The organism is Bradyrhizobium sp., assembly GCF_035935975.1.
GTDB lineage: Bacteria > Pseudomonadota > Alphaproteobacteria > Rhizobiales > Xanthobacteraceae > Bradyrhizobium.
In genome coordinates, this window is record NZ_DASYWN010000006.1 from 57,672 (window position 1) to 114,429 (window position 56,758).

General features: G+C 63.5%; 54 protein-coding genes (2 of these 54 only partly in view). 32 read left to right on the forward strand and 22 right to left on the reverse strand.

The features are described from left to right. The 4 genes in view from VGR99_RS01175 to VGR99_RS01190 are tightly spaced (at most 47 nt apart) and all read left to right on the forward strand, a layout consistent with a single transcriptional unit that may run on beyond the window. Positions 1–332 carry the final stretch of a ComF family protein gene (locus VGR99_RS01175; protein ID WP_326896464.1) on the forward strand. 466 nt of this gene lie to the left of the window's left edge, so the window shows 332 of its 798 coding nt (coding positions 467–798); its start codon lies beyond the left edge, outside the window; its stop codon occupies positions 330–332. Positions 333–379: 47 nt separating this feature from the next. Next, positions 380–655, forward strand: a complete 276-nt coding sequence (grxC, locus tag VGR99_RS01180; RefSeq protein WP_326896597.1) for a glutaredoxin 3 — start codon at positions 380–382, stop codon at positions 653–655. After that, entirely contained in the window at positions 652–1,530 is an 879-nt protein-coding gene (locus VGR99_RS01185) for a carbon-nitrogen hydrolase family protein (RefSeq protein WP_326896465.1), read from the forward strand. The genes grxC and VGR99_RS01185 overlap by 4 nt, the downstream gene beginning before the upstream one ends. Then, on the forward strand, positions 1,527–2,015 hold the full coding sequence (locus VGR99_RS01190; RefSeq protein ID WP_326896466.1) for a DUF1178 family protein: 489 nt from the start codon (positions 1,527–1,529) through the stop codon (positions 2,013–2,015). Before VGR99_RS01185 ends, VGR99_RS01190 begins: the two co-directional genes overlap by 4 nt. A 91-nt stretch (positions 2,016–2,106) precedes the next feature. On the opposite strand, the gene VGR99_RS01195 is transcribed toward VGR99_RS01190, so the two are convergent. The 3 genes from VGR99_RS01195 to VGR99_RS01205 all read right to left on the reverse strand — a co-directional run bounded on the left by VGR99_RS01195 (position 2,107) and on the right by VGR99_RS01205 (position 4,374). Then, a complete protein-coding gene (locus tag VGR99_RS01195; protein WP_326896467.1) occupies positions 2,107–3,006 on the reverse strand; it encodes an EamA family transporter in 900 nt (299 codons plus the stop codon). Positions 3,007–3,118: 112 nt separating this feature from the next. Then, the gene (gene ubiG, locus VGR99_RS01200) at positions 3,119–3,892 is read right to left on the reverse strand and encodes a bifunctional 2-polyprenyl-6-hydroxyphenol methylase/3-demethylubiquinol 3-O-methyltransferase UbiG (RefSeq protein WP_326896468.1); all 774 of its coding nucleotides are present in this window, start codon (positions 3,890–3,892) and stop codon (positions 3,119–3,121) included. Positions 3,893–3,906: 14 nt separating this feature from the next. Then, on the reverse strand, positions 3,907–4,374 hold the full coding sequence (locus VGR99_RS01205; RefSeq protein WP_326896469.1) for a PH domain-containing protein: 468 nt from the start codon (positions 4,372–4,374) through the stop codon (positions 3,907–3,909). Between the two features lie 150 nt (positions 4,375–4,524). On the opposite strand from VGR99_RS01205, the gene VGR99_RS01210 reads away from it, so the two are divergent. The 5 genes from VGR99_RS01210 to VGR99_RS01230 all read left to right on the forward strand — a co-directional run bounded on the left by VGR99_RS01210 (position 4,525) and on the right by VGR99_RS01230 (position 11,681). After that, positions 4,525–5,781 carry an aspartate kinase gene (locus VGR99_RS01210; protein WP_326896470.1) on the forward strand — a complete coding sequence of 419 codons (1,257 nt, stop codon included), beginning with the start codon at positions 4,525–4,527 and terminating at the stop codon, positions 5,779–5,781. Between the two features lie 356 nt (positions 5,782–6,137). After that, the gene (gene ptsP / locus VGR99_RS01215) at positions 6,138–8,405 is read left to right on the forward strand and encodes a phosphoenolpyruvate--protein phosphotransferase (RefSeq protein ID WP_326896471.1); all 2,268 of its coding nucleotides are present in this window, start codon (positions 6,138–6,140) and stop codon (positions 8,403–8,405) included. A 58-nt stretch (positions 8,406–8,463) separates the two neighbouring features. Continuing rightward, on the forward strand, positions 8,464–9,549 hold the full coding sequence (gene prfA / locus VGR99_RS01220) for a peptide chain release factor 1 (RefSeq protein ID WP_326896472.1): 1,086 nt from the start codon (positions 8,464–8,466) through the stop codon (positions 9,547–9,549). Then, the gene (gene prmC / locus VGR99_RS01225) at positions 9,539–10,438 is read left to right on the forward strand and encodes a peptide chain release factor N(5)-glutamine methyltransferase (protein WP_414645081.1); all 900 of its coding nucleotides are present in this window, start codon (positions 9,539–9,541) and stop codon (positions 10,436–10,438) included. Before prfA ends, prmC begins: the two co-directional genes overlap by 11 nt. Before the next feature lie 460 nt (positions 10,439–10,898). After that, positions 10,899–11,681 carry a DUF4167 domain-containing protein gene (locus VGR99_RS01230; RefSeq protein ID WP_326896474.1) on the forward strand — a complete coding sequence of 261 codons (783 nt, stop codon included), beginning with the start codon at positions 10,899–10,901 and terminating at the stop codon, positions 11,679–11,681. A 71-nt stretch (positions 11,682–11,752) separates the two neighbouring features. Here the strand turns inward: VGR99_RS01230 and VGR99_RS01235 are convergent, their stop codons facing one another. Continuing rightward, positions 11,753–12,499, reverse strand: a complete 747-nt coding sequence (locus VGR99_RS01235) for a methyltransferase domain-containing protein (RefSeq protein ID WP_326896475.1) — start codon at positions 12,497–12,499, stop codon at positions 11,753–11,755. Positions 12,500–12,607: 108 nt separating this feature from the next. On the opposite strand from VGR99_RS01235, the gene gloB reads away from it, so the two are divergent. Further along, positions 12,608–13,375, forward strand: a complete 768-nt coding sequence (gene gloB, locus VGR99_RS01240) for a hydroxyacylglutathione hydrolase (RefSeq protein ID WP_326896476.1) — start codon at positions 12,608–12,610, stop codon at positions 13,373–13,375. A 23-nt stretch (positions 13,376–13,398) separates the two neighbouring features. Then, a complete protein-coding gene (locus VGR99_RS01245) occupies positions 13,399–13,821 on the forward strand; it encodes a cupin domain-containing protein (RefSeq protein WP_326896477.1) in 423 nt (140 codons plus the stop codon). A gap of 9 nt (positions 13,822–13,830) precedes the next feature. On the opposite strand, the gene VGR99_RS01250 is transcribed toward VGR99_RS01245, so the two are convergent. The 3 genes from VGR99_RS01250 to VGR99_RS01260 form a co-directional block, all read right to left on the reverse strand. Then, a complete protein-coding gene (locus VGR99_RS01250; RefSeq protein WP_326896478.1) occupies positions 13,831–14,700 on the reverse strand; it encodes a DMT family transporter in 870 nt (289 codons plus the stop codon). A 115-nt stretch (positions 14,701–14,815) separates the two neighbouring features. Continuing rightward, complete coding sequence (gene phbB / locus VGR99_RS01255; protein WP_326896479.1) at positions 14,816–15,541, reverse strand: acetoacetyl-CoA reductase; 726 nt, start codon at positions 15,539–15,541, stop codon at positions 14,816–14,818. Positions 15,542–15,781: 240 nt separating this feature from the next. Continuing rightward, complete coding sequence (locus tag VGR99_RS01260) at positions 15,782–16,960, reverse strand: acetyl-CoA C-acetyltransferase (protein WP_326896480.1); 1,179 nt, start codon at positions 16,958–16,960, stop codon at positions 15,782–15,784. Positions 16,961–17,273: 313 nt separating this feature from the next. On the opposite strand from VGR99_RS01260, the gene phaR reads away from it, so the two are divergent. Both phaR and VGR99_RS01270 read left to right on the forward strand, forming a co-directional pair. Beyond that, positions 17,274–17,864 (forward strand): polyhydroxyalkanoate synthesis repressor PhaR, encoded by a 591-nt coding sequence (gene phaR, locus VGR99_RS01265; protein ID WP_326896481.1) that lies wholly within the window; start codon positions 17,274–17,276, stop codon positions 17,862–17,864. A 159-nt stretch (positions 17,865–18,023) separates the two neighbouring features. Beyond that, on the forward strand, positions 18,024–18,641 hold the full coding sequence (locus tag VGR99_RS01270) for a class I SAM-dependent methyltransferase (RefSeq protein WP_326896482.1): 618 nt from the start codon (positions 18,024–18,026) through the stop codon (positions 18,639–18,641). A gap of 170 nt (positions 18,642–18,811) precedes the next feature. On the opposite strand, the gene VGR99_RS01275 is transcribed toward VGR99_RS01270, so the two are convergent. Further along, positions 18,812–19,699, reverse strand: a complete 888-nt coding sequence (locus tag VGR99_RS01275; protein ID WP_326896483.1) for a branched-chain amino acid aminotransferase — start codon at positions 19,697–19,699, stop codon at positions 18,812–18,814. Between the two features lie 142 nt (positions 19,700–19,841). Here VGR99_RS01275 and VGR99_RS01280 point away from each other — a divergent pair, with 142 nt between their 5' ends. Continuing rightward, positions 19,842–20,777, forward strand: coding sequence for an alpha/beta hydrolase (locus tag VGR99_RS01280; protein WP_326896484.1), 936 nt, complete (start codon positions 19,842–19,844; stop codon positions 20,775–20,777). A 9-nt stretch (positions 20,778–20,786) separates the two neighbouring features. Here the strand turns inward: VGR99_RS01280 and VGR99_RS01285 are convergent, their stop codons facing one another. Then, positions 20,787–21,035: a hypothetical protein gene (locus tag VGR99_RS01285; protein WP_326896485.1), complete on the reverse strand. Its 249-nt coding sequence runs from the start codon at positions 21,033–21,035 to the stop codon at positions 20,787–20,789. 215 nt (positions 21,036–21,250) lie between these two features. Between VGR99_RS01285 and VGR99_RS01290 the strand changes: the two genes are divergently transcribed. After that, entirely contained in the window at positions 21,251–22,123 is an 873-nt protein-coding gene (locus VGR99_RS01290) for a hypothetical protein (protein ID WP_326896598.1), read from the forward strand. Here VGR99_RS01290 and VGR99_RS01295 read toward each other — a convergent pair. The 3 genes from VGR99_RS01295 to VGR99_RS01305 all read right to left on the reverse strand — a co-directional run bounded on the left by VGR99_RS01295 (position 22,120) and on the right by VGR99_RS01305 (position 24,514). Continuing rightward, positions 22,120–22,680 carry a carboxymuconolactone decarboxylase family protein gene (locus tag VGR99_RS01295; protein ID WP_326896486.1) on the reverse strand — a complete coding sequence of 187 codons (561 nt, stop codon included), beginning with the start codon at positions 22,678–22,680 and terminating at the stop codon, positions 22,120–22,122. The two genes, VGR99_RS01290 and VGR99_RS01295, sit on opposite strands and share 4 nt — an antisense overlap. Positions 22,681–22,789: 109 nt before the next feature. Beyond that, the gene (locus tag VGR99_RS01300; RefSeq protein ID WP_326896487.1) at positions 22,790–23,953 is read right to left on the reverse strand and encodes a PLP-dependent cysteine synthase family protein; all 1,164 of its coding nucleotides are present in this window, start codon (positions 23,951–23,953) and stop codon (positions 22,790–22,792) included. A 96-nt stretch (positions 23,954–24,049) separates the two neighbouring features. Next, positions 24,050–24,514, reverse strand: coding sequence for an Lrp/AsnC family transcriptional regulator (locus VGR99_RS01305; RefSeq protein WP_326896488.1), 465 nt, complete (start codon positions 24,512–24,514; stop codon positions 24,050–24,052). A 162-nt stretch (positions 24,515–24,676) separates the two neighbouring features. Here VGR99_RS01305 and VGR99_RS01310 point away from each other — a divergent pair, with 162 nt between their 5' ends. After that, positions 24,677–25,690, forward strand: coding sequence for a 1-aminocyclopropane-1-carboxylate deaminase (locus tag VGR99_RS01310; protein ID WP_326896489.1), 1,014 nt, complete (start codon positions 24,677–24,679; stop codon positions 25,688–25,690). A gap of 147 nt (positions 25,691–25,837) precedes the next feature. Here the strand turns inward: VGR99_RS01310 and recQ are convergent, their stop codons facing one another. The 5 genes from recQ to VGR99_RS01335 form a co-directional block, all read right to left on the reverse strand. Beyond that, entirely contained in the window at positions 25,838–27,703 is a 1,866-nt protein-coding gene (gene recQ / locus VGR99_RS01315) for a DNA helicase RecQ (protein ID WP_326896490.1), read from the reverse strand. A 117-nt stretch (positions 27,704–27,820) separates the two neighbouring features. Next, positions 27,821–28,564 carry a polysaccharide deacetylase family protein gene (locus tag VGR99_RS01320; RefSeq protein WP_326896491.1) on the reverse strand — a complete coding sequence of 248 codons (744 nt, stop codon included), beginning with the start codon at positions 28,562–28,564 and terminating at the stop codon, positions 27,821–27,823. A 91-nt stretch (positions 28,565–28,655) separates the two neighbouring features. Then, a complete protein-coding gene (metA, locus tag VGR99_RS01325; protein ID WP_326896492.1) occupies positions 28,656–29,651 on the reverse strand; it encodes a homoserine O-succinyltransferase MetA in 996 nt (331 codons plus the stop codon). A gap of 12 nt (positions 29,652–29,663) precedes the next feature. Beyond that, positions 29,664–30,965, reverse strand: a complete 1,302-nt coding sequence (locus tag VGR99_RS01330; RefSeq protein WP_326896493.1) for an O-acetylhomoserine aminocarboxypropyltransferase/cysteine synthase family protein — start codon at positions 30,963–30,965, stop codon at positions 29,664–29,666. A gap of 233 nt (positions 30,966–31,198) precedes the next feature. Further along, the gene (locus tag VGR99_RS01335; RefSeq protein ID WP_326896494.1) at positions 31,199–31,453 is read right to left on the reverse strand and encodes a hypothetical protein; all 255 of its coding nucleotides are present in this window, start codon (positions 31,451–31,453) and stop codon (positions 31,199–31,201) included. A 277-nt stretch (positions 31,454–31,730) separates the two neighbouring features. Here VGR99_RS01335 and VGR99_RS01340 point away from each other — a divergent pair, with 277 nt between their 5' ends. Then, positions 31,731–33,035: a TadE/TadG family type IV pilus assembly protein gene (locus VGR99_RS01340; RefSeq protein ID WP_326896495.1), complete on the forward strand. Its 1,305-nt coding sequence runs from the start codon at positions 31,731–31,733 to the stop codon at positions 33,033–33,035. A 55-nt stretch (positions 33,036–33,090) separates the two neighbouring features. Here VGR99_RS01340 and VGR99_RS01345 read toward each other — a convergent pair whose 3' ends face one another. Next, complete coding sequence (locus tag VGR99_RS01345) at positions 33,091–34,653, reverse strand: amidase family protein (protein ID WP_326896496.1); 1,563 nt, start codon at positions 34,651–34,653, stop codon at positions 33,091–33,093. 250 nt (positions 34,654–34,903) lie between these two features. On the opposite strand from VGR99_RS01345, the gene VGR99_RS01350 reads away from it, so the two are divergent. Together VGR99_RS01350 and VGR99_RS01355 are read left to right on the forward strand one after the other, a co-directional pair. After that, complete coding sequence (locus VGR99_RS01350; protein WP_326896497.1) at positions 34,904–35,722, forward strand: uracil-DNA glycosylase family protein; 819 nt, start codon at positions 34,904–34,906, stop codon at positions 35,720–35,722. Beyond that, positions 35,719–37,332: an amidohydrolase family protein gene (locus VGR99_RS01355; RefSeq protein ID WP_326896498.1), complete on the forward strand. Its 1,614-nt coding sequence runs from the start codon at positions 35,719–35,721 to the stop codon at positions 37,330–37,332. Before VGR99_RS01350 ends, VGR99_RS01355 begins: the two co-directional genes overlap by 4 nt. Before the next feature lie 6 nt (positions 37,333–37,338). Here VGR99_RS01355 and VGR99_RS01360 read toward each other — a convergent pair whose 3' ends face one another. Both VGR99_RS01360 and VGR99_RS01365 read right to left on the reverse strand, forming a co-directional pair. Further along, positions 37,339–38,373 (reverse strand): aldo/keto reductase, encoded by a 1,035-nt coding sequence (locus tag VGR99_RS01360; protein ID WP_326896499.1) that lies wholly within the window; start codon positions 38,371–38,373, stop codon positions 37,339–37,341. A 12-nt stretch (positions 38,374–38,385) separates the two neighbouring features. Continuing rightward, positions 38,386–39,567 carry an MFS transporter gene (locus VGR99_RS01365; RefSeq protein ID WP_326896500.1) on the reverse strand — a complete coding sequence of 394 codons (1,182 nt, stop codon included), beginning with the start codon at positions 39,565–39,567 and terminating at the stop codon, positions 38,386–38,388. A gap of 98 nt (positions 39,568–39,665) precedes the next feature. Here VGR99_RS01365 and VGR99_RS01370 point away from each other — a divergent pair, with 98 nt between their 5' ends. The 6 genes from VGR99_RS01370 to VGR99_RS01395 all read left to right on the forward strand — a co-directional run bounded on the left by VGR99_RS01370 (position 39,666) and on the right by VGR99_RS01395 (position 45,443). Further along, positions 39,666–40,616 carry a LysR family transcriptional regulator gene (locus tag VGR99_RS01370; protein ID WP_326896501.1) on the forward strand — a complete coding sequence of 317 codons (951 nt, stop codon included), beginning with the start codon at positions 39,666–39,668 and terminating at the stop codon, positions 40,614–40,616. 202 nt (positions 40,617–40,818) lie between these two features. Beyond that, positions 40,819–41,778 (forward strand): fatty acid desaturase, encoded by a 960-nt coding sequence (locus VGR99_RS01375; protein WP_326896502.1) that lies wholly within the window; start codon positions 40,819–40,821, stop codon positions 41,776–41,778. Between the two features lie 324 nt (positions 41,779–42,102). After that, positions 42,103–43,011: an NrtA/SsuA/CpmA family ABC transporter substrate-binding protein gene (locus VGR99_RS01380; protein WP_326896503.1), complete on the forward strand. Its 909-nt coding sequence runs from the start codon at positions 42,103–42,105 to the stop codon at positions 43,009–43,011. Beyond that, positions 43,008–43,787, forward strand: a complete 780-nt coding sequence (locus VGR99_RS01385; RefSeq protein ID WP_326896504.1) for an ABC transporter permease — start codon at positions 43,008–43,010, stop codon at positions 43,785–43,787. Before VGR99_RS01380 ends, VGR99_RS01385 begins: the two co-directional genes overlap by 4 nt. Next, a complete protein-coding gene (locus tag VGR99_RS01390; RefSeq protein WP_326896505.1) occupies positions 43,775–44,650 on the forward strand; it encodes an ABC transporter ATP-binding protein in 876 nt (291 codons plus the stop codon). The genes VGR99_RS01385 and VGR99_RS01390 overlap by 13 nt, the downstream gene beginning before the upstream one ends. A 67-nt stretch (positions 44,651–44,717) precedes the next feature. Further along, positions 44,718–45,443: a Crp/Fnr family transcriptional regulator gene (locus VGR99_RS01395; RefSeq protein WP_326896506.1), complete on the forward strand. Its 726-nt coding sequence runs from the start codon at positions 44,718–44,720 to the stop codon at positions 45,441–45,443. A 35-nt stretch (positions 45,444–45,478) separates the two neighbouring features. Here VGR99_RS01395 and atzF read toward each other — a convergent pair whose 3' ends face one another. Together atzF and VGR99_RS01405 are read right to left on the reverse strand one after the other, a co-directional pair. Continuing rightward, positions 45,479–47,017: an allophanate hydrolase gene (gene atzF, locus VGR99_RS01400; RefSeq protein WP_326896507.1), complete on the reverse strand. Its 1,539-nt coding sequence runs from the start codon at positions 47,015–47,017 to the stop codon at positions 45,479–45,481. A gap of 575 nt (positions 47,018–47,592) precedes the next feature. Further along, positions 47,593–48,447, reverse strand: a complete 855-nt coding sequence (locus VGR99_RS01405) for a LysR family transcriptional regulator (RefSeq protein WP_326896508.1) — start codon at positions 48,445–48,447, stop codon at positions 47,593–47,595. A gap of 137 nt (positions 48,448–48,584) precedes the next feature. Here VGR99_RS01405 and VGR99_RS01410 point away from each other — a divergent pair, with 137 nt between their 5' ends. The 7 genes from VGR99_RS01410 to VGR99_RS01440 all read left to right on the forward strand — a co-directional run. Beyond that, the gene (locus VGR99_RS01410) at positions 48,585–49,460 is read left to right on the forward strand and encodes an NAD(P)-dependent oxidoreductase (RefSeq protein WP_326896509.1); all 876 of its coding nucleotides are present in this window, start codon (positions 48,585–48,587) and stop codon (positions 49,458–49,460) included. A 21-nt stretch (positions 49,461–49,481) separates the two neighbouring features. Beyond that, the gene (locus tag VGR99_RS01415) at positions 49,482–50,339 is read left to right on the forward strand and encodes an oxidoreductase (RefSeq protein WP_326896510.1); all 858 of its coding nucleotides are present in this window, start codon (positions 49,482–49,484) and stop codon (positions 50,337–50,339) included. A gap of 13 nt (positions 50,340–50,352) precedes the next feature. Beyond that, positions 50,353–51,201 carry an alpha/beta hydrolase gene (locus tag VGR99_RS01420; RefSeq protein ID WP_326896511.1) on the forward strand — a complete coding sequence of 283 codons (849 nt, stop codon included), beginning with the start codon at positions 50,353–50,355 and terminating at the stop codon, positions 51,199–51,201. Between the two features lie 103 nt (positions 51,202–51,304). Next, complete coding sequence (locus VGR99_RS01425; RefSeq protein WP_326896512.1) at positions 51,305–51,835, forward strand: VOC family protein; 531 nt, start codon at positions 51,305–51,307, stop codon at positions 51,833–51,835. 1,613 nt (positions 51,836–53,448) lie between these two features. Next, the gene (locus VGR99_RS01430) at positions 53,449–55,038 is read left to right on the forward strand and encodes a recombinase family protein (RefSeq protein ID WP_326896513.1); all 1,590 of its coding nucleotides are present in this window, start codon (positions 53,449–53,451) and stop codon (positions 55,036–55,038) included. Then, a complete protein-coding gene (locus VGR99_RS01435; protein WP_326896514.1) occupies positions 55,016–55,894 on the forward strand; it encodes a ParB/RepB/Spo0J family partition protein in 879 nt (292 codons plus the stop codon). Before VGR99_RS01430 ends, VGR99_RS01435 begins: the two co-directional genes overlap by 23 nt. Positions 55,895–55,897: 3 nt before the next feature. Further along, a protein-coding gene (locus VGR99_RS01440; RefSeq protein WP_326896515.1) for a plasmid partitioning protein RepB C-terminal domain-containing protein crosses the window boundary here: on the forward strand, positions 55,898–56,758 show its 5' portion. Its footprint extends 36 nt past the window's final position; the window shows 861 of its 897 coding nt (coding positions 1–861); its start codon is at positions 55,898–55,900; its stop codon lies beyond the right edge, outside the window.

Sequence of the window (56,758 nt, forward strand, 5' to 3'; positions counted from 1 at the left end):
GGGCCTGGCGCCGCCGCTACAACCAATCAGGGGCGCTGGCGCGCATCATCGAACGGCACAGCGGGGTGAAGGTCCGCGGCGAGGTGCTGCGCCGGGTCCGCGCCACCGAGCAGCAGATCGGCCTGTCGCGGGCGCAGCGCGCCACCAATGTGCAGGGCGCATTCCAGGTATCCCCCGACCGTGAGCCGGAGGTCCAGGGCCGACATATCGTTCTGATCGACGACGTCCTGACCTCGGGTGCGACGCTGGATGCCTGTGCGCGAGCCCTGCTACGCGCCAAGGCGGCCCAAGTGGACGTGCTGGTCTTCGCCCGGGTTGTCGAAAGCCGGTGATCTCCCATATAATTCAATGAATTCATGACATGAGAGCGCTGGACGACATGACTTCTGCTGTCGAGATCTACACGAGGCCGGGCTGCGGCTGTTGTTCCGCGGCCAAATCGCTGCTGACCCGCAAGAAGGCAACCTTCACGGAGTTCGACGTCGCCAAGGACTCGTCCTGGCGCCAGGAGATGTACGACCGCGCCGGAGAGGGCTCGACCTTCCCGCAGATCTGGATCGGCGGAACCCATATCGGCGGCTGCGACGACCTCTACGCGCTCGACCGCGAAGGCAGGCTCGACGGCATGCTGGACAGCGTGAAGGCGGTATCATGAGCGACAACAGGACCTTCACCGCCGCCATGGTGCAGATGCGCACCGGCCTGATGCCCGAGCCGAGCCTCGAGCAGGCCACCAGGCTGATCCGCCAGGCGGCAGCCAACGGCGCCAATTACGTGCAGACGCCCGAAGTCAGCAACATGATGCAGCTGAACCGCAAGGCGCTGTTCGAGCATCTGCAGAGCGAAGAGGACGACAAGTCGCTGAAGGCCTACCGGGCGCTGGCCGCCGAGCTTGGGATCCACATCCATGTCGGCTCGCTGGCGCTGCGTTTTTCGCCGGAGAAGGCGGTCAACCGCTCTTTCCTGATCGGGCCCGAGGGCAATGTGCTCGCGAGCTACGACAAGATCCACATGTTCGACATCGAGCTGCCGGACGGCGAGAGCTATCGCGAATCCGCCAATTACCAGCCGGGCGAGACCGCCGTGATCTCCGACCTGCCCTGGGGCCGCGTCGGGCTGACCATCTGCTACGACGTTCGCTTCCCGGCGCTGTACCGCGCGCTGGCCGAGAGCGGCGCGTCCTTCCTCACGGTGCCCTCGGCCTTCACCCGCAAGACCGGTGAGGCCCACTGGCATATCCTGCTCCGGGCGCGCGCGATCGAGACCGGCTGTTTCGTGTTCGCGGCGGCGCAGGCCGGCCTGCATGAAAACAAGCGCGAGACCTATGGCCACTCGCTGATCATCGATCCCTGGGGCGAGATCCTCGCCGAGGGCGATGTCGAGCCCGGCATCATCATGGCCGAGATCGACCCGGCCAAGGTCGAGACCGCCCGCCGCGCGATCCCCTCGCTCCAGCACGGCCGCCGCTTCGGCGTCGCCGATCCCAAGGCCGGGCCGGACCATCTGCACCTCGTGCGAGGATCGGCATGATCCGCTACGCGCTCCACTGCGACCAGAACCACGAGTTCGAAAGCTGGTTCCAGAGCTCTTCGGCCTACGATTCGCAGGTGAAGCGCAAGCTGGTGACCTGCCCGGTCTGCGGCTCCGCCAAGGTCGACAAGGCGATCATGGCGCCGCGCGTCATCGGCAAGAAGGGCCGCGGCCGCGCGACGCCGCCGCCTGAGCCGGCGACAACCACGACTGCCGCAGCCGAAGCTGCTGCCTCCGGATCGACCTCGCTGATGATGGCGCAGGAGCGTGAACTGCGCGCCAAGCTCAAAGAGCTGCGCGACCACATCGTCAAGAACGCCGACAATGTTGGCGAGCGCTTCGCCAACGAAGCCCGCGCGATGCATTACGGCGACAAGGAGCATCGGCCGATCTATGGCGAGGCCTCGCCTGAAGAGGCCAAGTCGCTGATCGACGAAGGCATCGAGGTGTCGCCGCTGCCGACGCTGCCGGAAGACCGGAATTGAGGCTTTCCCGTCGTTCCGGGGCGCGCAAGGCGCGAACCCGGAACCTCGAGATTCCGGGGTCGCCCTTCGGGCGCCCCGGAATGACAGTAAACTACACGCCCACCAGCACCGCTACGCCGATCACGATCAGCGCGATGCCAAGAATCTCGCGCGGCGCGATCGGCTGCTTGAACGAGTAGTAGGCGACGGCCTGTGCGAACAGCACCTCGATCAGCGCGAGGGTGCGGACATTCGCGGCGGCCGTCAGCGCGAAGGCCAGGAACCAGAACTGCGAGGCGAAGGCTCCCATGAAGCCGGCGAGCAGCGACGGCCTCCATAATCCCAGGATCGACTGCAGCACCTTCGGCGCGCGCCAGAGCAGATAGATCGTCAGGATCAGCGTCTGCACGAACAGGCCGAGCACCAGCGTGAACGATGACGCCGTCACGAACGATACGTTCGGCACGGTGATGATGGCGCCGCGGAAGCCGACCGCAGAGAGCGCGAACGCTGCGGCGGCGACGAGACCGGTGATGGTCGGCTTCAGCTCGGCAAAACTCTTCTCGCCGCCGGGCCGGAGCGCGGTGATGACGACGCCGACGGTCGCGATCAGGATCGCGAGAACCTTCAGCCAGGTCAGGTGATCGCCGAGAAAGACGAAGCCGAAGATCGCGGTCTGGATCGCCTCGGTCTTGAGATACGCCGTCGTCACCACGAAGGAGCGGTCGTTCATCGCAAGCAGCATCAAGCCGGTCGCGACGATCTGGCTGAGTGCCCCGAGCAGCAGCCACGGCCAGAACACGGTCGGCGGCATGCCGATATGATCGCCAGTCGCGACCAGCACGACGCCCAGAAACAGCAGCGAGAATGGGAAGCCGAACAGGAAGCGGATGTTGGTCGCGCCCCAGGTCCCCAGCGGCTTCGTCAACGACCGCTGCATCGCATTGCGCGCGACCTGGCCGAGCGCAGCAATGACAGTGAAGGGAATCCAGAGGCTGGTGACGGTGAACATGGGGTGAAATGGGCGGGAGGGCTTAAGACTTCGGCCAACCTGCCGCTAGCTGCGGAGCAGGTCAATCACGCCCACGTCATAGGAGCGATGCTCTCGCCTCGCTCACATCCCCTCACACCATGCCTTCCGCCACGACCATGTAGTTCACGTCCATGTCGGACGAGAGCGTCCATTTGTCCGCGAAGGGGCTATAGACGACGCCGGTCTGCTCGGTGATGACGAGGCGGTTGTCGAGGAGATACTTGGTCAGTTCGTCGGGGGTAACGAACTTGTTCCATTCGTGGGTGCCGCGCGGCAGCCAGCGCAGAACATATTCGGCGCCGACGATGGCGAGCGCAAAGCTCTTCCAATTGCGGTTCAGCGTGGAGACTACCATCAGCCCGTTCGGCTTCAGCATCGAGGCGCAGCGTTTCAGGAAGACGCCGACATCGACGACGTGTTCGACCACCTCCATCGCCAGCACGATGTCGAAGCGTTCGCGCGGGTCGATCTCTTCCACCGTGGTGCAGCGATAGTCGATCGCGAGGTGGCTCTTGTCGGCATGCAGCTTCGCCGCGGCGATGTTGCTGACGGACGGATCCACGCCGATGACCTGTGCACCCAGCCGCGACAGCGGCTCGCACAGCAGGCCGGCGCCGCAGCCGATGTCGAGCACGCGCAGGCCGCCGAGGCAGTTGAGGCTGCGCACGTTGCGCTCGAACTTGCGGCAGGCGGCGTCGCGGATATAGCCGAGCCGCAGCGGGTTGATCCGGTGCAGCGGTGCCATCTTGCCCTTGGGGTCCCACCACTCGGCCGAAAGCTTCGAGAATTTCGCGATCTCGGCGGCGTCGACGGTCGAGCCCGGCTGGACGGTGGCGGTTGCGGAAGTATTTTGCTGCATGCTCATGGTTACGCGCGGTCCTACCGCGTGGTGATCGAACTACGGAAGGCCAGCGGCGAGGCGATGGTGCTGATGGTTTCGCGACCCTCGCCGACGCCGTTGATGGTCACGTCGCCGTAGTTGAGAATACGTCCAAGAATCGTCTGGTTGACGTCGACACTCTCGACCTTGTCGAGCGCCATTTCAAAGGTGCGGCGCTTGATGAACCCGGTCTTGTGCACAACCCTGAGGTTGGTGACGTCGGTTTCGGTGGTGAAGCGGTGGAACCAGCCCTTTACGGTCCAGTACAGGGCGGCAAGGGCCACCAGACCGGAGCCGAACAAGCAGACGATCATCACGCCGTAGATATCGCTCTGGCGGGAGACCACGAACAGCGCCAAGGCCACGATCCAAGCCAGAATTGCCGGCAAATGGAAGATCCAGTGCGCATTGGTCGAATACAGCACCCGCTCGCCGGGCTGCAGGATTTCGTCAATATAGCGCGCCATAACCCCGTTTAACCCATTGCCCGGATTGGCCCCCGCAGGAACCCGCTTGCCCCCGGCGCCGCCCCTCTGTATACGCGCGGTCGGTATCCCCTGGCACCCGTCCAGCGCGGGTCACCATACTGATCCTTATGAAGGAATGCACGCGTCGTCATGAGCCGCCTCGTGATGAAATTCGGCGGCACGTCCGTCGCCAACATCGAACGTATCCGCAACGTCGCGCGCCATGTGAAGCGTGAGGTCGATGCCGGCCATGAGGTGGCCGTGGTCGTCTCGGCGATGTCCGGTAAAACCAACGAGCTGGTGGCCTGGTGCACCGAGGCCTCGCCGATGCACGACGCGCGCGAATACGACGCCGTCGTCGCCTCCGGCGAGCAGGTGACGTCGGGCCTGCTGGCGATCGTGCTGCAGAGCATGGGTATCCAGGCCCGCTCCTGGCAGGGCTGGCAAATCCCGATCAAGACCAGCGACGCCCATGCCTCGGCCCGGATCGAGGACATCGACGGCAGCGAGATCATCGCCCGTTTCAAGGATCGCAAGGAGGTGGCGGTCATCGCCGGCTTCCAGGGCATCGATCCCAAGACCAATCGCATCACCACGCTCGGCCGCGGCGGCTCGGACACCTCCGCCGTGGCGGTCGCCGCCGCCGTCAAGGCAGACCGCTGCGACATCTACACCGACGTCGACGGCGTCTACACCACCGATCCGCGAATCGTGCCGAAGGCCAAAAGGCTCGACAAGATCGCGTTCGAGGACATGCTGGAACTGGCTTCCCAGGGCGCCAAAGTGCTCCAGGTCCGCTCGGTGGAACTCGGCATGGTCCACAACATGCCGATCTTCGTCCGCTCGAGCTTCGACAAGCCCGAGGATATCGACCCGCATGCCAACCAACCGCCCGGCACCCTGATCTGCGGCGAGGAGGAGATCATGGAAAACCACGTCGTCACCGGCATCGCCTTTTCGAAGGACGAGGCCCAGATCTCGGTGCGCCAGATCGAGGACAAGCCCGGCGTTGCGGCATCGATCTTCGGCCCGCTGGCCGATGCCAACATCAACGTCGACATGATCGTTCAGAACGTTTCTGAAGACGGCAAGACCACCGACCTCACCTTCACGGTGCCGGCCGCCGACTACACCCGCGCCAAGGACACGATCACCGCCGCCAAGGCCAAGATCGGTTATGCACGGCTGGATACAGCCACCGACGTCGCCAAGATCTCGGTGATCGGCAGCGGCATGCGCAGCCATGCCGGCGTCGCCGCCCAGGCCTTCTCGGCCCTCGCCGGACGGAATATCAACATCCGGGCCATTACAACCTCCGAGATCAAGTTCTCGGTTTTGATCGACACGGCCTATACCGAACTTGCGGTGCGTACCCTGCACACGCTCTACGGTCTCGATCAGGCCTGAAGCGCGACGACCCGTCGTCGCGCTTCAGATTGTCGTTTGAGCATGTCTTTCCGGAAAACCGCTTCGCACTTTTCTGGACCAAGCCTGGACTAATTTTCTCTTAGCGGTCGCAGCAAACGCGAAGGTGTACACACCTTCGCGTTTGGCAGGCGTTTTGCTTGGCAAAACAAGCCTCAATTCGCTATACGGCGAACAGGGTGGGCTGCCGCAGACTGTGTCCCAGTTCAGGCCGCTGATTCGGTGCAAGCGAAGGTTTGCGCCTGCGCCGGACAAACAATTTGGTTGTTTTTCTGGAATTTTAGGCCAGCCGCCGGCCGATACCGCCGGGCCCGGCAGACGGAGGAGATTGACGGTTCATGCGGAGCGCGTCGGGAGGTCCCCGCGTCTTGTTGAGACGGCTCCGCGAAACCATGGCGGAGCAGGTCTCGGCCCAGGAGCGGCTGGACAAGATCGTGGTGCTGATCGCCGCCAACATGGTGGCCGAGGTGTGCTCGGTCTATGTGCTGCGCATCGACAACACGCTCGAGCTCTACGCCACCGAAGGTCTGAACCGCGAGGCAGTGCACCATACCGTGCTCAGCGCCCATGAGGGCCTGGTCGGCCTCGTCGCCAGCGAGGCGACCCCGCTCAATCTGAGCGACGCGCAGAGCCACCCGGCCTTCTCGTTCCGTCCCGAGACCGGCGAAGAAATTTACCACTCCTTCCTCGGTGTGCCGATTCTGCGCGCCGGCAACACGCTCGGCGTGCTGGTGGTGCAGAACCGCGCCAAGCGCAACTATGTCGAGGAAGAGCTCGAGGCGCTGCAGACCACCGCGATGGTGCTGGCCGAGCTGATCGCCTCGGGCGAGCTGTCCGCGCTGGCCCAGCCCGGCCTGGAGCCGGCCGCGCGCCATTCCGCGCAGAAGGTGGGCGCCATCCTGTCGGAAGGCATCGCGCTCGGCCATGTCGTGCTGCATGAGCCGCGCGTCGTCATCAAGGACTACATCGCCGAGGACCTGCCGAAGGAAATCAAGCGGCTCGACACCGCGCTCGCCAAGCTGCGCGCCGATCTCGACCGCATGCTGGAGCGCGGCGACGTCGCCGAGGGCGGCGAGCACCGCGAGGTGCTGGAAGCCTACCGCATGTTCGCCAACGACCAGGGCTGGTCGCACAAGCTGCACGAGGCGGTTGCCACCGGCCTCACCGCGGAAGCCGCCGTCGAACGCGTGCAGTCCGACACCCGCGCGCGCATGCTGCGCTCGACCGACCCCTATTTGCGCGACCGGCTGCACGACCTCGAAGATCTCGGCTACCGCCTGATGCGGCAGCTGGTCGGCCAGGACCACGCACCGTCGCGCGAGCAACTGCCTGACAACGCCATCGTCATCGCCCGCGCGATGGGCCCCGCGGCGCTGCTCGACTACGACCGCAAGCGCCTGCGCGGCATCGTGCTGGAGGAAGGCACGGCTAATTCCCACGTCTCGATCGTGGCGCGGGCGCTCGGCATTCCCGCGGTCGGCGAGGTGCCGAATGCGCCTGGCATCGCCGATCCCGGCGACGCCATCATCGTCGACGGCACGTCGGGCTCGATCTATGTCCGCCCGTCGCAGGAGATCGAGGCGGCCTTCGCCGAGCGCGTGCGCTTCCGCGCCCGGCGCCAGGCGCAATATCTGGCGCTGCGCGATCGCCCCTGCGTCACCAAGGACGGCCAGAAGGTCGAGCTGATGATCAATGCGGGTCTCGCGATCGACCTGCCGCATATCGAGGACACCGGCAGCGCCGGCATCGGCCTGTTCCGCACCGAGCTGCAATTCATGGTCGGCCAGAGCCTGCCGCGCACCAGCGACCAGCTCGCGCTGTATCGCACCGTGCTCGATGCCGCCGGCACCAAGCCGGTCACCTTCCGCACGCTCGACATCGGCGGCGACAAGGCGCTGCCCTATATGGAAGCGGTGATCGAGGAGAACCCCGCGCTCGGCTGGCGCGCGATCCGGCTCGGGCTCGATCGTCCCGGACTGCTGCGCGGCCAGATCCGCGCGCTGCTGCGCGCCGGCGGCGGCCGTGCGCTGCGCATCATGTTCCCGATGATCTCGGAGGTCGCCGAGTTCGATTCGGCGAAGGCGCTGGTCGAGCGCGAGCTGACTTATCTGCGCCAGCACGGCCACACCCTGCCGGAGCGGATCGACATCGGCACCATGGTCGAGGTGCCCGCGCTGCTCTACCAGCTCGACGAGCTCTTGAAGAAGGTCGACTTCATCTCGGTCGGCTCCAACGATCTGTTCCAGTTCCTGTTCGCGGTCGACCGCGGCAACGCCAAGGTGTCCGAGCGCTTCGACACGATGTCGGCGCCGATCCTGCGCGTCCTGCGCGAGATCGCGCGGAAATCGAACGCGGCGAAGAAATCGCTGTCGCTCTGCGGTGAGATGGCTTCCAAGCCGATCGGCGCGCTGGCGCTGATCGCGATGGGCTATCGCTCGCTGTCGCTCTCGGCGACCGCGCTCGGCCCGGTCAAGGCGATGGTGATCGACCTTGACGCGAAGAAGGCCGAAGCGATGCTCGGCCCACTGCTTGACGCGCCCTCCGGCACCGTCTCGATCCGGCAGAAGCTGACGGAATTTGCCGAGGCCGAAGGCCTGGCGTTGTAGCGGGCCTGCCGCCCGTCTTCGCCGCCTCGCCTCCCTCCGCCCTTTTGAGACCAAACCGATGTCGTCACTCCCCGAAGCCAAACTGGACGTCCTGCTCGCGCATCACGCCTCGCTCGAGGCCGAATCGCTGGGGCAGCTCGCCTCGGAGCGCTATGTGCAGATCACGCGCGAGCTCGCCGAGATCACTCCCCTGATCGAGGCGGTCAAGACCTATCGCGCCGCCGTCAAGGAGCTCGCCGACACCGAAGCTCTGATCGCCGATCCTGCGACGGATGCAGAGATGCGCAGCATGGCGGAGGCCGAGCGCGACGAGCTGACGCCCGGGATCGAGGAGCTGGTCCAGAAAATCCGCGTCGCGCTGCTGCCCAAGGACGCCATGGACGACCGCAACGTCGTGCTGGAAATCCGCGCCGGCACCGGCGGCGACGAGGCTTCGCTGTTCGCGGGCGACCTGTTCCGGATGTACGAGCGCTTCGCCGCCTTGCAGGGCTGGAAGGTCGAGGTGATCTCGGCCAGCGAAGGCACGGTCGGCGGCTACAAGGAAATCATCGCGGAAGTGCAGGGCCGCGGCGCGTTCTCGAAACTGAAATTCGAATCCGGCGTGCACCGCGTGCAGCGCGTGCCCGACACCGAGACGCAAGGGCGCATTCACACCTCGGCCGCGACGGTCGCGGTGCTGCCCGAGGTCGAGGATGTCGACGTCGAGATCAAGAATGACGATCTGCGCATCGAGACCATGCGCGCGCAGGGCGCCGGCGGCCAGCACGTCAACAAGACGGAATCGGCGATCCGCATCACCCACATCCCGACCGGCATCGTCGTGATGATGCAGGACAGCCGCTCCCAGCACAAGAACCGCGCCTCCGCCATGAACATCCTGCGCTCGCGCATCTACGACGCCGAGCGGCAGCGCGTCGACGCCGCGCGCTCGGCCGAGCGCAAGGAGAAGGTCGGCTCCGGCGACCGCTCTGAGCGCATCCGCACCTATAATTTCCCGCAAGGCCGCGTCACCGATCACCGCATCAACCTGACGCTCTACAAGCTGCCGCAGGTGATCGCGGGAGAAGCGCTCGGCGAATTGACCGACGCATTGACCACCGAGCACCAGGCCGCGCAGCTCGCGGCCCAGGGCGCTGCGGCGTGACGGGCGCGTGAAGACTTCCTTCACCGGGCAATCGATCGAGAGCGCGCGGCGCGCACTGGTCGCGCAATTGAAGGCCGCGCAGTTCGACGAAGCCGAGCTCGACGCCCGCATCCTGATCGGGGCAGCGCTCGGCCTCGATCTCACCGGCCTGATCACACAAGCAGCCCGCCCCCTCACCGAAGCCGAGGCGTCGCGCCTGGCGCAGCACGCCCAGCGCCGCATGGCCGGCGAACCGGTGGCGCGCATTCTCGGCACGCGCGAATTCTGGGGCCTGCCGTTCCGTCTGTCGGACGCGACGCTGGTCCCGCGTCCGGACACCGAGACCGTGGTCGAACGCGCGCTCGAAATGTTGCGCGAACGAGAGCTGTCTCATCCGCCGCGCATCGCCGACATCGGCACCGGATCCGGCGCGATCCTGCTCGCGCTGCTACACGAGATTCCGGATGCATTCGGCGTCGGCACCGATCTCAGCCTCACGGCACTCAATACCGCAAAGGCCAATGCAACCGCCCTCGGCCTCGCCGAACGCGCCGGCTTCGTCGCCTGCTCTTATGCTGCGGCCCTTCGCGGCCCGTTCGACCTCATCGTCTCGAATCCGCCCTACATTCCCTCAGGGGAGATTCCGAAATTGAGCATCGAGGTGCGCGAGCATGATCCGCATCTGGCGCTCGACGGCGGCAATGACGGCTACGACGCCTACCGCGCCTTGATCCCGCAGGCGGCCGAACGGCTGACACCCGGCGGGGCCCTGATCGTCGAGGCCGGGCAGGGGCAGGCCAGAGATATTGAAACCTTGATGACGGCTGCGGCGTTGACTGTGGACAGACCACCCCGGGCCGATCTGGCGGGCATCCCAAGGGCGGTTTCGGCCAGAAAAATGCCCCCATAAAAGCCGGATTGGCCCGTAAAAACCTCTTGGAATATCCCTTGGGAACGACTACGTTCCGGTCAACACATCGGTGCCGGCCCCGTAGACCTACGGGTGAAAGCCGGGCTCTCGGGCGAGAGCTTTACTGATTAAGGTTCCAAGCCGCAGGTCCTGTTGAGCGCGATGGCCAGTGAAGCTGCGCTGCTCTCGACCGCAAAGTGAACGAAAGCCTGATATTGCGCTTGAACACTTACGCAAGAAAGCTGGGCTTGTTTCGGCAAGCGAAATGAATGGGTTCGCTGGCAAATGAATGCTGGCGTGGGGAACGCGTCTTTGTTGAACGCGACGGTCGACGAACATTGGCAGGGTTCAATCCGCTCTCGCGCGCGGTGCGTGCGAGCACTGCGAACCGCTGTCATCAGGTCACTCTCTTGCAATCAGTGATGCGTGCAACCTTTAGGGCTGGAATTAAAGGCAGGACATGAGAAACGGTCAGAACAAGCAGCGGATGCGCAACCGCAACAACAACAATAACAACAACAATAACCGGCGCGGCCAGAACCCGATGACCCGGGTCTACGAATCGAACGGCCCCGACATCAAGATCCGTGGCACCGCCTCGCACATCGCCGAAAAATATCTTCAGCTGGCGCGCGACGCGCGCTCCTCCGGCGACCCGGTCGCCGCCGAGAACTACTACCAGCACGCCGAGCATTATTTCCGCCTGATCGCAGCGGCCCAGGAACAGTTCCGCCAGAACCAGCAGCCGCGCGGCGACGAGCCGATCAGCACCAGCACCGACGACAGCGAGGACGACGGCGAGAATTTCTCGAATTTCGGCCAGGAGCCGGGCTTCGTTCCGCAACCGCAGCAGCAGAATTTTGGGCGCGACGGCAATCGCGATCACCAGCAACGAGACTATCAGCAGCGCGACAACCAACAACCCTATCAGCGCGACAACCAGCAGCCGCGTGAGCATCGCGAACGCGACCATCGTCCGCAGCCGCAATATCAGCCGCAGCCGCAACCGCCGAACCAGCCGCAGCCCGTCATCGCCGATACCGGCAGCGTCGATCGCTTGCCCTCCTTCATCACCGGCGCGCAGCCGCAGGTGAATAGCGGTGCGAATGGCGCCCCGGGTGGCTTCGAGGCCGGTGGTGGCGGTGAGCGCTTCCCGCGGCGGCGCCGCCGGCCGCACGGCCCGCGCCCCGAGCGCGAGGCAGCTCCGGCCGGCTCCAGCGACGAAGTCGCACCGGGCGAGTAAGCTTCTTCTGATTTTCCGATCTGCAATCGTGATCTGCAATCGTCCTGGCCTTGCGCCGGGACGATTTGTTTTCAGGTCCGCGTCACCGTCGTCGAGGACGGCACCAGCACCGGCTTCGCCAGCGAGGGAATCAGCCGCGCCCGTTCGCGCTTGGCCGGGATCGCGCGATAGACCTGCTTGGTGGCTTCGACGATGTGCACGCCGGCAAAGGGCAGTGACAGCGCCGCCCCGGCACGCTCCCACATCTGCGCCGATTTCAGCACCCAGCCGCCGGCATAGGGCGGCATGAACAGCGCCTCGCCCCAGGCGGTGGGCGTGAACCAGGTCTGGCGCAACAGATCGGTGATCTGCGAGCGCGAATAGGGCCGGCCGTGGCCGAACGGCGTGCTGTCGGTGCGGGTCCACACGCCGCGGCGATTCGGGATCACCGCCATGACGCGGCCCGACGGCGACAGCACCCGCCACACCTCGCGCAGCAGCGCGGCCGGATCGTCCGACATCTCCAGCGCATGGACCAGCAGGATGCGGTCGACCGCGGCATCGGGAAGCGGCAGCGAGAATTCATCCACCAGCGAGGCCAGCGCGGGCCTCCCCGTCGGCCATTTCAGGACGCCCTGGGCCGCCGGCATGAAGGCGATGCAGCGCTCGGCGTCCTCGCGGAACAATCCGAGATAGGGCGTGGGATAGCCGATGCCGAGCACCCGCTGGCCCTCGGCGGTCGGCCAGCGCTCCCGGATGCCGCGATTGATCATCTGCCGCGCCACAATCCCGAGGCGGCGGGAATAGAATTCGCGAAGGTCGACGACGTCGATGCTCATGACGGCAATGTAACATGCACAAGGCGGCGGCCGCGCGCTGAATATTGCATTGCCTGCGCAACGTTAACGCCATATTTGTCTGGCGGGGCTGAGCGCGATGGAGATGTCATGGCCGCCGAAATTCGTACTTTCAGCTGTTTAAACGACAATTTCGGTTACCTGATCCACGATGTGGAAACCAAGGCGACGGCGTCGATCGACGCGCCGGAAGCCGGCCCGATCCTGAAGGCGCTGGAGCGCGAGGGCTGGCAGCTCACCGACATCCTGATCACCCATCATCACGGCGATCATGTCGGCGGGGTCGCCGAACTCAAGCAGAAATACAATTGCCGCGTCGTCGCGCCGCATGACAAGACCACGAAGATCGCCGACGTCGACCTGCGCGTCGCCAATGCCGACGTGGTCAAGATCGGCAATTTGCTGGCCCGCGTCGTGGAGACGCCCGGCCACACGCTCGACCACATCTCCTACGTGTTCGACACCGAGAAGACCGTGTTCGCCGCCGACACGCTGTTCTCGATCGGCTGCGGCCGTGTCTTCGAGGGCACCTACCCAATGATGTGGGATTCGCTTCTGAAGCTGCGTGCCTTGCCCGACGACTTCAAGCTCTATTGCGGCCACGAATACACCGCCTCCAACGTCAAGTTCGCGCTCACGGTCGATCCGGACAATGCGGCGCTGCAGGCGCGCGCGGCCGAGGTGACGAAGCTGCGGGCCGAGAACAAGCCCACGATTCCCTCACTGCTTGGTGACGAGAAGCGAGCAAACGTGTTCCTGCGGGCTGATGCGCCCGAGGTCGCAGCCAGGCTACACATGAAGGGCGCGGATGCCGCAGCCGTGTTCGGCGAGCTGCGCGAGCGCAAGAACAAGTCCTGAAGAACAAGTCCTGGCGGGGACCGATGCCGACCGCAGCCGAGATCATCGCGCGCCTGGAGCTCAGGCCGCATCCCGAAGGCGGTCACTACCGCGAGACGTTTCGCGACCAGACCACAGACGCCAACGGGCGCTCGCGCTCGACCCTGATCTATTTCCTGCTCGCGCGCGGCGAACGCTCGCACTGGCATCGCATCGATGCGGTGGAGATCTGGCACTACTATGCTGGTGGCCCGCTGACACTGCGCATCGCGCATGACGGCTGCTCGCAGCACGAGGTGCGGCTCGGCACCGATTTGCTGAACGGGGAGCGTCCGCAGGCGATCGTGCCGGCGCAGGCCTGGCAGATGGCGGAGCCCACCGGCGAGTGGACACTGGTCGGATGCACGGTGGCGCCCGCATTCGAATTCGCCAAGTTCGAGCTCGCGCCCAAGGGCTGGGAGCCCTAAGGCACACGATCAGCGCTTGCGCAGCACCATGTCTTTCGCCGCGATCAGGCCGCCGCCGGCGATCAGAATCGCGGCGATGGCGATGTTGGCGCTGGCTTTGGCAAAGCCGGCAGCGATGAGGAAGCCGGTCGAAAGCAGCGGCGTCGCGTAGGAGGCCGCGCCGAGCACGCGGATGTCGCCGCGCTTCATGCCGATGTCCCAGGCGTAGAAGGCGGCGCCGACGGGGCCGATGCCGAGCGCGGCCACGGCGAGCCATTGCAGGGTGGTTTCCGGCCACACAGTGGTTTCAAGCAGGCCATGCATGAGCGCGGCCAGCACTGCCGTTGCAAGGCAGAAGCCCGCGACCGCATCGGTTGGTACGGCTTTCAACCGGCGCGACAGCACCGAATAGGCCGCCCAGACAAACGCCGCGATGAAGGCCGCGATCAATCCCGGCACCTGACCCGGCGCGAAGCCGGACGTGCTGCCGGCAAACAGCAGCACGGTGCCGATGAGGCCGAGCACGGCGCCGATGATGTGATGTACGGCAAGCCGCTCGCCCGGCAGGAAGGACGAGAACAACACGATCAACAGCGGCCACATGTAATTCAGAAGCCCGGCTTCGGCCGGCGGAGCAAAGCGCAGCGCCAGAAAATACAGCGCGTGATAGCCGAACAGGCCGCCGACGCCGACGATCCACACCACCAGCGGCTGGCGCAGGCTTTTTGCTGCGCCACCGCGTCCGATCCAGGTCAGAAGTCCAACGACACCGCCGATCGCGAAGGTCATCGCGGCGAGCTGGAACGCCGGAATCTTTCCGGTCGCCACCGTCATCACGGAGAGCAGCGACCACATCAGGATCGCGGTCAATCCGATCAGGGTGGCTGTGCGCGGGGTCATCGATCAAGGGCTCTGAGGACGTTTATGCCCGGCACGAGGCCGGGCATTTGCGTCTTCACTATCGCCTTGTCGGGCCTGAAGCTACTGGCTTTTGGCCGAGAGGCCTGCAGCCGTGTCAGGCCTGATATTGGCCGCCATTGATGGTCATGGTCGAACCGGTGATGAAGCCGGCCTCGTCGGCTGCGAGGAACACGACCGCGCGCGCAATTTCTTCCGGCTCACCGAGCCGGCTAACCGGGATCTGCGGGATCACGTTCTTTTCCAGAACATCCTTCGGTACCGCCTGCACCATCTCGGTGTTGATGTAGCCGGGACAGATCGCGTTGACGGTGATGCCGCCCTTGGCGTTCTCGAGCGCGAGCGCCTTGGTGAAGCCGATATCGCCGGCCTTCGCCGCAGAATAATTGACCTGACCGAACTGCCCCTTCTGGCCGTTGATCGACGAGATCGAGATGATGCGGCCGAACTTGCGCGCACGCATGCCTTCGATCACCGGGCGCGTCATGTTGAACAGCGAGCCGAGATTGGTGTTGATGACGGCGTTCCACTGTTCGAGCGTCATCTTGTGGAAGGCGGTGTCGCGGGTGATGCCGGCATTGTTGACCAGCACTTCGATCGGCCCGAGCTCGGCCTCGACCTTCTTCACGCCTTCGGCGCAGGCGTCGAAATTGCTGACGTCCCATTTGTAGACGGCGATGCCGGTCTCGGCCTTGAACTTCTCCGCCGCCGCATCGTTGCCGGCATAGCTCGCCGCGACCTTGTAGCCCGCCGCCTTCAGCGCCTTGCTGATCGCAGCACCAATGCCCCGCGTGCCACCCGTGACCAGTGCAACTCGTGCCATATCAAGCTTCCTTCCCTTGGACTCTTCGGACGTTCCCGGTGATCTTTTTTTAACGGGGGATTATGCGGTTGGTTTGACGGACATCAAGAACAAAACGCCCGGCGTTGAGCCGGGCGTTTGTATTTAGTCGAGGCTTGTGTGGTTGCGAAGAATATTTGATTTGCAACCGCCGCCTTTTTAGTCGCGTGCAACGCACTCACTGATGTGTGCAGCGCACCCGTCAGCCGCGCGTCAGCAATTTCAGTCGCGCGCCAGACACATCGCGATGCCCATGCCGCCGCCGATGCACAGCGTGGCAAGGCCCTTCTTCGCGTCGCGCTTCTGCATCTCGTGCAGCAAGGTCACCAGCACGCGTGCGCCGGAAGCACCGACCGGATGGCCGATCGCGATCGCGCCACCGTTGACGTTGACCTTCGAAGTATCCCAGCCGAGGTCCTTGTTGACGGCGCAAGCCTGCGCCGCAAAAGCCTCGTTGGCCTCGACCAGGTCGAGATCACCGACATTCCAGCCGGCCTTCTTCAGCGCGGCGCGCGAGGCCGGGATCGGGCCCGAGCCCATGATCTTCGGATCGACGCCGGCCTGCGCCCAGGACACGATGCGCGCGAGCGGCTTCTTGCCTTCCTTGGCGGCCTGCTTGGCCGTCATCAGCACCACGGCGGCAGCGCCGTCATTGATGCCCGAGGCCGAGCCCGCGGTGACCGTGCCGTCCTTCTCGAAGGCGGGCTTGAGCTTGGCCATCGCATCGAGCGTGGCGCCATGACGCGGATATTCGTCGGCGCTGACGACGATGTCGCCCTTGCGGGTCTTGATGGTGACCGGGACGATCTCGTCGTTGAACTTGCCGGCCTTCTGAGCCGCTTCGGCCTTCTGCTGCGACGCGACCGCGAACTCGTCCTGCTGGGCGCGGGTGATCTGCCACTGCCGCGCGACGTTCTCGGCGGTGTTGCCCATGTGGTAGCCGTTGAAGGCATCCCACAGGCCGTCCTTGATCATGGTGTCGACCAGTTCGAGGCCGCCCATCTTGACGCCGCCGCGCAGGTGCTGGGCGTGCGGAGCCATGCTCATGGACTCCTGGCCGCCGGCGACCACGATCTCGGAATCGCCGTTGAGCAGGGCCTGGTAGCCGAGCGCGACCGTGCGCAGGCCCGAGCCGCAAAGCTGGTTGACGCCCCAGGCCGGGCTCTCCACCGGGATGCCGGCCAGGATCGAGGCCTGGCGGGCCGGGTTCTGGCCCTGGGCCGCGGTCAGGATCTGACCCATGATGACTTCCGAGACCCGGCCGGGCTCGATGCCACCGCGCTCCAGCGCCGCCTTGATGGCGATGGCGCCGAGGTCGTGGGCGGGAAGGGTCGCGAAGGCTCCGTTGAAGCTTCCGACCGGGGTGCGGGCGGCGCTGACGATGACGACATCGTCTGACATGGGCATCTCCTGGGGCTTGAGGTTCTGAAAAGGGGCAGGCGGGCGTTGGGAAATGGCCCGTCAGTCTCGTCAGGCATCCTGTTAACGTCATTGCGGCATGTCAATCGGCCGGTGACCGAATCCATGCCGCAGCGCATTCAAAATAGCGTTCTTGGCGCTTTCGCAAGCAAGATTTTGCTCTGCGATTAACCGTGCCGCACAAAACGGTAGCGTGAGCCCTTTGAAAATGCTTATTTTGTTGCGTTGCGTACTCTTCCCGCCCTGCGGCATAGCCCGGCAGGTTCCCGTTCTCAGCGTTTGCAAGTGAGAGCCCATGGCGAAATCAGACCAACCCACCACGATCAAGAAATACGCGAACCGCCGGCTCTATAACACCGGAACGAGCACCTACGTGACGCTGGAAGACCTCGCCGCCATGGTCAAGGACGGCGAAGATTTCCTGGTCTATGACGCCAAGACCGGCGACGACATCACCCGCTCCGTGCTCGCCCAGATCATCTTCGAGCAGGAGAACAAGGCGGGCCAGAATCTCCTGCCGACCACCTTCCTGCGCCAGCTGATCCGCTTCTACGGCGACAGCATGCAGATGGTGGTGCCGAAATATCTGGAGCAGTCGATCGCGACGCTGACGCAGGAGCAGGAGAAGTTCCGCAAGCAGATCGCCAACACGCTCTCCGGCACGCCCTTCGCGCCGCTGGAAGAACAGGTCCGCCGCAACATGGAGCTGTTCCAGCAGACCTTCTCGATGTTCAAGCCGTTTGCGCCGCAGGCACGCTCGACCAATTCGGAGCCGGAGCCCGACGCAAGCACCGAGGCGCCGAAGGACAGCAACATCGACGATCTGCGCCAGCAGATGAAGGAAATGCAGGAACGCCTCGAGCGGATGTCGAAAAAGGACGAGTAGGTCTTTGGCGCAGACCGGCGCGTCCGCATGCGGCGGACGCGCGAATGGCAATTGCGCGCACCGCTGCCATTTCTTCCTGAGCAGCATTAGCCCCGTTGATCCTTCGAGGCCTCCGCCTCGGCACTTCAGGATGACGGTTCGACACGCAGGACGTGCGTGATGTCCGACCGCACCACCCATTGGGACCACGTCTACGCCACCAAGGGCGAGGCCGAGGTCAGCTGGTTTCAGGACAGCCCGGCGATCTCGCTCGACATGATTCGCGCGGCCAATCCGGATCATCGCGCGGCCATCATCGATATCGGCGGCGGCGCGTCGCGGCTGGTCGATGCGCTGCTCCAGGACGGATATCGCGATATCGCGGTGCTGGATCTCTCCGCCAACGCGCTCGACGCTGCGAAGAAGCGACTAGGCCGGGCCGCATCAACGATCGACTGGATCGTGGCCGATGCCACGGCATGGCAGCCGGCCAAGACCTACGATGTCTGGCACGATCGCGCGGCGTTTCACTTCCTGACCGATCCGGGAGACAGAGCCGCTTACGTCGACCGCCTGCGGTCGGCGGTCGCGCCCGGCGGCCACATCATCATCGCGACGTTTGCGCCCGACGGTCCGGAGAAATGCAGCGGCCTGCCGGTGCAGCGGCATGACAGCGCGAGCCTTGCGGCGGAGCTTGGGCCGGAGTTCGAGCTGGTCGAGACGCGGAGCGAGACGCACCACACGCCGTGGCATTCGACGCAGGCGTTTCAGTTCAGCCGGTTTAGACGAAGCCGCTAGGAAGAAGCCGCCAGAACAGGTGTCATGCCCCGGCTTGACCGGGGCACCCAGTACGCCGCGGCCTATCGAGGAATCACAACGGCCTCTGGAATACTGGATCGCCCGATCAAGTCGGGCGATGACAGTGGAGTACTTGGCGCGAAGGTGCTCGCTATGAGAGTGATCGGCCCCTACGCCGCCAGCTTCACCGCATGCGCAAAGTCCCAATAGAGCTTTCGCGCTTTGGTGTAGAGCGGTCCCGGCTTCAGCTCACGGGTATCAATGCGAATCACCGGCGCGACTTTCGCAAAATTACCCGTTGAGAAAATCTCGTCGGCGGCGAGGAAGTCGGCATAGCGCAGCGTCTTCTCGACCACGGTGACGCCGTCGCCGCGAAGCAGGCTGATGACGCGCTGGCGCGTGATGCCGTTGAGGAAGGTGCCGTTCGGCACCGGCGTGAACACCACGCCGTCCTTGGCCATGAACACGTTGGAATTGCCGAACTCCGCGACATTGCCGAGCATGTCGAGCATCAGCGCGTTCTGGAAGCCGCGGGAGGCGGCTTCCGCCAGCGCGCGCGAATTGTTCGGATAGAGGCAGGCGGCCTTGGCCTCGACTGGCGCGCATTCGGCAGTGGGCCTGCGGAAGGGCGACAGCGTGATCGCGTTACCGACGGGTTTCGGCATCGGCGCCTCGTAGATGCACAGGCACCAATTGGTGGTCTCAGGGTCGAACAGCACGCCGCCGCCCGAACCGTTCTGCGCCCAGTACATCGGACGAATATAGAGTTCGGCATTGGCTCCAAAGCGCGCGATGCCTTCGGTTGCGAGCGTCAGCCAGGTGCCGGCATCCACCACCGGCTTCAGGCCAAAATTGATCGCGGATTGATTGGCACGGGCGACGTGACGATCGAGATCGGGCGCGACGCCTTCGAACGCCCGCGCGCCGTCGAACACGACCGAACCGAGCCAGGCCGCATGCGTGCGCGGCCCCATGATCGGTACATTGCCGTCGTGCCATTTGCCCTCGAAGAAGGTCCAGCTCGGCGAATACTCGATGGGCTTCTTGATCTCGGCCATATCAGGCCTCCCCTGTAAATATATCCGGGCACTATTGTCCCAATTTCTAAACGATTTGCTGCGGCAGCTCGACACCCTCCAAAGAGAGGCAGGACCATATTGCGTCCAAACCAGTTATACTGGGGACGTCACGGAGTTTCCCATGCCGCTCGATCCGCTCGCAAAGCGTTTGTTGACCATGATGGCTGCGGCGGCGCCGCAGGGACGGGGCCGGCCGAGCGTGGAGGCACGGCGACAATCGCTGGCCAAGCTGATGCAGTTCGCGCGCGCAGAGGCGCCCGACGTGACCGCGTCCGACGGCACCCTTCCCGGCCCTGGCGGCGAACTTCCCTATCGCCTCTACTCGCCCTCGAGTGCGGGCGAGCGCGCGCCGGGCTTCGTGTTCTTTCATGGCGGCGGGCTGGTCGCCGGCAGCATTGCGACGCACGACCGCATCGCAGCCGCTCTGGCGCATGTGACGGGATGCCGCCTCGTCTCGGTCGATTACCGCCTCGCGCCCGAGCATAAATATCCCGCCGCCGTCGAGGACGCGATCGCCGCCACTGAATGGGTGGCACGACAAGCTCTCGCCCTCGGCATCGACGCCGAACGTCTCGTGGTCGGCGGCGATTCCGCCGGCGCCACGCTGGCTGCGATCGTATGCCAGGAGGCCACGCGGAGCGCCGGCCTTTCGATCGTCGCGCAATGCCTGATCTGCCCGGTGCTGGACTTCGAGGAGACCTCGCCTTCGCGCCAGGAATTCGCCGAAGGCCACCTGATCGACCGCGTCACGATCGAGGCGGATCTCGCCGACTATCTGCCCGAAGGCCTGGACGCCGCCGATCCACGCATCTCGCCCTTGCGCGCGACCCGGCTTGGCGGCCTGCCGACCGCGATCATCCACACCGCCGAATACGATCCGATGCGCGACGAAGGCAATGCCTATGCGCGCAAGCTGCTCGCCGCGGGCGTCGCGGTCGAGCATGTCTGCCACGACGGCATGGTCCACAATTTCCACGCCATGGGCGCGATCCTGCCGCAGGCGCAGCTCGTGCTGTCGCAGATCGGCGAGCAGGTGCGGCGGGCGGTGGAGAAATAAAGCGGCGAATCAGACCCGCGCGTCGAGCACGGCCCTCGCTGCCACGACGTATTCAGGCCAATGCGCATCCGCGTAGCGCTCGGCCTGTCGCGCGCAGGTGACATCAGGCGCATGCGCCGCTGCAATCGTACGCGCAAAGCGTTCTTCCGCGACGGTCACGTCGCCGGGCTCGGCCGAAGGCACGGCGGCAGACACGCCAGTCGGAGCAACAGCGAGCCCAGCCAGACCCGTGAGCAGGACGCGGCGTGAGGTGTTCATGGCTGTTGTCCTTCCAATGTCCGGCCTGCACTCTCGCCGGCGAATGTGTCAGTGCAATCACGGCAGGGTAACCGTACCCCCCCGTACAGTCCATCGTTTACGGATCGCGCTTGACCCCACAGGCGATCACGTTCCATCTAGCCGCGGTTTCGTCACCCAATCGCCCCGCGTCGGATTGTCACGTGTCTCATCACAGCCCATCGCATCGCCAGGTTTTGCGCACTGCCGCGATGGGACTGCTGTGCCTGGCGATGTCGGCAGGGACCGCCTTCGCTGCTGACGCGGAAGAGGACGAACCGGCAAAGCCTGATGTGCCGAACATCTATCTCGATCTTCGCACGATCTATGCGGCGATTCCCGCCGGCACGCTCGGGCTCGGCTTCGGCAACACATCTTTGTCGGCCGCGTACGAAGCACTGGCGGCGCAACGGGGCGCAACGCTGCCGAATGGCTTGCCGGCGGCAAAATCCATCGTCGTCGACCTGCCGCTGACCGTCGACGTCAGCGATCGCGTCTCGCTCTATGGCGGCGTGTCGGGCTCGACCACGGATATCGGCGGCGGCTGGTCGTCCTTCGACATCACCAGCTGGAACATCGGCGTTCAGGCCGACCTCTATCAGCAGAACGGCGGAAAAATCCCGACCATCACGCTGCAATCGACCCTGACGCAGTCGGTGCCGAATGAGCCGGGCATGACGAACTCGTTCAACAATATCCTGGAATTCGACTACGCGCTCGACGAGGACGAGACGCGCGGCTGGCTGGCCGGCATGCAATATACCTACACCACAATCGCCAACCCGTTCGCCACCATCCGGCCGAACACGATCCTCTATGCCGGCGGCTATTACCAATGGCCGAGCAACTGGAAATTCACCGGACGCCTCGGCATGCAGTCCTTCGGCGGTGCCCGGCTCGCCGGCCGGACGCTGGCGGAGTCCTTCACCCAGCCGACCCTGCGGCTCGACCTCGACCGCATGGATGACAACGACAACCGCCTGTTCGGCATCACCGCGCAGATCGCATGGATGCCGAAGCCGTCCTACCAGGTGACGTTGCGCACGCCGCTCTACGCCGTGCGCAATTAATCCGGCACCGGTACGTCGAACGTGTTCAGCGTGACCGAGACCATGCAATAGACGCCGACGAGATAGGACAGCTCGGCCGCGCCGTGCTCGCCGAACTCCTTCACTGCGGCCCGATATGTCAACTCCGGCAGCACGCCGCCACTCACCAGCGCCGAGGCCATGTCGTAGGCGACCGCCTCCTGCTTGGTGAGGTCCACCGGCCGCTGGCCGGCGACGATGGTCGCGAGCTTCTCGTCGGAGAGGCCCCGTTGCTCGGCCACCAGCACATGGGCATAGAGCTCGTAGCCCGAGCGGAAATGCGAGCCTGTGACGAGGATCGCGACCTCGCGCACCGGCGCGGGCAGCAACGGGTTCGACGCGACCGCCTTGACCAGCTCCCACACCGGCCCGCCGAAGCGCGGCTCGCGGATCCATGGATTCCACGGCCCGAGCAGCGCGCCGTCCTCGCGCATGTTCACAAAGCCCTTGAAGTGGTCCTTGATGCCAGCCTGCATGTCGTCATAGAGCGGCTTCTGCTCAGCACTCAGGTCTTTCGGATCGAGAATGGGAAGGCGCACGGCAGGATCTCCTCGTTGAGAAGACGCAACCGTCACCTGCATGCGTTTGCAAGGCAAGTGAAGTTGCCGTGACGACCGTGCCATTTGGCAAATGCCGGGCAGACGTTGTCTATGACGCCTCGGCGTTTCGTGCGCCCTGCGGATTGACGACGTCGTCGAGCGCGAACGCCAATGGCTGTCCGGTCTCGATGAATGAGGACAACGCCGCCTCGACGGGCGCGGGATCGAGACCGCGCGCTGCGAGCCAAGCGGGCTCGTAATAAGTCTGCCGGTAACGCTCGCCGGAATCGCAGATCAGAGTCACCAGCGATCCCGCTGCGTTCGCCTGTCGCATCTCCGATGCGAGGCGGCACAGCGCCAGGAAGTTGGCGCCGGTGGAGCCGCCGACCGGGCGGCGCAGCCGACGCGACAGCACGTTCATCGCCGCAATCGTTGCCGCATCCGGAATCTTCATCATGCGATCGACCACGCCGGGCACGAAGGACGGCTCGCAGCGCGGCCGGCCGACGCCCTCGATCAGCGAAGGACGATCGCAAACATGGGAGCGATCCTGCGCGCGGAAGCAATCGAAGAAAGCGGAATGCTCGACATCGGCGACACACAGCCGTGTCGGATACTGGCGATAGCGCAAATAGCGTCCGATGGTGGCCGAGGTGCCGCCGGTGCCCGCGCCCATCACGATCCAGTCCGGGATCGGCCGCGGCTCGCCCGCCAATTGCGTGAAGATCGACTCGGCGATGTTGTTGTTGCCGCGCCAGTCGGTGGCGCGCTCGGCGAAGGTGAACTGGTCCATGTAGTGGCCGTTCAGCCGGGCGGCGAGCGCGGCGGCTTCCGCATAGAGCGCGCGGCCGTCGTCGATCAGATGGCAGTTGCCGCCGTAATGCTCGATCGCGGCGATCTTCTCGGCCGAGGTCGTGCGCGGCATCACGGCGTAGAAGGGCACGCCGATCATCTGCGCGAAATAGGCCTCCGACACCGCCGTCGATCCCGACGACGCCTCGACCACGGGCGTGCCTTCACTGATGTGCCCGTTGCAGAGCGCGTAGAGGAACAGCGAGCGCGCCAGCCGATGCTTCAGGCTGCCGGTCGGATGCGTGGACTCGTCCTTCAGATAGATGTCGATGCCTGACAGCGCGGGCACGATCAGCCGGATCAGATGCGTGTCGGCCGTGCGGCACTGGTCGGCCTCGATCGCGGCCACGGCCTCGTCCACCCAGCCGCGCCGATAGGCCGGCCCGGCCGGATTGGGGTGGCGGAAGGGGAATGTCTGCATCGGACGAATCTCTCATGATGCGGATCGCGCATCAAGTGTGCTGGACGCGTTTCCATGACGCGAATCGGATTCCACTTCGTTGGAAAACGCTGTGGCTCAGAACTCCAGCGGCGCGTTGTCGACGACCTCCTTCATCACGAAGAAGGTGCGGGTCTGGCGCACACCGGGCAGCGCGATGAGCTGTTCGCCATGGATGCGGTTGAAATCCTCCATGTCGCCGACGCGGATTTTCAGGAAATAGTCGAAGTCCCCGGCGACGAGGTGGCAGTCGAGCACGAATTTCAGCTTGGCGATCGCCTGCTCGAAGATGGCAAAGCTCTCTGGCGTCGAGCGGTCGAGCACCACGCCGACCATGACCAGCGTGCCCTTCGCCACCTTTTTGGGGGCGACCATGGCGCGGACGGCGGCGATAAAGCCGTCCTCGAACAGGCGCTGGGTGCGGCGGTGGCAGGTGGCGGGGCTGATGGCGACGGTTTCGGCCAGTTCGGCATTGCTGAGCCGACCGTTATTTTGCAGCAGTCTCAATATCTTAAGGTCGGTGCGGTCGAGCCGGGAGGCCATGGAAGAAACTTCCGCCAGATTGGATATATCTGGAAGAAATATTAGCTGATGGCGCTATTCACGCAATATCTCGCGCAATATGGGCGCAATATTCGAGAGCACATTTTCCTGGGGCGATGCTAGGCAGACGCCAGCACCAACGCCAATCGGGATGACCTGACCATGCTGGAAAAATTCGCGCGCTATCCGCTGACCTTCGGGCCGACGCCCATCGAGAAGCTGGATCGGCTGTCAAAGCACCTCGGCGGCAATGTCGAGATCTATGCCAAGCGCGAGGACTGCAATTCCGGCCTCGCCTATGGCGGCAACAAGCTGCGCAAGCTCGAATACATCATTCCCGATGCGATCGCCTCCAACGCCGACACCCTGGTCTCGATCGGCGGCGTGCAATCCAACCACACCCGCATGATCGCCGCGGTGGCGGCCAAGATCGGCATGAAGTGCCGCCTGGTGCAGGAAGCCTGGGTGCCGCACGAGGACGCCGTCTATGACCGCGTCGGCAACATCATGCTGTCGCGCATCATGGGCGCGGACGTGCGTCTCGTCGACGACGGTTTCGATATCGGCATCCGCAAGAGTTGGGAGCAGGCGATCGAGGAAGTGAAGGCGGCGGGCGGCAAGCCCTACGCGATCCCCGCCGGCGCGTCCGTGCACAAATATGGCGGGCTCGGCTATGTCGGCTTCGCCGAGGAAGTGCGCAAGCAGGAGAAGGAACTCGGCTTCAAGTTCGACTACATCATCGTCTGCACCGTCACCGGCTCGACCCATGCCGGCATGCTGGTCGGCTTCGCCGCCGACGGCCGCGCCCGCAAGGTGATCGGCATCGACGCCTCCTTCACGCCAGCGCAGACCAAGGCGCAGGTGCTCTCGATCGCGCAGAACACCGCAAAACTCGTCGAGCTCGGCAAGGACATCGTTGCAGACGACGTCGTGCTGATCGAGGACTACGCCTACCCCGCCTATGGCGTGCCGTCGGAAGAGACCAAGGAAGCGATCCGCCTCACCGCGCGGCTCGAAGCGATGATCACTGACCCTGTCTATGAAGGCAAATCGATGCAGGGCCTGATCGACCTGACCCAGAAGGGCCATTTCGAGAAGGGCGCAAAGATTCTCTACGCTCATCTCGGCGGCGCGCCGGCTCTCAACGGCTACGGTTACGCATTTCGGAACGGCTGAGGCATCAGGATAAGGGAGGCGGGACGGCTCTCGCCTCTCTTCGTAGCCCGGATGGAGCGCAGCGTAATCCGGGACTCACACACGATATGGAAAGACTGCCCCGGATTTCGCTGCGCTCCATCCGGGCTACGGCACCTGCGATCGCGCCTACCGCGTCCTGACGATCTGCAACAGCTCCTCGCCGTAATGCTCGAGCTTCTTGTCGCCGATACCAGGCACATTGCGCAGCTCGTCGAGCGTCGTCGGCCAGGCGCGGACGATGCCGTCGATGGTGGCATCGTGCAGCACGACATAGGCCGGCACGCCGCGTTCGCGCGCGACATCCGAGCGCCAGGAGCGCAGCCGCGCGCGCAATTCCGGATCGACGTCGCCTTGCGGCGCGCTCTCGGCCGGCGCGAGATCGCCGCGGCGGGATTTGGCGCGACTGGTGCGGACGCGCGTGCCGGGCACCTCCTCGCGCAGCCACACCTCGGTCTCCCCGCGCAACACGCCGCGCGCGGTCTCCGTCAGCTTCAGCGCGCCATAGGCTTCACTGTCGCTCTGCAGATGGCCCATCGCCACCAGCTGCCGCAGCACGGTGCGCCATTGCTTCTCGTTCAATTCGCGCCCGATACCGAACACCGAGAGCTTGTCATGGCCGAACTGCGTGACCTTCTCGGTCAGACGCCCGATCAGCACGTCGATCAGGTGCATCGCGCCAAAGCGCTGCCCGGTGCGATAGGCGCAGGACAGCAGCTTCTGCGCCAGCACCTTGCCGTCGCGCATCTTCGGCGGCGTCAGGCAATTGTCGCAATTGCCGCAATTCTCCGCCTCCACCGTCTCACCGAAATAGCCGAGCAGCCGCTTGCGGCGGCACTGCGCGGTCTCGGCAAGCCCGACCAGCGCGTCGAGCTTGCCGATCGACACGCGCTTGAAGTCATCGGAGCCGCTGGATTCGTCGATCATGCGGCGCTGCTGCACGATGTCGGACAGGCCGTAGGCCATCCAGGCCGCAGACGGCTTGCCGTCGCGGCCGGCGCGCCCGGTCTCCTGGTAATAGGCCTCGATGCTCTTGGGCAGATCGAGATGAGCAACGAAACGCACGTCGGGCTTGTCGATGCCCATGCCGAAGGCGATGGTCGCGACGATGACGATGCCATCCTCGTTGAGGAAGCGGTCCTGGTTGCGTGAGCGCACGCTGCCGTCGAGACCGGCATGATAGGGCAGCGCCGCGATACCGGCCTCGTCGAGCGCGGCGGCGACCTCCTCGACCCGGTTGCGCGACAGGCAATAGACCACGCCGGCATCGCCCGCATGGCGTTCCCGGATGAACTCCTTGAGCTGCGAGACAGCGTTGCGCTTGTCGACGATCTCGTAGCGGATGTTGGGGCGATCGAAGCTGGAGACGAATTGCGGGGAATCGGCCAGCTGCAGGCGCTCGACGATCTCCTTGCGCGTCAGCTCGTCGGCGGTCGCGGTGAGCGCGATGCGCGGCACGTCGGGAAAGCGTTCGGCGATGATGGAGAGGCCGACATATTCCGGGCGGAAGTCATGGCCCCATTGCGAGACGCAATGCGCCTCGTCGATCGCAAACAGCGCCACCTTGGCCTGCGCCAGCAGCGACAGGCAGCGCGGCGTAACCAGCCGTTCCGGCGCGACATAGAGCAGGTCGAGATCGCCCGCGATCAGGCGCCGCTCGATGTCGGAGGCTTCCTGGAACGACAGCGATGAGTTCAGCGCGGCGGCGTTGACGCCGGCTTCGATCAGGCCCGCAACCTGGTCACGCATCAACGCGATCAGCGGCGAGACCACGATACCGCAGCCTTCGCGCAGCAGCGACGGCAACTGGTAGCACAGCGATTTGCCGCCGCCGGTCGGCATCAGCACCAGGCAATTGCCGCCGCCGGTGACGTGCCGGATGATCTCGCCCTGTGCCCCACGGAAACCCGGCAGGCCGAACACCGAATGCAGCACCGACAGCGCGTCGCGGCCATCGGCCGGCGCGGGCAGCGGAGCTGTGGAAGGGGCGTTCATGGGCGAGTCGGGAGGCCGTGGGATTCGTCACAACGCCAGTCGCACGCTGGCGCTGGCGTGGCAAGACTGTTCGCGCGGCAAGCCACCGCCTTCCGCTCCAGGGAGAAGGAAGAGGGATTACGCCCCGATTCGCCGCAGCGCCTCGGCAACGGTCACAATCGGCATGTTGCGCTTGCCGGCGGCTACCAGTGCGTGGCGCATCAGGTTTGGCGTGCAGCCATAGGGGCTTGGCACATTAACGACGTCATGGCCGTAGAAGATGAGCCACCCGCCGCTCTCGACCGCCTCGTCGAAATAGCGGTCGACGCCGGCAGCGTCGATCTCGCAATCCACGAGCGGCGAGGCGCGCAGGAACTGGAGGTCGATGACGTCTCGATTGACGCCGGGCAGGATGCCACGCGCCGAACGGAACGCCTTGGTGAGCTGCGGCTTGCGCCAGAACGAAGCGATCCCATAGGGATAGGCGAAGTTCTCGAGCCTGATCGAGGAATCGATGCCGCGGAAATGGCTGCGGTTCCGCTCGATCTCGCGGGCCATGGCGGCCTCGTCGAGATTGACCGCGCTCTGGTGCGAAAAAGTGTGGCAGGCGATCTCGTGCCCGGCACGGTGAAGCCGCACGATCGCGTCGCTCGACAGGCCATGCCAGTGATCCGACGGCCGGCCGATCAGGCTGCCGGCGATGTAGTAGGTGCCGCGGCCGCCATGGGTTTCGAGCAGCGAAGCGCCCTCGCCGGCGGCGCTGTCGGGGGCGTCGTCGAAGGTGAAGCTCACCATCGGCGCATGCGCAGGCAAGCGATGCGGAGCGGCACGAAAGTGCCGGGCCAGCCGATTGCTCACGCGTCCCTGAAGTGCCGACAACACGACCACGCTTCCTGTTTGCCCCGATTCGCCCAATCAAGCATTCGTGCGCTGCTTGAGGCAAGCTTCACACTTCGTTAGTCCTAATTGGAGCCTATCGCGCCAGGACCGACGCATCGGCATCCGCGCCGAGAAACTGCAGCCAATTCCGGAATAACGCCGCTGCGGCCGTGCCGGCGGCGATATCGGAGCGCAAATTCAGCGCGGGGAGGTCGTTGCTGAGCGCCGGATGGCGCTCGTGCCGCACCCGCTTCTCGAAGCGAGCCAGCTTCTCCTCCGTCGCTGCGTCAAAATAGCTCACGGGCAGCAGCGGATAATTCTCGCGCTCGCGCGCGAGATAGCGGCCGACGTCGCGCAGATATTCGCGCTGAAGCGACAGCGCGTCATATTCCGGATGGCCCTGGAAGAACACGAAGCGGCTGGCATATTGCCGGGTGAAAACGTCGACGCCGGCCTGGGCCGAACGGGTCAGGACCTCGTAGCCGGCCGGGACGAGGTCGCTCTCGACAATCTCGTTCAGGCGTGAATGCGAGACCTTGAGCGGCGCCGGCGTGGCGTGCGTCAGCGGATCGCTCGTCACGGCTTCGCAGTCGAAGATGCCGTGACATTTGGCCGGCAGGCGCCGCCGCTCGATGCCGTCGAGATGCAGCACCGCGGCATGCGCGGCGAGGCATGACCAGATCGTCGAGCGCGTGTTGGCCTTCGCCCAGTCGATCAGGTCGGTCAGGTCGCGCCAGTACGGTTCCTGATTGAGCTCGGGCGCGACCGGCTCGGCGCCGGTCACGATCAGCCCATCGAATCGCTGACGCTTGAGATCTGCAAGATCGGAATATTCGCTCTCGACATGCCATTTCGCTTCCGGCGAGCGCTTCACCGACGGAAGTGAGAAGCAGTGGAAGCGGATGCGGCGCGGGCCCGCGGCAGCCTGGAGCAGCTTCATGAACTGCCGTTCGGTCGCCTTCAGCGCCGTATCAGGCATGTTGTTGATGAGCCCGATGGTCAACTCACCGCGGTCGCGCGCGAGGTCCCCCTCGGCCGGCACCAGTGCCGGGCTCGATATGCCTTGATCCCTGTCGACCAGGATCGTCATCGGGGACGTCGCCTACTCCGCCGCCTGGAGGCGCGACGACGGACAGGCCTTTTCCAAGGCCTGGTCGATGTCCTCGATGATGTCGGCGGAATGCTCGATCCCGATCGAGAGCCGGATCGTCTCCGGCAGCACGCCGGCGGCACGCTGCTGCTCCGCCGACATCTGGCGGTGCGTGGTCGAAGCGGGATGGCAGGCCAGCGACTTGGCATCGCCGATATTGACGAGGCGCGTGATCAGTTTCAGCGCATCGTAGAAGGTCTTGCCGGCTTCCATGCCGCCCTTGATGCCGAAGGTGAACAGCGAGGAGGCGTTGCCGTCGAGATATTTCTGGACGAGCGGATAGTAGGGGCTATCGGGGAAGCCGGTGTAATTGACCCAGGCGACGCGCGAGTCCTTGCGCAGGAATTCGGCGACCTTGCGGGCGTTCTCGACATGGCGCTCCATGCGCAGCGCCACGGTCTCGATGCCTTGGAGCAGCAGGAAGGCGTTGAACGGCGACAGCACCGAACCCATGGTGCGCTGATAGACGCTGCGGGCGCGCTCGATATAGGCGGTCCTGCCGAAACGCTCGGCATAGACGAGACCGTGATAGGAGGCATCCGGCTTGTGATAGGCCGGGAAGCGATCGGCGTGTTTGGCCCAGGGGAAGTTTCCGGAATCGACGATGGCGCCGCCGAGCGTGGTGCCGTGACCGCCCAGGAACTTGGTCAGTGAGTGCACGGCGATGTCGGCGCCGTAATCGAACGGCTTGAGCAGGATCGGCGTTGCGACCGTGTTGTCGACGATCAGCGGCACGCCATGGGCATGAGCGATTTTCGCCAGCGCCTCGATGTCGCAGACATTGCCGGCGGGATTACCGATGGTCTCGGCGAAGACGGCGCGGGTGTTCTCGTCGATCAGCTTTGCGATCGCGTCCGGCGCGTCGCTCTCGGCGAAACGGCCCGTGATGCCCTGGCGCGGCAGGATATGGGACAGCAGCGTGTGCGTGGTGCCGTAGAGCTGCGGCACGGACACGATATTGCCGCCGTGGTCGGCGACGTTGACGAAAGCGAAATGCAGCGCCGCCTGTCCGGTCGCAACCGCGAGCGCACCGACACCGCCCTCGAGCTGGGCGATGCGCTTCTCCAGCACCGCGCTGGTCGGATTGGCGATGCGGCTGTAGCGAAAACCTTCCGCCTCGAGATTGAAGAGCGCCGCGCCATGATCGGCGCTGTCGAAGGCGTAAGCCGCGGTCTGGTAGATCGGCACCGCAACCGCGTGCGTGGTGGCTTCGGGCTCGTAGCCGGCGTGAATAGCGATCGTCTCGTTGCGCATCGTGCCACCTCCGCGTGGAGCGGGCCGCACTTATTGGCCTGTATGAGGCATGTGCGTTGTCCGCCGCCCCTCTGTTAGAGGCGGGTGGTAAAGCGGACAATAATTCGCCTAGACATCGAGGAAGTAACCCTAACGGTTGTTGGTGAATTGGCTAAAATTCGAGTTAAATTGGATTAATGAAGTCCTGCGCCTTGGCGGGTCATTGCGTTTCCTAGCGCGCCGGATGGGGCAAGCTAGACGTGCGGCCCGCCTCCGCCGACAATGACCTCCACCCCGCTTCGCTTCGCGAAATGTCGTCGCGCGCAGTGGAGAAGAAGCGCCGCCATCGCAGCCACGATCTTCAACAACACGGACCATGTCGGCGTCAGGATCTTGTGGCGACGGTACCGACGTTCGGTCGATGCCCATGCGATCCGCATAAAGCCGAAGATGTTCTCGAAGAGCTGCAGCCGGTCGACATGCGGGATGGTCGAACGATCATCCTTCATATCGCCTTCCCTGACGTGAAGCTGACACGCACTTGCACAACGCGGCATCCGTGCATGTCGAGTGCACAGATACGAAAGCGCGAAGCCGCGCCCCGGAATACTACGGAGTTCGCTGAATTACGTGTGCGCAGAATCGCCTATTTTTACAGGGTTTTCTTCTCGGCAGCGACACGCTCCGCAACACTACCGACACGGATGTTCGCATCGCGATCAACTCTTGCGTAAGCTCCGCGGTGCTAGCGTCCGCGCATCGTTTTCGTTCTCAGGATGCGTTCGCTTGATCTCTGCAACCAGGAATGCTCATCGCCTGCTCTCGCACTTTGTCTCCGACCGACGCGGCAACATCGCCGTCATCTTCGCGCTGGCACTGGTGCCGTTGCTATCCTTCGTCGGCGCCGCCGTCGACTACTCCCTCGCCGCGCGAGCGAAAGCGAAGCTGGCCGCTGCGCTCGATACCGCCGTGCTCGTCGCCACCGCCAAGACCGAGATCGCGAAGAGCGCGTCGACCGCGCAGACTGATGCCAAGAACGCCTTTACGGGGCAAATGTCCGCACTCGGCCTGACAACGACCTCGATCAACATCAACGTGACCGACAGCGTCACCACGCGGACCGCCACGGGATCGGCGACGACGACCGTGACGACCTATTTTATGGGACTGGTGGGCTACAAGACCCTTGGGGTGTCGGCCAGCTCGACGGCCGCGGCCTCGCTGCCATCCTACATCGACTTCTACGTGCTACTCGACAATTCACCGTCGCAAGGGCTTGGCGCGACCACCGCCGACATGACAAAGCTGCAGAATGCCACGTCCGACAGTTGCGCATTCGCCTGCCACGACACCTACACGTCGAGCACAAAGAAAACGCTCCAGACCAACAGCTATTACTCGATCGCCAAGAAGCTCGGCATCAAGATGCGGATCGACCTCGTGCGCGATGCGACGCAGTCGCTGACGGACACGGCCACCGCGAGCCAGCTCGTCAGCAACCAGTACCGTATGGCAGTCTACACCATGGGCAGCGATTGCGCCTCGATGGGCCTGACCACGATCTCGGCGCTCACATCGAGCCTCTCTTCGGTGAAGACGGCGGTTGCCGCCGTCGACCTGATGACAATCCCCTATAACAACTACAACAACGACATGTGCACGGATTTCGACGGCACCCTGTCCTCGATGAACACCACGATTCCGACCTCCGGCGACGGCTCCTCGTCCTCGCCGCAGAAATGGCTGTTCTTCGTCTCGGACGGCGTCGCGGACTACTACTATCCCTCGACCTGCAGCAAGACCGTGATCTCCTCGTCGGGGCGGTGCCAGGAGCCGCTGACGACGACGACCTGCGACGCCATCAAGGCGCGCGGCGTCAAGATCGCGGTGCTCTACACCACCTATCTCGCGATCACCAACAACAGCTGGTACACCACCTATATTTCGCCATGGCGCAGCTCGATCGGGACCAAGATGCAGGCCTGTGCGACCTCCGGCTATTATTACGAGGTCTCGAGCGATGCCAACATCACCGACGCGCTGAACGCGCTGTTCCAAAAGGCGATCGCGGCCTCGCATCTGACCAACTGATCGGCTGCGCCGCGGCGGGCTTCGCGCGAGAGCCGCGAAGCCCTGGGGCACTGGTTCAGGCCATCGTCTCCCAGAGGCGATGGGCGAGCACGCCGGCGCGCTTCTCGATCGCCGCCGCGGCATCGAGCGCGAGATCCTCGCGGTAGCGCCCGGTGATCAACTGCACGCCGATCGGCTGGCCCTCATGCACGGACACCGGCACCACCGCGCCGGGCAGGCCCAGCACGTTGATCGCGGAGATGAAGCGCATCCCGCCCCAGAACACCTCCTGCACGCGCTCGGCGCTGACCGTGTCGTCGCGCGGACCCGGCGTCGGGCCGACCGTGGTCGGCGCCAGCACGACCGGATATTCCTCGAAGAACAGCTGCCAGGCGCGGATATGGCCGTTGCGCGCCGCCGTCGCCTGCATCCAGGCCTTGAGATCGAGCACATTGGCCTTGGTCTTCATGCCGTTCCACGCCTTGTGGAAGTCCTCCGACGTGACCTTCAGCATCCCGGACTCCTGCATCACCATGGTCTCGTTGGTGATGATGTCGCACCAGGTCTGCCAGACGCCGTTGATGTCGGGCACCTCCACCTCACTCACGCGGTAGCCGGAACGCTCGAGGTGATCGGCGGCCTGGCGTAGCGCCGCGGCGACCTGGGGATCGACGTCCATGTCGTCGGGAATCTTGGCCAGCGCAACCTTGATCGGTCCTTTCGGCTTCGGCCCGGCCAGCGGCGCCGGCACCCACCAGGGATCGCGCGGATCGCGCTGGCTCATCACCTCCAGCGCAAGGCGCACGTCGGCGACGTGGCGGGCGAGTGGCCCCTGCGCCGACATCAGATGCGCCAGCATCGGCCGCTCGGCTGTTGCGCTGCCGTTGAAGGCCGGGATGCGGCCTTGCGTCGGCTTGATGGTGGCAACGCCATTGCAATGCGCTGGCCAGCGCAGCGAACCGCCGATGTCATTGCCATGGGCGATGGTGCCGATGCCGGCGGCAACCGCCGAGCCCGCACCACCCGATGAGCCGCCGCAGGTGATGTTGGGATCCCACGGGTTCAGCGTCAGCCCGTGCAGCGGATTGTCGGTGAAGCCGCGGAAGGAGAATTCCGGCGTGTTGGTGAGCCCGATCACGATCGCGCCGGCCTTCTTCAGGTTGCGAACGACAGGCGAATCCGAAGGCGCGATATAGTCCTTGTTCGCGGGCACGCCGTTGAAGTTCGGCCGGCCCTCGTAGTCGACGTTTTCCTTGATGGTAATGGGCACGCCGTGCAGCAGGCCGAGCGCACCGCCCTTGGCGCGCTGCTTGTCGGCCGCATGCGCCGCCTTCAGCGCTTCCTCGCTGAGATCGACGACGACCGCATTCAGCTTTGGATTGACGGCGCGCATTCGCTCCAGATGCGCTTCGACGGTTTCGACGGCTGAAATTGCGCCGGAGCGGATCGCAGCCGCAGTGTCGACTGCGGACCATTGCCAGATCGGTCCCTTGGGACGGCGCGTCGCGGCCGGCTTGCGCGGTGCTGCTTTCTTCGCCGCCTTTGCAACGGCGCCCTTGCGGGGGGTGCTCATCTTGCTCGAGGTCTTCGTTACTTTCTTTGCAACACTTTTCTTTTTGCTCGCCGTCTTCTTCGCCACGTCGCATCTCCAAAACAATTGCGACGCGGAGGTTATGGAGGTCACGCGACCGTGTACAGTGCGTTTCTGCATGGCGCGTGGTCGCGACGCTCTGTCACGGTCCGAGAGGAGAGGGCTGCATGAACCTTTGCCCGCGCTCTCTTGACCCACATAATGGTTGAACAGCGGAACCGATCATCGCTGAGATTGCAGCGCAACGATCAGGCTTTTGACGCAGCTATTTCGACAGCCACGCACTGGAGCATTTGCCATGCTCGTGGAATTCGACAGCGGATACGATCAGCCCCCCTTTCGCGATCTATGCGCCGACTATCCGGGAACTGAAGCCTACGATCCCCACGATTTCCGGATCGAATGGGGCCCGATCTTCCATCGCGGCCGGCTCGACGGATCAGCGCGCGTGCTCGTCGTCGGTCAGGATCCCGCGCAGCACGAGACGATCGTGCGCAGAATTCTGGTCGGCACCGCGGGACGCCGGACGCAAGGTTTCCTGGCAAAACTCGGCATCACGCAGAGCTACGTGATGGTGAACACCTTCCTGTACAGCGTTTACGGGCAGAGCGGCGGCTCGAAGCACAAGAACGACCCCGGTATCGTTGCGTATCGCAACAAATGGCTCAAGGCCTTGCTCGCAACCGGCAATATCGAGGCCGTCGTCTCGCTCGGCGGCCTTGCGGACGAGGCCTGGAAGGCCTGGCTGAAGACCGCCGATGGTGCGGCCTACAAGACCCTCGCCTATCAGCACATCACGCATCCGACCTGGCCGGAAAGCTCCGCCCATGATGCCGCGACGCAGGCAGCGAACACCAAGATCATGCTGACCAAATGGAATGCCGCGCTCGCGGCGCTTGCGCCTGCGGTCCAGCATCCCGACGTCCCGACGACGCTCGTGCCGTATGGCGATGCCTTCAAGCCATCCGAACTCGTCGACATCATCGCGAGAGATCTTCCGGCCGGCCTGCCGGCCTGGATGCGAGGAGATACGCCATGGGCCGTGCGCCAGGGGGCCGACGCGGCCACCAAGCGGCGCACGATCACGATTACCATTCCCGACGGAGTGATCCCATGAGCCCGGCCACCAGTCCGAAGCGATGGGCCCTGAACGGGCGGATCGTGACGATGGCCGCCGAAGGCGACGTCATCAACAGCGGGACGGTCTTCATCGAGGACAATCGCATCGCCGCGATTCTACCCAAGGGCCAGCCGGCCCCCGCGGGCTTCGAGGCCGTCGCGCCGGTCGCAACGGGCGGCACCATCTATCCCGGCCTGATCGAGCTGCATAATCACCTCAGCTACAACGTCCTGCCGCTCTGGCGCGTGCCGCAGCTCTATGGCAATCGCGACCAGTGGCAGAACGCCAAATCGTACAAGACGTCGGTGACAGGCCCCATGAGCGCAATCGCGCTCGCCGACGACGGCTCACTGCTGCCGGCCCTGGTCCGCTACGTCGAAGCCAAGTGCATGGTCGCAGGAACGACGACGAGTCAGGGGATCACACTCTCCAACTGGAGCGGCACGATCCACAAATACTACAAGGGCGCGTTGCGCGCCGCCGAGATCGGCAGCCCGCCCGATCTTCCGCGCGCCCATTCGAAGATTCCTGATATCGACGCCGAGGACTGGGCGAAGTTCGATCAAGAGCTCAAATCGTCGTCGTGTTTCCTGCTGCACCTGAGCGAGGGCATCGACACCAAGGCACACAGCCACTTCCTGGCCCTGCGCAATTCCTCCGGCGATTGGGCGATCGAGCCGTCGCTGGCCGGCATTCACTGCACGGCGCTCGACGCGACCGACTTTGGAACGATGGCCGAAAATCATGCCAAGGTGGTCTGGTCCCCCCTGAGCAATCTGCTGCTGTACGGCAAGACGACCAACGTCGTTGCCGCTCGCACGGCAGGTCTCACCATCGCGCTCGGCTCGGACTGGTCGCCGTCCGGCAGCAAAAACCTCCTTGGCGAGCTGAAGGCGGCGAAGGTCGTGTCCGCCCATTTCAACCTCGGCTTCAGCGACTACGACATCGTCTCGATGGCGACGCGCAATCCGGCCGCGATCCTCAAATGGGATGCGAAACTGGGAACGATCACCAAGGGCAAGCTCGCCGATCTTCTCGTCGTGAAAGGCGTGACGGGTGATCCCTACAGCCATCTGATCAAATCGCGCGAGCAGGATATCGTCCTGGTCACGATCGGGGGCCGGCCGCGCTATGGAACGAAGGGCGCCATGCAAAAAGCGGGCGGAAGCGGCGAGGCCCTCAACATCCGCAGCAGCGCACGGGTGATCGACTTCTCCTCGCCCGATCAGGACCCGGAAATCGAGAAGGTCACGCTGGCGGAAGCGAAGAGCCGCCTGCGCGCCGCGCTCGGCAATCTCGGTACGATGCAGCCGCATAGCATCGCCATGTCCGCCGCCATCGCCAGCGGAACGGTGTCGCGACCCGGCTGGCGTCTCGCACTGGACGAGCAGTTCGGCAACAATGTCCAATTGCGCCCCCGGCTCGAATATAACGGCGTCCGGACCGGCCCGGATCTGGAGCTCACCGCGGCAGCGGCGCCCGAGCCGCTGCATCCGATCAAACTGGATGGCCTCACGGTGGCCGACGACCCTGTGTTCATCGATACGCTCACGAGCGAGCCGAATCTTCCGCAAGGAATCGCCGCAGCGATCGCTGCCTTCTATTGATCTTCCTTACACCGGAGGCGGATTGAGTCGGGCAAAGCCTTCCTGGATCCGATAGGGATAATAAGGATAAGGCGGCATCACAGCGCTGACCTCGTCGAGGCGCTTGATCTGATCCGCGCTCAGCGACCAGCCGACGGCACCGAGATTGTCGCACAGCTGCGCTTCGTCGCGGGCACCGATGATCACGGAGGAGACGGTGGGACGCGCCAGCAGCCAGGCGATCGCAACCTGCGGCACGGTGCGACCGGTCTCCGCGGCAATCGCATCCAGCACGTCGACGATCGCGTAAAGCCGCGCCTCGTCCACGGGCGGGCCGAACTGCGCGGTCGCGTGCAGGCGGCTCCCTTGCGGCAACGGCTGACCACGCCGGATTTTTCCGGTCAGCCGACCCCAGCCGAGCGGGCTCCAGACCAGCGCGCCGACGCCCTGGTCGCGCGCGAGCGGCATCAGCTCCCACTCATAGTCGCGGCCGAGCAGCGAATAATAGACTTGGTGTGCGACATGGCGCGGCCAGCCGTTGCGGTCGGCAATGGCGAGCGACTTCATCAGCTGCCAGCCCGCGAAATTCGAGACGCCGACATAGCGCAGCTTGCCGGCGCGGACGAGCGTATCGAGCGTCGACAGCACCTCCTCGATCGGCGTAAACGCGTCGAAGGCGTGGAGCTGGAGCAGGTCGATATAATCGGTGCCGAGCCGTCGCAGCGCCGCATCGACCGAGCCGATCAGCCGATGCCGCGACGAGCCCGCATCGAGCGGACCATCGCCCATCGGCAGGCTCATCTTGGTCGAGATCAGCACCTTGTCGCGCCGGCCCTTGATGGCAGCGCCAAGAATCTCCTCGGAGGCGCCATTGGAGTAGACGTCTGCGCTGTCGAATAAATTGACGCCGGCGTCGAGACAGATGTCGACCAGCCTGCGTGCCTCCTCGGCTCCGCTGCGGCCCCAGGCCGAGAACAGCGGGCCCTGTCCGCCAAACGTGCCGGTGCCGAAGCTGAGGACGGGGACCTTGAGGCCCGAAGCGCCGAGATTGCGATATTCCATGGTCATGCTCCCTTATTCTGCCGGGCAGGCCGCAACTGCGGCCGTCGTGCGATCGAGCCGGAGGCTCCACAGCGCCAGCACGAGGCCGACCGCGGTGATGCCGGCCGCAACCAGCGGCAGCGCGGAGAGGCCGAGCCCGCGATCGATGGTGACGCCGCCGGCCCAGGCGCCGAGCGCGTTGCCGAGATTGAACGCGGCGATGTTGAGGCTGGAAGCGAGCGTGCGGCCGCTGGGCCCCGCGGCTTCCAGCACCCGAAGCTGGAGCGGCGCAACGGTCGCGAAGGCGGCGATGCCGAGCAGCAGGATCAGCGCGATGGACAGCACCTTGACCGACAGCACCGCGGCAAGACCAAGCAGCACGATGGCCAGCGCGGCAAGCGTGCCGATCAGGGCGCGTGCCAAACCACGGTCGGCGAGCTTGCCGCCGGCGACGTTGCCGATCGCAAGGCCCGCGCCGAACACCAGCAGGATCGGCGAGACTGCGGCTTCCGAAAAGCCGGTGAAGCGCGTCAGGATCGGCTGGATATAGGTGAACACGACGAACAGGCCGGCGAAGCCGAACACGGTCATGGCAAGGCCGAGCAGCACCTGCGGCCGGCCGAGCACGGCGACCTCTTCAGCGAGCGAGATCGGCTTGTCGCCGTTGCCGACATGGCCGGGCACGAACGCGGCCACCACGGCAAAGGCGACCACGCCGATCACCGTCACCGCCCAGAACGCCGCGCGCCAGCCGAGCATCAGGCCGAACCAGGCGCCGAACGGCACGCCCAGCAGCGTTGCGACCGTGAGACCGATGAACATGGTGGCGATGGCGGAGGCGCGCTTGTCCTCGGCGACCAGGCTCGTGGCGACGACCGAGCCGACGCCAAAGAACGTGCCATGCGCAAGAGAGGTCAGCACCCGCGCGGCCATCAGGAGCTCGTAGTTCGGCGCCAGCGCGCACGCCGCATTGCCCAGCGTGAAGATCGCCATCAGCGCGAGCAACACCGTTTTGCGCGGCATCCGCCGTGTCGCCAGCGTCAGGACCGGCGCGCCGACGAAGACGCCGAGCGCATAGCCGGAGATCAGCAGGCCCGCGACCGGCACTGAAACGTGCATGTCGGTGGCGACCTGAAGCAGCAGGCCCATGATGATGAATTCGGTGGTGCCGATGCCGAAGGCACCGGCGGTGAGGGCGAGGACGGCGGGAGGCATGCGTGGCTCCGATGGATGAGACGAGCCACGCAGATAGCTGCGCTGCGTCAAAACCATTAGAATGTCCGCAATCCAATCATTTGTGACGTGAATTCAACATGGCCCGTTTCGACACCAACCGCTCCGCCGAGATGGAGGTCTTCGTCCGCGTCGTCGATCTTGGCGGATTCACCCAGGCCGCGCGAAAACTGCGGTTGACGCCCTCGGGTGTCAGCAAGCTGATCTCGCGGCTGGAGACACGGCTCGGCTCGCGGCTGATCAACCGCACCACGCGCAAGCTCACATTGACCGAGGAAGGCCAGGCCTTCTACCAGCGCTCGTTGCGCATCCTCGGCGAGATGGAGGAGGCCGAGCGCGAGGCGGCCTCGGGCGCGGCGCCGCGCGGCCGGCTCACGGTCAATTGCAACATCCCTTTCGGCATGTTGCATATGATGCCCCTGATCCCGCGCTTCCTCGAACAGCATCCCGAGATCACGCTCGATCTCGTGCTGACCGATACGCTGATCGATCTGATGCAGGAGCGCGCCGACGTCGCCATCCGCGTCGGACCTTTGAAAGCTTCGCGCCTGGTCGCGCGCAAGCTGGGCACCAGCCGCATGGTGGTGGTCGGCGCGCCAGGCTATCTGGCGCGCTTTGGCACGCCGAAAACGCCGGCGAATCTCACTGAGCACCGCGGCATCGGCTGGACCTTTCCGCGCATCCGGGGCGGCTGGCCGTTCAAGCGCGGCAACCGTACCGAGGAAGCGGTGCCGCCGCCGGTCGCGCGCGCCAGCGACGGAGAGATCGCCCGCCGCCTCGCGCTCGGCGGCGTGGGGCTAGCGCGTCTCGCCCTCTTCCACATCGGCCCCGACGTCGAAGCCGGCCGCCTCATCCCGGTGCTGCAAAGCTACAATCCCGGCGACCGCGAAGACATCCACGCCGTCTATGTCGGCCACACCGCGCCGCTCCCGGCACGCGTGCGCGCGTTCATCGATTTTCTGGCGGAGCATGTGCGGGTGAGCGATCCGATGTTGAAACGCGCGGTGGACGGGAGGTGGCGGGTGGCTTGATGCGCTGTCGCGCGCCGAACGGGGCCGGCCGATGCGGTGGAGCAAGGGCCGAAAATCTCGGGATGCCCGGTGGCCAATCCCGAGTCATTAATTGCTTCTGCATTTGCGGCGTCGCTCCCTAAGATCGGTCTGCGCTTGACGAGTTCCAGCGTCCGCACGAGCACGGTCAAGTGTTTGATCCCGGAAAGAGGCGACTACGATCATGAGCAATGCCATCACTGCCACCGGAGAGAAGCCGCTGACTCCGGCCATGTTGCGCGAGTTGTCGGTGCGGTCCGATTGGCAAGGACTGATCCGTGCGGCCAGCCACTACGGCGTCATCGTCGTTGTCGGCGCGCTGATCTGGCTGGCCTCATCGCGATACGGAATCGTGTGGGCGTTGCCGCTGGTCGTCGTCCAAGGTTACTTCGTCGCATTCCTGTTCATGGTGGTACACGAGACCGCCCACAAGACGGCGTTTCGCAACCGCGCTCTCAATCTCGCCTTCGGTCATCTCTCCTCGTTCGCGGTCGGCTTGCCTTACGAATATTACTGCCTGTTCCACTGGGATCATCATCGCTACACGCAGGATCCAAAGAGAGATCCGGAACTGCTGTCGGTCCCGATCCCGACCTCGGACGCGCAACTGGTGATCGTCTACAGCGGCTTGCGGCAGGTTGCCTTCCGGGCGCGGCTGATGCTTCGCCACGCGTTGACCGGCAATGCCACGTCACCCTGGATTCCGGAAAGCAAGCGCCAAATTGTCGTAAGGGAAGCGCGCCTCTATCTGGCAGGCTACATCGCGCTGCTGCTGGCATCGGTCGCGCTGCACAGCTTGTTCCTGTTGTGGGTCTGGGTCGTCCCCGTGATCGTCGGTCAATTGTTTCTGCGTCCGTATCTCCTTGCCGAACACACCGGTTGCGATCGGACGCGCAGCGCCTTCCAGAATACCCGCACCACCTATACCGCCAGGTTCGTGCGCTGGTTTGCATGGAACATGCCCTATCATGTCGAGCACCATGCCTATCCTTCGATTCCGTTCCATGCGCTGCCGAAACTGAACGGGATCGTCGCCGATCAGATCGTCTACCGGGGCCCGGGCTACATCGCAGTGACGCGGCAGACGTGGGCCTGGTTTCGCCGCGCACGCAACGGCATCGAAAGCCCGATCGGTTCTGATTGAATCCGGATCAGGCCTGATGAAAGCCGGCAGGGTGCAGTTGCCGCAGCTACGATACGCCCAAGGTGTGGGCAACATGACGATTTTCCTGCCCCGATCACAATCGCAAGCCGGCGCTACTTGCGCAAAAACTGGGCAATAGAGCCTTGTCGATTAATTGCTTCATGGTCTTCCATCTTCAGACGATCCTATCGTCAAGGTCGATCACTCCGGTCGCCGGCATTACAGGGGTTTGGCATGCGATCAACAATTGCTCTTCGCTCCGCCGTTTTCGTACTATCTGCATTCTTCCTGTTTTCGCCGTTTGAGCGCGCGACAGCCGCGGAATTGCTGAAGGCGCGGCTCGCCCAAAATCTTGGGCCGATCTCGGGGCTGGCGATTGTCGCCAATGCGAAAGGCATTTTCGCCAAGCAGGGGCTTGACATCGCGGTCTCCAATTTCACCAGCGGGAAGCAGTGTCTCGATACGGTGCTTGGGGGCGGAGCGGATATCGCGACAACCGCTGAGGCACCGGTCACGGCGGCCGCGATGGCGCAACAGCCGATCGCGTTCGTGGCGGGGATGGAATATTCGGATCTCAAGACCATGACCGCAGCTCCTGCCGGTATCAAGACGAAGGCCGATCTGCGTGGAAAGCGAATCGCCTTTACGGCCGGAACTGGCAGCGAGGTCTACACGTCGGTTCTGTTGAAAGCGGCGGGCCTGACGTCGAAGGACGTGACGCTCGTCAACCTGCGACCTCAGGAGATGCTCCCCGCCATGGCGGCCGGCAGTATCGATGCGTTCGATACCTGGGAGCCGCACGTCGCGAATGCGAAGAAGGCCCTTGGCGAAGGCGCGGTCCCGCTTGAGACCAAAGGTCTCTACTCGGAGACCTTCAACATTGTCGTGACGCAGTCCTACCTCGCGGCCAACCCTGCGATCGTCAGCAAGTTCCTGGCGTCCCTCATCGAGGCCGAAGGCTGGCTCAAGGCGCATCCGGATGAAGCAATCGACGTCATCGCCGCAGCGACCGGAATGAAGCGCGACGAATTGGCTTCGATCTGGCCGGACTATGTCTACCATGTACGCCTCGACGACAGGATTCTCACGACTCTGAAAACCCACGCGGCCTGGCGGCTCGAGACCGGCAATCATCCCCCTGGCGCGAGCATGCCCGATTTCTCGAAAGTCCTGGTGACGGCGCCGCTGAAGGCGCTCGATCCGGCTCGCGTCACGGTGGAGGCGCGCCCGTGAGCGTCGGGGCACGCAGCCGTGCGAGCGCGAGCGGACGGCTGAGCGTACTGGTCGCCGTCCTCTCCGTGCCCGCCTTCACGGGCGTGTGGGAACTGGTCGCGCGCTCCGGCATCGTGAACGCCGTGCTGTTTCCGCCGCCATCGACCGTCGCTGTCGCCATTCTCGAATGGATTCGCAGCGGACAGTTCTTCGCCGACCTGATGGCGAGCCTCTCGCGCGTTGTCGCGGGATTTGCGATCGGGGCCGCGGGCGGGATCGTGCTCGGCGTCCTGACTGGCCGGTTCCGGCTGGTGTCCAGCCTGCTTTCACCCCTGTTTCACATCCTTCGTCCAATTCCTCCCGTCGCCTTCGTGCCGATCGTTATCCTCTGGTTTGGCCTCTCGGAGACGGGCAAGCTCTTCCTGGTCGTTTGGGGCGTGTTCTTTACGGTATGGCTTGCGACCCACATCGGGGTGCAGAAAGTCGACCGCGGACTTATCCGTGCCGCCCAGATGCTCGGCACGCCGCAACCGCAGATGCTGTGGGAGATCGTCCTTCTTGGCGCGCTGCCCTATATCACGGTCGGTCTGCGAACCGCGGTAAGCATCTCCTTCTACACGCTGGTCGCCGCCGAGTTGGCAGGAGCGTTCGCCGGCATCGTCTACCGTATCGAAATTGCGCAACAGAACATGCAAACGGGTCAGGTCATGGGCGGGCTGGCGGCTCTCGGGTTGCTTTCCTTCGTCGCCGACCGTTCCTTCGCTATCCTTGCCGAACGTGCCGTGTGGTGGCGATGACCCCGAGCCAGCTTCGTCCAGACCAGCCGCTCAGGCTCGTGGATACGTACCCGCCGTCCGCCCCGGCGCGTCAGGCGGTCATCCGGGTCGAGGATTTGAGCATCGTCTTCGATGCGCCGGGCGGACAGGTCGTCGCGGTCGATCGCGTATCCCTGGCGGTAGCCCAGGGAGAATTCGTCTCGATCGTCGGTCCATCCGGCTGCGGCAAGTCCACGCTCCTGAATGCGATGGCCGGCCTCGAGCAGCCGTTCGAAGGCCAGGTGTTCATAGCCGGCGAAGCGATGCGCGCGCCACGGCCCGAGATCGGGATGGTCTTCCAGCAGCCACATCTGTTTCCGTGGAAATCGGTGCGCCGGAACATCGCGCACGGGCCGCGCGCCCTCGGCAAGCCGAGGGTGGAGGCGCTGCGGATTGCCGACGAGCTCATCGAGATGATCGGGCTGACCAGATTTGCGTCGGCATATCCGCACACGCTATCGGGAGGCATGCAGCAGCGGGTTGCGATTGCCCGTGCGCTCGCCAATCAGCCGCGCGTGCTGTTGATGGACGAGCCGTTCGGAGCATTGGATGCGCAGACCCGGGCGGTCATGCAGGACAATCTGCTCGAGCTTCGAGAGCGGATCAACGCAACAATCGTCTTCGTCACACACGACATCGATGAAGCGATCCTCCTCTCTGACCGTGTGCTGATCATGAGCGCGGGACCAGGCCGCATCCTCAAAGACCTTCAGGTGAGCCTGCCGCGACCGCGCTCCAGCGCCATCGTTGCGGAGGCCGCCTATCTCGCCCTCAAGCGGGATTGCCTTGACCTGATCCGCTCGGAAGGCCGCAGGGCCTTCGAGCAAATGGAGATCAGGACGTAGACGCCTGACGACAGGTCTGGCATGGCTCTTGAATGGTTTTCCCTTGCGGCGGCAAGGGAGCGAGCAGATGTCAGCGGCAAGTCTCAGGAATGCGACCGGCATCATGCTGGCGGGATCGGATGCTCTGGTCGGGTCGCTGCCCAGTCTGTTGGATCCGTTGTGTGAGGCTGACCGGCGTCGTGTCCTCGCCATCGGCCGCGCGGAGGTCCTGCAGGCAGGCAAGCATGTCTGGCGTCAGGGCGATCTGCAGAACGGCATTTATCTGATCGAAGAGGGGCGTATTCGCAGCTATTACGCGGCTCCTTCCGGACGCGAGGTGACGCTGGCCTACTGGTTCGCCGGCAATTTCGTCGGCGGCCCGGATCTGTTCGGTACTGGCGCCCACGTATGGTCTTCGGTTGCCGTGGAACGGAGCCAGGTGACGTTCTTGCCCGGCCCAGCCCTGCGTGCGCTGGCGCTTCAATCGGCAAGTATCGCGGTCGCGCTGCTGGATGCGCTCGCCTTCAAGGCACGGTGCTACTCGGCGATGGCGCAAATGCTGGGGACCCGCTCGGTGACCGAGCGGTTGCATCGTCTGTTGGTCTTCCTCTCGAAGATCTACGGCTCGCAGCAGGGCCGCGAGATCGTGATCGGGATCCCGTTCACGCATGGTGATCTCGCCAATCTGATCGGCTCTACCCGCCAATGGGTGACGGTGCAGCTTTCCCGCATGCAGGCAAGGGGCGTCATCCGTTATCACCGGGGCCTGATTGTGATCCTCAATCTGCGCGCGCTCGATCTCGAGGTTGTCTAAAGCGTTATGAGATCAGGATGAATCATCATCGCGCTTCAGGACGCGGCCATCGGATATACTTTTAGATCGAACAGTCCGGCCTTCGCATCGGGCAGCCATCGCTCGGCAAGCTCGAGAAGAGTACGGTCACGCCACGCAGGCGCCAGCAAAGTGATGCCCATCGGCATGCCGTTGCCGAGCGTTGCGTTGGGAACGGCCACCGCGCACAAGTCCAAGAGATTGGCAAAATAGGAGTAGTAACCGAGGCGGCTGTTGAGCGTGATGGGATCTTCCATCATCTCCGGGATCGTGAAGGGGCGTGGCGCGGTAGGCACCACCAGGACATCGATCTCCTCGAAAAGCGATTGGATCTGGTGTCGGAGCTTCAGAAGTCGATGGTGCGCGGCGAACGCATCTGTTGCGGAAAACCGGGCAGCTGCGCTCAGCACGTTGCGGATGACGTCAAGCAGGTCTCCATCATCGATGTCCAGGAGCCTGCTGATCGCCGCATGACGTTCGGCAATCCAGGGGCCTGAAAAGAGCATTTCACCGGCTTCGGCGAAAGGCGCGAAGTCAATTTGCCTGGCTTGGCCTCCCAGTCCCGAAAGCCTTGCGCAGGCCTGCCTGTAGAGGTCATCACATTCCGGCATGCCGAATGAATTCAGATGACCGGCAGAGACCTGGCCAAACCGGAATTTGCGAGGAAATGAGGAGGACGAGGCAGTCCGTTGGCGGCTAAAAGGATCGCTGTCGTCGTATCCTTCGATCAACCCGAGCAGAATTCGACCCTCGGCAATGGAATTGCAGAAGATCGAGGGGCAATCGAGCGTCGGACAGTTCGGCACAAGCCCCCGGGATGAGACGAGGCCGACGGTTGGCTTGATCCCGATGATCCCATTGAAGCCCGCGGGAATCCGGCCCGAGCCGCCGGTATCTGTGCCGAGAGCGAAGGCAACATGGCCGGATGCTACAGCAGCAGCCGAACCGGAACTCGAACCGCCGGAAACATAGAGATCGTTGGCAGCGCTGGAACAGGCGCCGTAGGGGGAGCGGGTGCCGGACAGTCCGGTTGCGAATTGATCCAGGTTGGTTTTGCCAAGACAGATCGCACCCGCGGCGGTCAATCTCTCGACGCATCTGGCGGATTGCGCGGCCACATATTCGAATGACGGACAGGCTGCCGTCGTTGGCATGCTCTCAACATCAATATTGTCCTTGACGCCGAATGGCACGCCAAGGAGCGGCAGGACTTCACCCTCCTCCGCTCGCCGCACAAGGGCATCAGCCTCGGCCAGCGCCTCTTCCATCGGCCGCACATAGATCCAGCAGTTGCGGAGCCGGTCCCGTTCGATGCGCTCATAGGCGGTTGTGATGATGGAGGCCAACTCGGCAGGCGAACGTCGAGGTCGGCTCTGCGCGGATAGGATAGCTTGCGGCACGGAATGAACTCCTGAGGGCGTGACCGCAGGAATATGAAGCCGCTGCCCGGCAAGGAAAGCAACTAAGTGCCTCGGCCGCACCGGCAGGATTCGAACCTGCAGCCAAACCGTTATGAGCGGCAGCACATCGATCGCGCTCGCTGTTTTTGCAGCCAATCGAAATCACGCACCGATGTTGTTGGCGCCTCCCGACACGATTCGAACGTGTGGCGTTCACCTTCGAAGAGCCGACGAAGCCAGGCGGCCTGCCGACTGCGGAGATGGTCCTCAAGGAGCGCGAGTCGCGCGATACATTCACGCCGAGAATTGCGCGGATCACAAATATCCAAAATCGCAGTCTGGCGTACAAGATTGCGAAAATGGCGGAGGGAGAGAATTTAGAAAAAAACTTGCTCGACCATTGCGCCTCAGGTGCTCTCGCTAGGTTGAGAAGACCAGATCCGGAACCTTCTCCGAAAGCAAAGGCGGCGCTGGGCGCAGCACAATTCTATCCCTCAGCAGGCACTGGTCGCATACTAGGCCCGATCGGTTGGCGAGCCCCAGGGGAAAGTCAACTAGCGCACCTGTTGTTGGGCGGCGTCGCGACCACTGCAACTCAGGACCAAAGCCGGAATAGGTCGCTTTCGAGAGCCGCCGGAAACCGCACTGGATCGCCCATGAGCGACCGGCCGAGACGGCTGCAGCGATTTTGCAGTTTCTCGGGAAGCCTTGAGTCATTTCCAGTCCGCACATCAGGCGGTCGCGTTCACGAGATGGTCCGATACCGTCGAAATGAACGCGCGAAGACGCCCAAGACGCCGTAGGTCTCGGTGGTATCCCATCCAAATGTCTCGCGCCGGCGGCTGCGTCGGCAGGTCCAGTCTACGGATACCGGGGATCTGATTGCCGACCACGCAGGGCAGGACAGCGATGCCGACGCCTTCCCTGCACATGCGCCCCTGGACGTTGCGGTTGTTCGATCGCAGGACCGGTCTTGCGTTGGGGAAACTCTCGATGAGCCACGCGATGTCGGGGAAGTGGGGCGTGGATGGCGTGATCAGCCGGAAACCAGTCCCATCGCCATATTTGGGATCAGCCGCCTCCTCCGCGATGTAGACGCCGTATTCGAGCCTGAAGAGCCGCCGCTGAATGACATCGGCAGTGTCGAACGGAACGGCACGAAAAGCCACTTCGGCCTCCCGCTGGGGGAGGCTGAACCGGCGCGTGCCGGTCAGGATTTCAATGTCGACATTGGGGTATGCGCTCGAGAAATCCGCCAGGATGGGAGGCAGGACATAGGCCCCAAACCAGTCCGTTGATGAAATGCGCAGATTGCCTTTGAGATTCTGCTCCCGCCCCGCAAGCCGGCGCTCCATGGCCAGCGCGCCTTCTTCCATTTGCTCGGCCAGCGCGATGATTCCGTGGCCCTCATCGGTCAGAACAAGACCGTCCGCTGTGCGCTGGAAGAGCGTGTGACCGATTGCCTGCTCGAGTGCGCGAAGGCGCCTGCCGACGGTCGGATGGCTTGTCCGAAGCGAACGCGCGGCACCGCCGAGCGTGCCGGATCGCACAACAGCAAGAAAGATTCTGACGTCACTCCATTCCATCTCGCCCGCCCACACAAAACTGAACGCCAAGAGTACAGTTTTGTCACTCCAAGAACAAATCTAAGCACCTAGGTTCCTGCCCATCGCCTGGCAGCCATGCCGTTGCCGGACCTCATTCGAACAACAGGAGATAGAACATGCAGATCGGATTCCTTGGTCTCGGCAGTATGGGCTCGGCAATGGCCCAGAACCTGGTCAAGGCAGGCCATGACGTTCGGGCCTGGAACCGTAGCAAGGTCGCCAAGGAAAGCGTCCCCGGGGTGACGCTTGTCGAACTCGCGGCGGATGCTTTCCAGGCTGACGCAGTCTTCACGATGCTATCCGACGACCCTGCCATTCGGGAGGTGATCCTCGATGCTGGCCTGATCGCAAGTGCGCAACCAGGGCTGACCCATGTCGTCACATCGACGATCTCGGTCGCTTTCGCGCGAGAACTGGAGCAACTGCACGAAGAGGCGGGCCTTGGCTATGTGTCTGCACCGGTCCTCGGTCGACCGAACGTAGCGGCGAGTGGCCAGCTCAACATCCTGGCGGCTGGGAAGGCCGATGCAGTTGCAGCGGTCGAGCCGCTGCTCGCTTCCCTCAGCAAGAAGGTCTGGAAGTTGGGGGAGAACCCCGCTCGGGCGAATGCGGCGAAGCTCGCCTGCAACATGATGATCGCCATGGCCATTGAGGCGATGGCTGAGAGTGTCGTGCTGACCGAGAGCGTTGGCCTCGACCGTGGGGAATTCTTTGAACTCATCCTCGGCACCCTGTTTTCAGGCCGCGCCTATGAGAGCTACAGCGCACAAATCGCGGAACGATCATTCGAGCCGGGTTTCAAAGCCAAGCTCGCTCTCAAGGATATGCGCCTCGCGATCGAGGCCAGCACCGAGATCGGACGCGCGCTGCCAATGCTTGAAGCTGTCCGCGAGGGGCTCAGCAAAGCTGTCGCGGCGGGCCTCGGGGAGAAGGACTGGTCGATCATGGCCGACATGACAGTTCGAGGCGCTGATAGCTTGGCTATCCTCTAAAAACAATTCGGAGAAGAAATAATGAAAACTTGGTTCATCACAGGCTGCTCGAGCGGCTTCGGCCACCGGCTAGCGCTCGCTGCAGCAAAGCGCGGCGATCGGGTCATCGCGACCGCTCGTAACGTCAAAACGATCGAGGAAATGGCCCAGCCTTTCGGCGGCCGAATGATCACTTTGCCACTCGACGTGACCGATCCAGCGGCAGCCAAGGCAGCGGTCGCAAAGGCGGTCGAGACCTTCGGCGGGTTCGAGGTGCTTGTGAACAACGCCGGCTACCGACTGTTCGGCGCGATCGAAGAAGGCACCCCCGAGGAATATCGGCCGATGTTCGAGGTGAACGTCTTCGGTCTGATCGAAACCACCAGAGCCGCCCTGCCCGTCCTGCGACGTTCGGCCGGAACGATCGTCAACATGTCGTCCGGCGCGGGCATCGCCGGCGGCGGCGGCGGAGGTTATTACAACGCCGCCAAGTTTGCCGTGGAAGGGATTTCCGAAGCGCTCGCCGGCGAGCTGGAGCCGTTTGGCATTCGCGTGCTGATCGTCGAACCCGGGCCGTTTCGCACCGATTTCCTTGGCCGTTCGATCACGATGGCGGCCAACGAGATGCCGGAATACGCCGCGAGCTCGCGCAAGCACTATTGCGAAGCCAACAACGGCAATCAGGCGGGCGATCCCGACAAGGCGATCGCGGTGATCCTGCAGGCAGTCGACGCTGATGACGCCCCGCTTCATCTGCCGCTCGGCCCAATCGCGCACGCGATCGCCGAGCGTAAGCTGGCTGCCTTTCGCAAAGATATCGACGCCTGGCGCGACATCACGATCAACACTGATTACCAACCCTCAGCTGGCAACGAGCTTTGCTTGTACGTCAACATCTGACTGGAAAGCGATCATGATCGCCACCTTGAAGGGATTTGCCCAGCAGCTGGTACCGGTGAATGGCATCAAGATCAACGCCGTCACGGGAGGCTCGGGCCCACCGATCCTTCTGCTTCACGGCTGGCCGGAAACATGGTGGGAATGGCACAAGGTGATGCCGCTGCTGGCAGCGCAATTCAGCGTGGTGGCCATGGATCTGCGCGGCGCGGGCTTTTCCGACTGCCCGCTCGACGGCTATGACAAGGCGACGATGGCGCGCGACGCGCATGAAGTGATGGTTGCCCTTGGGCATGAACGCTACGCCGTGTGTGGACATGACATCGGCGGAATGGTCGCCTTGCCGCAGGCCGCCATGTATCGGGAGGCTGTTACTCACCTGGCCGTCCTCGACGTTCCGCTTCCCGGCTGGACCGGATGGGAGGCGACGACCGCGAGGCTCTGGCACTTCAGCTTCCATATGAACCGGGACCTACCCGAGCGCCTGATTCATGGCCGTGAGTACGACTATGTTTCGACCTTCATGGCAGAGCGGTTCTACGATCACAGCACCTTCAATCCAGCGGACATCGAGATCTACGCCAAGGCGATGGCGCTTCCTGGCCGCACGCGTGGCGGCATGGAATGGTACCGCACCCTCGCGGCCGATCATGCGACTGCGCTCGAGTACAAGAAGCAACCGCTCGAGATACCGGTGCTTGGCTTGGGTGGGGACCAGCGGTTCGGTGCGCAGATGGTGCCGATGCTCAAGGAGTTCGCCACCAATGTGACGGGCGGCTCGGTCGCGCGGTGCAGCCACTATGTCGCGGACGAGCGGCCGGATGAAGTCGCAGCCGCTCTGATCGAGTTCCTCAAGGCCAATTGAAACTCGGCGTCCGCGCCTCGTGGGCCGGGCGGATCGCGAGGCTGCGGGCGAATTGCGCCTGCAGCGATCGCGATGGATCGAAAAAATACCAAAGGAGACCTTCATGACCGCACCCGTCATTCGCGGCGTCAATCATATCGGCATCACGGTGCCCGACATCGAAGCCGCAAAATCGTTCCTGGTGGAAGCTTTCGGCGGCCAGGTGATCTACCAATCCTTCGGACCGCAGGATCCGCCGCGGCAGGGACCCGACTTCGAGCGGGCCGTCGGCGCTTTTCCCGGAACGGTCGTGCGCGGGCAGGCGATGGTCAAGATCGGAACGGGACCCGATATCGAGCTGTTCGAAATGCACGGTCCCGAGCAAGCCAAGCCGATCCGGGCGAGCGACTTCGGCATCACGCACTTTGCTCTCTACACCGACGACATCGATGCATCGGTCGAGCGATTCGAGAAGGCAGGAGGCACACCCCTGACCGCGCCACGCGCTATTCCCTATGCAACCGAGAAAGGTCCTAGAAACAAGGTCTGCTACTGCCGCATGCCGTGGGGCACGACGATGGAATTCATCACCACGCCAGACCGCATGGCGTATCATGACCAGACGGATCTGCGCAGGTGGCAGGACGAGGACTGAGTAGGGGCGAAAAAGGGACCCGCCCCCTTCGCGCCCATCTGCGAACGTTCGCCGTGTCCGACGGAGGACCGCTCATCAAGCCCAGAGCGTACCAAATGGACGACGTCGGCCTATTTCCGCCCCCACTAGCCTAGCTTGAATTGCTCGGTAGCGTGTTTTGTTTTTCTGGCGCATAAAGGCGCATGCCAGAATCTCATCATCGATCTTGTCAATGCGGCGCTGTTTACAGCCGCACCGAGTCGATGGCCCCCTCGCGGGAAATCGCCAGGTTCGACTGCTCGGTTTGCGGCGTAACCATGGAATCGTGGAACACCGCTTGGGTGCCCACATATCGCTTGATAGCTGGCCCCGTTCGACTGTCCCCAACCACCAACTAGCGGCACCCCTGCCGCATTAGTCAGCGATGGCGGAGTCCTTCGGCAATTCGTTCACTCTCGTTGAGGTGGCCTCAGACGAGGCGCCGCCGACGAAACAGATGTGGGTAGCTCTAGCCAAGCCCAAGCAGGCGTTGACGCTGGTCCTTGCCGCCGTTCCCGAGGGCTGGACGGCGGAAGTTGTCCCAGCGGTCCTTACCGAAAAGCAGCAAAGGCTATTCGAGGAACTAGACCTCAGTCCAGGCGACGTCTACAGGATCGATACAGAGTAAGGCTGCCTCAGTTGGCGGCCTCTTTCATTTTCAGCTCACGGTGACTTCCGCTGCTGGCCCATCGGCGAAGTTGCGCCTCGGCGGTCGGTAGTCGCCCTGCTGGCCCGACGGCGATGTTCGATGCGCTGCTAGGAAGGTCGGCTTGTCAGGGTGGACCGGAAGCCGCGATCTCGCGCAGCAAGGGCTCCCGAAGTGGACATCTGCGCCAGTTAGCAACCAGCTCGATTTCCGGCAGCCTCCAGCTCTTGTCCAAAATCACTTTCTCCGGGCCATGCAAGCCCACCGCGATGCTAATGTCATCCAACGCAGCCACTAAATGCAGTACACTTTAGACCCGACCGAACTTAAACCGGGCAAAACCGTCGTCGCGATTGCCCCGAACGCGACATCGGTCTCTTCCGCCAATCCGCCGATGAGAATAAGCCATACGCCTGACCGCGGGGCCGGCAACGACACGGCGCGGGTTCATCACGTTTGTCGGAGCGGCTGCGAAGTTAACTTATTGGAGGCAATTTGAGCACCTGCGTCTACAACGACTATCTGTCCTGGATTTCGATAACGTCGGAGAGCAGGTCGGCTGTCGTCCGCAAGCTGTTTCGTACTTCCTCAAGCCTTCGATTCGACGGAAGGGCCGGCCTCCGGGATAACTTCAGGACAAACTCGAATACCCGATCCGAATTACGCATGAGCTGCAACAGATGCTCGCCGCTCGGACCGTTTGTGCCCGACAGCCAATTTTTCGCTGTTCTTTCGTTCGCCCCTGTCCACCGCATCAACGTCTTGTGCGCTTGATGACTGTTTCCAAGCTCAGACTTGAGAATGTCAGCGATCAAGCTCGCGTAACTGAATGATGTCGGCCCGCCTCCGTCTGGAAACCTTTTGCCCGTTTTCGGAAACATGTTTCCCCCCGAGCTAAGTTATAGTTTCAAAGAGTTGATCATGCATTCTTGACGCTAGTGGGGCGACGATGTTGCAGGACACGTCTCATTCAGGCTCTGAACTAGAAACCCAGGGCGGCAAACCCGCCGCGGAATACGTGCGGATGTCGACGGATCACCAACAATATTCGACAGCGAACCAATCTCAGGCTATTCGCGAGTACGCTACTCGTCACGGCTTCAAAATTGAGAAGACCTACGAAGATAGCGGCAAGAGCGGCCTCAATCTTGATGATCGGCAGGCTCTCAAACAACTCATTGAGGATGTTCAAACCGGCGCGGCCGAGTTCTCGACGATTCTCGTTTACGATGTAAGTCGATGGGGTCGGTTCCAAGATGCGGATGAAAGTGCCTATTACGAATATATCTGCAAGCGCGCCGGCATTTCCGTCCGGTATTGCGCCGAGCAATTCGAGAATGATGGCAGCCCGGTCTCGACAATCGTCAAAGGCGTCAAACGCGCGATGGCCGGCGAGTACAGCCGGGAACTTTCGGTCAAGGTGTTTGCCGGGCAGCGGCGACTGATCGAGCTCGGCTATCGGCAAGGTGGGCCGGCCGGATACGGATTGCGGCGGCAACTCATTGACCAAAATGGCTTGGCCAAAGCAGAGCTTTCCCGTGGCGAGCACAAGAGCATCCAAACCGATCGCATCGTACTGATTCCCGGGCCTGACGAAGAGATCGAAACGATCCGCTTCATCTACGAAGCCTTTGTCTCCCAAGGCAAAAGCGAACGAGAGATCGCTGACCTGCTCAACGGCAAAGGCCTCCGTACAGACCTTTCGCGAACCTGGACGAGGGCCACCGTCCATCAGATCCTCATCAACGAGAAATACGTAGGTAACAATGTCTGGAACAGATGCTCCTGCAAGCTGAAGGGGCGCCGGGTCCATAATCCGCCTGAGCGCTGGATCCGACACGATCAGGCTTTTGAGCCGATAGTTGACGAAGATGCTTTCAGATCGGCCCAGACAATCATTTCTGATCGGTGCAAGCGTTATTCTGATGAAGAGCTGCTGGATGTGCTTCGCGGGCTCCTGGAGCAGCACGGCTATCTTTCGGGCGTGATCATCGATGAGCTGGAAGTCGGACCGTCCAGCAGCGCTTATCGCACGCGTTTCGGCAGTTTGGTCCGCGCTTATGAACTCATCGGCTTCAACCCGGACCGGGACTACCGCTACATCGAGATCAATCGTGCGTTGCGGCGGATGTATCCGGACTTCATTGCATCGACGATTCGCGGGATTGAAGAAATCGGGGGCCAGGTTCGGCAGGACAGCGAGACCGACCTCCTGTCGGTCAACGATGAATTCACCGCCTCGCCCTGTCTGGTCCGCGCGCAGGAGACGTCGGCAGGCTCGTATCGCTGGAAGGTGCGCTTCGATGCCGGACTACGGCCGGACATCACCGTGGCGATCCGGATGAACCAGATGAACAGCGCTGTGCTCGACTACTATTTGCTACCACGGTTCGAGATGGAAGCTGATCAAGTTGCGCTTGCCGAACACAATGGGCTGGCGCTCGACGCCTATCGCTTTGACACCCTCGAGATGCTGTTTGAACTCGCGGCTCGCTCACAACTGATGGAGGTCAGCTATGGGATCGGCTCAGTGCATTGAGATCATTCCGATAGGAGCCATTGACGTCGTCAATCCCCGTGTTCGCAACCGCCGGATCTTCAATGAGATCGTCACCAGCGTGGCCGAACTCGGGTTGAAGCGTCCGATCACCGTTAAGCGAAAGCTGGGAGATGGCGAGCCACATTACGATCTTGTCTGTGGGCAGGGCCGGTTGGAGGCTTACCAAACCCTCGGACAGCGCGAGATTCCCGCCGTGGTAATCGACGCGACCAACGAAGACAGCGCGATTATGAGCCTGGTCGAAAACTGCGCCCGGCGCCAGCACCGAGCCATCGACCTGCTGCACGACATCGATGGGATGCGACAGCGCGGCTATGAGTTCGACGACATCGCACGCAAGACCGGTCTTAGCCTTGAATATGTCAAGGGCGTGAGCAGCCTCCTTGAAAGCGGCGAGCATCGGCTGCTCAGGGCCGTCGAGGCCGGACAGATGCCCGTCAGCATTGCCGTCATGATATCACAGGCCCAGGACAGCGATATCCAGTCCGTGCTGCAGCAAGCCTATGAAGAGAGGCTGTTGCGAGGCCAGCGGTTGTTAGCAGCCAAGAAGCTGATCGAGCAGCGCCGACGTCGGGGCAAGGGCTATAAGACCGGTCCACGGCGGACCGATGGTGCGCCGATGAGTTCGAACGCGCTCTTGCGCGCCTACCGCCAAGACGTCGATCGCAAGCGGGTCCTGATTCGCAAATCCAACAGCACCAGGGCTCGCCTGACCTTCATCCTCGAGGCCTTGCGCAAGCTCCTGGTCGAGCCGGAGTTTCTCGCAATTTTGGAGGACGAAAGGCTGGACACATTGCCCAAAAATATCGCGCTTCGCTTGCACGGGCAGGCCTAAACCATGGCAAGACGGCCCCATATCTCCGTTCGCATGAGCTTTGAGGAGCGGACGGCCGTGATTAGACTGGCCGATATTCAGCCCCTCAAGCTGGTGTCCGAAGAGGTGAAGCGGTCGCCCAAATATCGACAGATCGCTGCTTCGGTTGGCGAGATCGGGTTGGTCGAGCCGCCGGTCGTAGCCCGAAGCCGTGATGGCCAGGGCAAATTCCTGTTGCTGGATGGCCATTTACGGCTTGAGGTCCTGCGAGACCGCGGTTTGTTGGAGATCGAATGTCTGGTCTCGACTGAAGATGAGGCTTTCACCTACAACAAGCGCGTCAATCGGATCGCGATCATTCAGGAGCACCGGATGATCCTGAAAGCGGTCGAGAACGGCGTCTCGGAAGCGCGGATCGCCAAGGCGCTGAATGTCGACGTTGCCAGCATTCGCCGACGTCGAAAACTCTTGGACGGCATCTGCGCCGAGGCGGTCGATTTACTCAAAGAGAAGCACCTGACGCTCAATTCCTTCTCAGAGCTGCGCAAGCTTGCACCAATTCGGCAGATTGAGGCAGCAGAGCTGATGATCGCGATGAACAATTTCTCCAACAGCTATGTGCGTTCGCTGGTGGCGGCGACGCCGCGCAATCAGCTGGCGGCCGGCTACACCCCGCGCACCCCGAAAGGCCTGTCAGATGAGCAATTGTCGCTGATGGAACGGGAGTCAGCCTCGCTCGCACGCGAGTTCAAGGTGGCCGAGCAGACCTATGGCACGGATCATCTCGATCTGGTGCTGGCGGTCGGTTACCTCTCCAAGCTCTTACGCAACGGCCGGGTGGTCGGCTATCTTGCCAAGCATTTCCAGGAACTACTGTTTGAATTC

Coding starts and splice junctions, on each gene's coding strand:
- grxC (WP_326896597.1), top strand. CDS start 380: ATGACTTCTGCTGTCGAGATCTACACGAGGCCGGGCTGCGGCTGTTGT.
- VGR99_RS01185 (WP_326896465.1), top strand. CDS start 652: ATGAGCGACAACAGGACCTTCACCGCCGCCATGGTGCAGATGCGCACC.
- VGR99_RS01190 (WP_326896466.1), top strand. CDS start 1,527: ATGATCCGCTACGCGCTCCACTGCGACCAGAACCACGAGTTCGAAAGC.
- VGR99_RS01195 (WP_326896467.1), bottom strand. CDS start 3,006: ATGTTCACCGTCACCAGCCTCTGGATTCCCTTCACTGTCATTGCTGCG.
- ubiG (WP_326896468.1), bottom strand. CDS start 3,892: ATGAGCATGCAGCAAAATACTTCCGCAACCGCCACCGTCCAGCCGGGC.
- VGR99_RS01205 (WP_326896469.1), bottom strand. CDS start 4,374: ATGGCGCGCTATATTGACGAAATCCTGCAGCCCGGCGAGCGGGTGCTG.
- VGR99_RS01210 (WP_326896470.1), top strand. CDS start 4,525: ATGAGCCGCCTCGTGATGAAATTCGGCGGCACGTCCGTCGCCAACATC.
- ptsP (WP_326896471.1), top strand. CDS start 6,138: ATGCGGAGCGCGTCGGGAGGTCCCCGCGTCTTGTTGAGACGGCTCCGC.
- prfA (WP_326896472.1), top strand. CDS start 8,464: ATGTCGTCACTCCCCGAAGCCAAACTGGACGTCCTGCTCGCGCATCAC.
- VGR99_RS01230 (WP_326896474.1), top strand. CDS start 10,899: ATGAGAAACGGTCAGAACAAGCAGCGGATGCGCAACCGCAACAACAAC.
- VGR99_RS01235 (WP_326896475.1), bottom strand. CDS start 12,499: ATGAGCATCGACGTCGTCGACCTTCGCGAATTCTATTCCCGCCGCCTC.
- gloB (WP_326896476.1), top strand. CDS start 12,608: ATGGCCGCCGAAATTCGTACTTTCAGCTGTTTAAACGACAATTTCGGT.
- VGR99_RS01245 (WP_326896477.1), top strand. CDS start 13,399: ATGCCGACCGCAGCCGAGATCATCGCGCGCCTGGAGCTCAGGCCGCAT.
- VGR99_RS01250 (WP_326896478.1), bottom strand. CDS start 14,700: ATGACCCCGCGCACAGCCACCCTGATCGGATTGACCGCGATCCTGATG.
- phbB (WP_326896479.1), bottom strand. CDS start 15,541: ATGGCACGAGTTGCACTGGTCACGGGTGGCACGCGGGGCATTGGTGCT.
- VGR99_RS01260 (WP_326896480.1), bottom strand. CDS start 16,960: ATGTCAGACGATGTCGTCATCGTCAGCGCCGCCCGCACCCCGGTCGGA.
- phaR (WP_326896481.1), top strand. CDS start 17,274: ATGGCGAAATCAGACCAACCCACCACGATCAAGAAATACGCGAACCGC.
- VGR99_RS01270 (WP_326896482.1), top strand. CDS start 18,024: ATGTCCGACCGCACCACCCATTGGGACCACGTCTACGCCACCAAGGGC.
- VGR99_RS01275 (WP_326896483.1), bottom strand. CDS start 19,699: ATGGCCGAGATCAAGAAGCCCATCGAGTATTCGCCGAGCTGGACCTTC.
- VGR99_RS01280 (WP_326896484.1), top strand. CDS start 19,842: ATGCCGCTCGATCCGCTCGCAAAGCGTTTGTTGACCATGATGGCTGCG.
- VGR99_RS01285 (WP_326896485.1), bottom strand. CDS start 21,035: ATGAACACCTCACGCCGCGTCCTGCTCACGGGTCTGGCTGGGCTCGCT.
- VGR99_RS01300 (WP_326896487.1), bottom strand. CDS start 23,953: ATGCAGACATTCCCCTTCCGCCACCCCAATCCGGCCGGGCCGGCCTAT.
- VGR99_RS01305 (WP_326896488.1), bottom strand. CDS start 24,514: ATGGCCTCCCGGCTCGACCGCACCGACCTTAAGATATTGAGACTGCTG.
- VGR99_RS01310 (WP_326896489.1), top strand. CDS start 24,677: ATGCTGGAAAAATTCGCGCGCTATCCGCTGACCTTCGGGCCGACGCCC.
- recQ (WP_326896490.1), bottom strand. CDS start 27,703: ATGAACGCCCCTTCCACAGCTCCGCTGCCCGCGCCGGCCGATGGCCGC.
- metA (WP_326896492.1), bottom strand. CDS start 29,651: ATGACGATCCTGGTCGACAGGGATCAAGGCATATCGAGCCCGGCACTG.
- VGR99_RS01330 (WP_326896493.1), bottom strand. CDS start 30,965: ATGCGCAACGAGACGATCGCTATTCACGCCGGCTACGAGCCCGAAGCC.
- VGR99_RS01335 (WP_326896494.1), bottom strand. CDS start 31,453: ATGAAGGATGATCGTTCGACCATCCCGCATGTCGACCGGCTGCAGCTC.
- VGR99_RS01350 (WP_326896497.1), top strand. CDS start 34,904: ATGCTCGTGGAATTCGACAGCGGATACGATCAGCCCCCCTTTCGCGAT.
- VGR99_RS01355 (WP_326896498.1), top strand. CDS start 35,719: ATGAGCCCGGCCACCAGTCCGAAGCGATGGGCCCTGAACGGGCGGATC.
- VGR99_RS01360 (WP_326896499.1), bottom strand. CDS start 38,373: ATGGAATATCGCAATCTCGGCGCTTCGGGCCTCAAGGTCCCCGTCCTC.
- VGR99_RS01365 (WP_326896500.1), bottom strand. CDS start 39,567: ATGCCTCCCGCCGTCCTCGCCCTCACCGCCGGTGCCTTCGGCATCGGC.
- VGR99_RS01370 (WP_326896501.1), top strand. CDS start 39,666: ATGGCCCGTTTCGACACCAACCGCTCCGCCGAGATGGAGGTCTTCGTC.
- VGR99_RS01375 (WP_326896502.1), top strand. CDS start 40,819: ATGAGCAATGCCATCACTGCCACCGGAGAGAAGCCGCTGACTCCGGCC.
- VGR99_RS01395 (WP_326896506.1), top strand. CDS start 44,718: ATGTCAGCGGCAAGTCTCAGGAATGCGACCGGCATCATGCTGGCGGGA.
- VGR99_RS01405 (WP_326896508.1), bottom strand. CDS start 48,447: ATGGAATGGAGTGACGTCAGAATCTTTCTTGCTGTTGTGCGATCCGGC.
- VGR99_RS01410 (WP_326896509.1), top strand. CDS start 48,585: ATGCAGATCGGATTCCTTGGTCTCGGCAGTATGGGCTCGGCAATGGCC.
- VGR99_RS01415 (WP_326896510.1), top strand. CDS start 49,482: ATGAAAACTTGGTTCATCACAGGCTGCTCGAGCGGCTTCGGCCACCGG.
- VGR99_RS01420 (WP_326896511.1), top strand. CDS start 50,353: ATGATCGCCACCTTGAAGGGATTTGCCCAGCAGCTGGTACCGGTGAAT.
- VGR99_RS01425 (WP_326896512.1), top strand. CDS start 51,305: ATGACCGCACCCGTCATTCGCGGCGTCAATCATATCGGCATCACGGTG.
- VGR99_RS01430 (WP_326896513.1), top strand. CDS start 53,449: ATGTTGCAGGACACGTCTCATTCAGGCTCTGAACTAGAAACCCAGGGC.
- VGR99_RS01435 (WP_326896514.1), top strand. CDS start 55,016: ATGGGATCGGCTCAGTGCATTGAGATCATTCCGATAGGAGCCATTGAC.